The following is a 56,178-nucleotide window of genomic DNA, read 5'->3' on the forward strand; positions in this document are numbered from 1 at the left end:
CACGCTGTTGAGTTCTCAAGGAACGGACACTTCCTTCAGGCCGCTCTCGCAGGCCCTCCGGGCGTTTCGTTCGTTCTGCATTCAGCTTATCAGACAGATTTCGTTTCGGTTTCACCGGAACTTCATCGGGTCGTTGTGCTGGGTTCACCATCGCCTCGCGGCGACTCGAGCAACCATAGCCGGTTCCGGCCGGTCCGCCTAATCGAGGATGGTGCGGCCTCGACCAGGCGTCCGAGGGGAACGGTGCATCCGGCACGCCGGGGGCGATCGTCCGAATCACCCGTATGCCGTAGAGTGCGGCGCGTCAACCAAGAGGACTAGACCACTTGGGATCCGAGGGGCGTGACCGACCGACGGATGCCTCGCCTTTCTGTCACAAGATGTCCGTAGTTGTCATGATTTAGGCTTCTGTCGACTCCATCCCGCCGCTGTCTGCGGCTGCTCGCTGTGCTCCGCACCTGGGAGGCTCCACCATGACCACTGTGACGTCGCCGCTCACCGGCCGCGCCATCGGGCTCGCCGCCGTGCCCGACCCCGTCTTCTCCGGCGCGATGGTCGGCCCCGGCACCGCCATCGACCCGGTCCGCGAGCCCACCGTGGCGGTCGCGCCGGTGGACGGCCTGGTCGTCTCCATGCACCCGCACGCGTTCGTGGTGGTCGACGAGGAGGGGCACGGCGTGCTGACCCACCTCGGGATCGACACCGTGCAGCTCAACGGCGAGGGCTTCGAGCTGCTGGTGAAGAAGGGGGACGAGGTCAAGCGCGGGCAGGCGGTGGTCCGGTGGAACCCGGCCGCGGTCGAGGCCGCCGGCAAGTCCCCGATCTCGCCGATCGTCGCGCTGGAGGCCACCACGGACGCGCTCGGCGGCGTCGTCGAGGCCGGCGAGGTGGCCAGCGGCGACGCGCTCTTCTCCTGGCAGTGAGCCGCCCCGCGGAAACGCGGACAGCGAGCCGTCCCCCGTGCTCCGGTGGGACGGCTCCGCACGCCCGGGCCGCCCCGCGGCCGCCCACGGACGCAGTGAAAGGAATTGAAGGACATGGAGAACACGCTGCGCGGCGTGGGCGTCAGCCACGGGGTCGCGATCGGCCAGGTGCGGCACATGGGGACCGCCGTGCTGGAGCCGCCGGCCACCCAGACCCCTGCCGAGGACGCGCCGCGCGAGCAGGCCCGGGCCCGGCAGGCCGTCGACGCGGTGGCCGCCGACCTGATCGCCCGCGGCAACCTGGCCGGCGGCGAGGCGCAGCACGTGCTGGAGGCCCAGGCGCTGATGGCGCAGGACCCCGAGCTGATGGCGGACGTGGAGCGCCGGATCGCCGTGGGCAGCAGCGCCGAGCGGGCCGTCTACGACGCGTTCGCCGCCTACCGGGCACTGCTGGCCTCGGCCGGTGAGTACCTGGCCGGCCGGGTGGCCGACCTGGACGACGTGCGCAACCGGATCGTGGCCCGCTTGCTGGGCGTGCCGATGCCGGGCGTGCCGGACAGCGACGAGCCGTACGTGCTGTTCGCGCGGGACCTGGCGCCGGCCGACACCGCGCTGCTGGACCCCACGCTGGTGCTCGGCTTCGTCACCGAGGAGGGCGGACCGACCAGCCACAGCGCCATCCTGGCCCGGGCGATGGGCGTGCCGGCCGTGGTCGCGCTGCCGGGGGCGACCGGGCTGGCCGAGGGCGTCGTGGTGGCGGTCGACGGCAGCACGGGTGAGGTGCTGGTCGACCCGAACGAGCAGACCCAGGCCGAGCTCCGGCGGGTCGCCGCCGAGCGGAGGGCCGCACTGGCCGCCTCGTCCGGTCCGGGTGCCACCTCGGACGGGCACCGGGTGCCGCTGCTCGCCAACGTCGGCGGTCCCGGCGACGTGCCGGCCGCGCTGGCGGCCGGGGCCGAGGGCGTCGGGCTGTTCCGCACCGAGTTCCTCTTCCTCGACGACTCCAAGCGGGCGCCGGGTGAGGAGCAGCAGATCGAGGCGTACCGCAAGGTGCTGGAGGCGTTCCCCGAGGGACGCGTGGTGGTGCGGGCTCTGGATGCCGGCGCGGACAAGCCGCTGGAGTTCCTGACCCCGGCCGACGAGCCGAACCCGGCGCTCGGCGTGCGCGGTCTGCGGACCCTGCTGGAGCACCCCGAGGTGCTGGACACCCAGCTGCGGGCGCTGGCCCGGGCGGCTGAGGGGCTTCCGGTGCACCTCGAGGTGATGGCCCCGATGGTGGCCGACCGGGTGGACGCCAAGGCCTTCGCTGAGGCCTGCCGGAAGGCCGGGTTGCGGGCGAAGTACGGCGCGATGGTGGAGATCCCGTCGGCCGCGCTGCGGGCCCGGGCGATCCTGCGGGAGGTCGAGTTCCTTTCGCTGGGAACCAACGACCTGGCCCAGTACACCTTCGCCGCGGACCGCCAGGTCGGTTCGCTGGCCCGGCTGCAGGACCCCTGGCAGCCGGCGCTGCTGGACCTGATCGCGGCCGCCGCCGAGGCGGCGCAGGCCACCGGCAAGAGCTGCGGGGTGTGTGGCGAGGCGGCCGCCGACCCGCTGCTGGCCTGCGTGCTGACCGGCCTCGGGGTCACCAGCCTCTCCATGGGCGCGGCCTCGATCCCGTACGTGCGGGCCTCGCTGGCGAAGTTCACGCTGGCGCAGTGCCAGCGGGCGGCCGCGGCGGCTCGGGCGACGGACTCCGCCGAGGAGGCGCGGGCCGCGGCGCAGCAGGTGCTCTCCGGGGAGTGAGTGGAGGCGAAGGGCGCCCCCGTCGGTGGACGGGGGCGCCCTTCGGCGTTCCCGTGGCTACCGGGCGGCCCGGCGGTCGCGGCCGAGCTGCTCGAAGAACCGCAGGTGGTCGAGGTTGTCGACGGAGCCCGGGTTGACGGCCTGGTCGAGCGGGGTGCCGGCGAGCAGGCGCTTGACCGGGACCTCGATCCGCTTGCCGGTGAGGGTGTGCGGCAGGCCGGTGACCGCCACCACCTCGTCCGGGACGTGGCGCGGGGAGAGCTGCTCGCGCAGGGCGCCGCGGATCCGGGCGCGCAGGGCCTCGTCCAGGCTGGCACCGGGGGCGAGGACCACGAAGAGCGGCATCCAGTAGCCACCGCCCGGCTCCTCCAGGCCGATCACCAGGGACTCGGTGATCTCCGGGAGGCGCTCGACGACCTCGTAGATGTCGGAGGAGCCCATCCGAACGCCCTGGCGGTTCAGGGTGGAGTCGGAGCGGCCGTGGATCACCACGGTGCCGCGGGCGGTGACGGTGATCCAGTCGCCGTGGCGCCAGACGCCGGGGAACATGTCGAAGTAGCTGTCGCGGTAGCGGCTGCCGTCGGGGTCGTTCCAGAAGCCGATGGGCATCGAGGGCAGTGGCTCGGTGACGACCAGCTCGCCGACCGCGTCGATCCGCGGGTGGCCCTGGGTGTCCCAGGACTCGACGGCGGCGCCCAGGCAGGGGGCCTGGATCTCGCCGAGGTGGACCGGGAGGGTGGGGACACCGCCGACGAAGCAGCTGCAGACGTCGGTGCCGCCGCTGACCGAGGCCAGCCAGACGTCCGGCTTGACCTCGTCGTAGATCCAGCGGAAGCCGTCGGGCGGGAGCGGTGAACCGGTGGTGCCGATCGCCCGGACCGCGCTCAGGTCGAGGTCGCGGGCGGGGTGCAGCTCAGCCTTGCGGCTGGCGATCACGTAGGCGGCGGAGGTGCCGAGCACGGTGGCGCGGCTGCGGGCGGCGACGGTCCACAGCGCGCCGGTGTCGGGGTGGCCCGGGCTGCCGTCGTAGGTGACCACGGTGGCGCCCACCAGCAGGCCGGCCACCAGGAAGTTCCACATCATCCAGCCGGTGGAGGTGTACCAGAGGAAGCGGTCCTCGGGGCCGAGGTCCAGGTGCAGGCCGGCCTGCTTGAGGTGCTCGACCAGGATGCCGCCCTGGCTCTGCACGATGGCCTTGGGCAGGCCGGTCGTGCCGGAGGAGTAGAGCACCCAGAGCGGGTGGTCGAACGGGACCTGCTCGAAGACCGGCTCGGTGTCGGCCGCGGTGAGGTCGTCCCAGTGCAGGGCGCCGGCCGGGGCGGGCGAGCCGAGCAGCGGGACGTGGACCACCGCGCGCAGCGTGGGGAGTTCGCGGCGCAGTTCGGCGACCACGTCGGTGCGGCCGTGGTCCTTGCCGCCGTAGCGGTAGCCGTCGACGGCGAAGAGGACCACCGGCTCGATCTGCTGGAGGCGGTCGAGCACGCTGCGGGCGCCGAAGTCGGGGGCGCAGGAGGTCCAGATCGCGCCGATCGAGGCGGTGGCGAGCAGGGCGACGATGGCCTGCGGGATGTTGGGGAGGTAGGCGCCGACCCGGTCGCCCGGACCGACGCCCTGGGCGCGCAGGGCGGCGGCGAGCGAGCCGACCTGGCGGCGCAGCTCGGCCCAGCTGAGGGTGGCGGGGTGGGCGGTGCCGGCCTCGACCGTCGCCTCGTCCAGGTGGACGATCGCGGGGCGGTCGGCGTGCGCGGGGTCGGTGCCGAAGCGCAGCGCGTGCTCGGCGTAGTTGAGGTGCGCGCCGGGGAACCAGCGGGTGCCGGGCATCGCGGGGGCGCCCTCGGGCCCGGTGAGGACGGCGCTCGGCGGGGTGCTGAAGCGGACGTCGAACCAGCTGGTGACGGCCGTCCAGAAACGGTCGAGGTCCGCGGTGGACCAGGCGTGCAGGGCGGCGTAGCGGGCGGCGGCGGTGGCGTCGTCGGGGGCCGGGGCGAGCGGGGCGGCCGGCGCGCCGTGGTGCTCGGCGGCCCAGGTCTGGAAGGCGACGAGCCGGGTGGCGGCCGCCTTGGCGGGGTCCGGGCGCCAGAGCGGTGCGTCGGGGTGGTCCTGGGGTGGAGTGCTCACGGTAGTGGTCTCCCGGCCGAAGGATGGGGCGGGGGCGTCGCGGGTGGCGCGGCGGCCCGTCCGGTGCGTGCTGACGCTGCAAGACCCTGCCATGTGATCGTCGGGTGCGCCAGGGGTGGCAGGGAACGGGCCCGTGCGCACCCACCCGTCCTGATCGGGTGGGTGCCGGCGAGCGGGCTGGGTGTGGTCAGCCGCGGGTCAGGCGGTCGAGGGCGAGGGCGGCGAGCAGGGCGGCCGCGTCGGCGAGCACGGAGTCGTCGTAGGCCGCCTCCGGTGCGTGGTTGTAGGGGGCGGTGAACGGGTCCCGGTCGGTGGGGCAGGCTCCCACCATCAGGTAGGCGGAGGGGACCAGCTCGCCGATCACCGCGAAGTCCTCGGAGCCGGCGATCGGCCGGGGCATCTCCACGAAGCGTTCGGCGCCCAGGAGTCGACGGGCGGTGTCGGCGGCGAAGGCGGCCTCGGCGGGGTCGTTCACGGTGACCGGGTAGCCCTCGTCGATCACCGCGTCCACGGTGAGGCCGTGGGCCTCGCCCACCCCGCGCACCAGGCGCGGCGCCTCGGCGAGCACCCGGGCACGGGCCTCGGAGGAGAAGGAGCGGATCGTCGCCTCGAAGACGGCCTCGTCCGGGATCACGTTGCTGGCGGTGCCGGCGTGGAAGCTGCCGACCGTGATCACCACCGGGTCGAAGGCGTCGAACCGCCGGGTGACCATGGTCTGCAGGGCCGTGACGGCCTCGCAGGCGGCGGGGATCGGGTCGAGCGCGAGATGCGGGCTGGAGCCGTGGCCACCGCGGCCGCGCATGGTCACCGTCAGCCGGTCGGCGGCGGCCATGATCGGGCCGGGGCGGGTGGCCACCCAGCCGTTCGGCAGCTGGGCCGCGGAGACGTGCAACGCGTAGGCCGCGACCGGGAGTTCACCGGATGCGGTCAACACGCCCTCGTCCAGCATCAGTTGGGCACCGCCATCGCCCTCCTCGCCGGGTTGGAACATCAGGACGACGCTGCCGGGCAGTTCGGCGCGGCGCTCGGCGAGCAGCCGCGCGGCGCCGACCAGGGCCGCGGTGTGCAGGTCGTGGCCGCAGGCGTGCATCACACCGGGCCGCTGGGAGGAGTACGGCAGGCCGGTGGCCTCCTGGACGGGGAGGGCGTCCAGGTCGGCGCGGAGCAGCACCGTGGACCCCGGGCGGTCGCCGCGGAGCACGGCGGTCACCGAGCTGAGGGCCTTGCCGAGGGTCAGTCGGTACGGCAGCCCGTCGAGCGCGGCCAGGACCTTCGCCTGGGTCAGCGGGAGGTCCAGGCCGATCTCGGGCTGCTGGTGCAACTCGCGGCGCAGGATGGCCAGTTCGGGCTGGAGCAGGGCGGCGGACTCGCGCAGGGTGGGCAGCGGGGTGGGCATGGGCGGTGGGCCTCCTCGGGATGGTGTCCTGCGGCCATGCTGGCGGCTCCGGGCGGATCGGGAGCCGGTGCTGCGCGAAACAGGGCGAGATCGCCGAGTTGGAGGGGTGGCGGAAGCGTCAGGCCAGGCGGGGGAGGCGGTCGTGGAACCAGGCCTCGGCGATGCGGGTGTGGAAGGCGAAGGCGAGCGGGGTGGGGAGGTCGATCAGCTGCCAGCCCTCGGTCTCGTCGGTCGGCTTCGAGGGCGGGAGGTCCGCGAGGTCCTGGGCGGGCAGCAGGCCGAAGAGACAGAGGAAGCCGCCGGTGGTGTCGGAGTCGGTACCGACCAGGGTGACCTCGGCGGCATCGGCCAGGATGCCGGTCTCCTCGCGCAGTTCGCGCACCACGGCCTGCTGCCAGCTCTCGCCGTAGTCGACGTAGCCGCCGGGGAGGGCGAGTTCGCCGTTGCCGGGCTCGATGGTGCGGCGGATCACGACCAGACTGCGGCCGCCGTCGGGCCGGTTGACCGGAAGCAGGGCGACCGTCACGGGCAGCGGGTTGCGGTAGCTGATCTCCCCGCAGCCCGGGCAGGTCCGCGGCCAGGCCACCGTCCCGGCCGGGTAGGCGGTGCCGCACCAGTGGCAGTGCGCGCCGGGGCCGAACCCGGCGGGACGATCGGCCTCGCGTGTGGTCATGGACGGGATGCTAGCGGCCGGGCCGGTGGCGGGCGCGACGCCGGTGGGGATCACTCGCCCTCCTCCCGGATCGGGCGGAGCAGGGCGGGGTGGAGCAACCGGGCGTCGCCGGTGCGGTAGTTGCGAGCGCGCGGGCCGCCCTTGCTACCGCCGCGCTCGGTGGTCGTACCGGTGCTCTCGACGAAGCCGGGGACGGAGAGCACCTTGCGGTGGAAGTTGCCGGCGTGCAACTTCTCGCCCCAGACCGCCTCGTAGACGGCGCGCAGCTCGGGGATGGTGAAGTCGTGGCGGAGGAAGGCGGTGGCCAGCGGGCTGTACTCCAGCTTGGCGCGGGCACGGTCCAGCGCGTCGGCGAGGATCCGCGCGTGGTCGAAGGCGAGTTGGAGGGGTGGGCCACCGACTCCACCCGCCGCGCCGGGGGCACCCCCGTGGTCCCCGGCGCGGAGGGTGGAGTCGGTGACCGCGGACGCCGCGGCCGAGTCGGCCGAGGGCTGGGTGTGCGGCCGGGCGGTGGGGCTGGGGAGCGACAGGGCGGTGACCGGGTGCCAGGCGGCCGCGGAGGCGTCGCTGCCGGCCCGCGGATCCGGGAGGTCGGGGGCGAAGGCGAGGTAGGCGACCGAGACCACGTGCATCCGCGGGTCGCGGTCGGGGGCGCCATAGGTACCGAGCTGCTCCAGATGGATCCGGTCGAGCAGCTCGCCCGGGTCGGCCTCGGCGGCCGTCAGGCCGGTCTCCTCGGCCAGCTCGCGGGCGGCGGCGGCCTCCAGGCCCTCCTGGCCGGCCCGCAGGAAACCACCGGGCAGCGCCCAACACCCCTGGTAGGGCGGGCCGCCGCGCTCGACCAGCAGGACGTGCAGGGCGGACTGGCGGAGGGTCAGGGCCACCACGTCGACCGTCACGGCGACGGGGGCGTAGGCACGCGGATCGTAGGCGGCGAGGAACTCGCTCTCCCCCGGGCGCTCGGCGGACACGGCGGCCGGCTGCTGCTCGGTGGCCATGGCACCTCTCCCCTCTCCTGCCCGGCCCGAACACCCCGACTGGTTGTTCTCGGCCTGAGAACAACGTAGCCCAACCGCGCGAGCGGGCCAAGCCCTTTTCCGGGCCTCACCCGTTCGGCGCAGTACGGAGAATGGGAGGGGATGGGAGGGGAGGAGAGGAAGGTGGCGTGGTGACCACGACCGGGGCGGGCGGGTTCGCCCAGGCGCTGGCGGCCGGGCCGCTGGTGCTGGACGGCGGGCTGTCCAACCAGCTGGCCGCCGCCGGGCACCAGCTGACCGACGAGCTGTGGTCGGCCCGGCTGCTGGTCGACGCCCCCGGGGCGCTGGTGGCGGCGCACCGCGCGTATCTGCGGGCGGGCGCCGAGGTGGTGACCACGGCCGGCTACCAGGCGAGCTTCGAGGGGTTCGCCCGCCGCGGCATCGGCCGGGCGGGGGCGGAACGGCTGCTGCGGCTGAGCGTGGAGCTGGCCCGCGAGGCCGTGGCCGACGAAGAGGGCCACGAAGAGGGCCACGAAGCGGGCCACGAGGGGAGCGCCGAGCGGCGGCGGCGTTGGGTGGCCGCCTCGATCGGACCGTACGGGGCCGTGCTGGCCGACGGCTCCGAGTACCGCGGCCGGTACGGCCTCGGCATCGGCGAACTGGAGCGGTTCCACGGGCCGCGGGTGGAGGCCGTGCTGGCGGCCGGCCCGGACGTGCTCGCCCTGGAGACCGTGCCGGACGCCGACGAGGCGGTGGCGCTGCTGCGGGTGGTGCGCGGACTCGGGGTGCCGGTCTGGCTGTCGTACACCGTCGCCGGCGACCGGACCCGGGCCGGCCAGCCGCTGGCGGAGGCGTTCGGGCCGGCCGCCGACGCGCCCGAGGTGCTCGCGGTCGGGGTGAACTGTTGCGCGCCGCGGGACGTCGCCGAGGCGGTCCGGATCGCCGCCCGGGTGACCGGGAAGCCCGTGGTGGCCTACCCGAACTGCGGCGAGGAGTGGGATCCGGCCACCCGCGACTGGCGGGGCACGCCGGTCGGGCCGGCCGCGTCGGCCGGCGGCTGGGTCGCGGACGGCGCACGGCTGGTGGGCGGCTGCTGCCGGGTGGGGCCGGACCGGATCCGGGCCCTGGCGGCGGTGTTGGGCCGGCCGGTCTGACGTCAACCCCGGGTTGCCCACACGGCAGCTGACGAGCGGCGAAACGGCCGAGAAACGGTGGGCGACGTGCGCGGCCGGGGGATCGCCTGGCAGACTCGGCATGATGCCCCCGTAGCCGACATCATCACAACCTGTGCGACATTGTCGGCCGTCGATCAGTGGAGGTCCCCCATGCCCGGCCCGATCCAGTCGCTCTCCCGGGCCGCCGCGATCATGCGGCTGTTGGCCGGCGGCGAGCGCCGGCTGGGCCTCTCCGAGGTCGCCACCTCGCTCGACCTGGCCAAGGGCACCGCGCACGGCATCCTGCGCACGCTGCAGCAGGAGGGCTTCGTCGAGCAGGACCCGGAGAGCGGCAAGTACCAGCTGGGCGCCGAGCTGCTACGGCTGGGCCAGAGCTACCTGGACGTGCACGAGCTGCGGGCCCGCGCGCTGGTCTGGGCGGACGACCTGGCCCGGGCCAGCGGCGAGACGGTCTACCTCGGCGTGCTGCACCAGCGCGGCGTCCTGATCGTCCATCACGTCTTCCGGCCGGACGACACCCGCCAGGTGCTGGAGGTCGGCAGCATGCACCCGCTGCACAGCACGGCGCTGGGCAAGGTGCTGCTGGCCTACGACCCGGTGGCCCGCGGCGAGCTGGGCGAGCAGCCGCTGGAGGCGTACACCAACCGGACGCTGACCAGCCTGGACGACATCGACGCCGAGTGCGCGCTGATCCGCGAGCGCGGCTGGGCCGACGCGATCGAGGAGACCTGGGAGGGCGTGGCCTCGATCGGCGCGCTGATCCAGGACCGGCGCCGCAACCCGGTCGGCGCGGTCTGCGTCAACGGCGCGGTGGAGCGGGTCTGCCAGGACGGCTTCGTCCGCTCGGAGCTGGTCGCCTCGGTGCGCAACGCGGCCCGGGCGATCTCCCGGGACCTCGGCGCCGGCCGGTTCTGAGGCGGCCGACCGGACCGGTCACTCCTGGACAAAACGTCGTGGGGCGGGCAGCAAGACTGTCCGCCCCACGACGTTTTGTCCGTTTTTCAGCACTGTCGCCACCCGGCCGGGGAGGGGTGGATCACAGGGAGGTAACCGTCCCTTGACGTGCGGGCTGCCAGCAGGAAAGCTTCCGCCTAGCGGTTCGACATTGTCGAACGGCGGCCGGAGGGAACGTACCCAGGTACGAACCGCCGGAGACCGCTCGACTGCCCGGCCGCTGGGCTGCTTCCCGGGGACGGGACGCCCGAACCCGCCACGGTCCCCCCGCCGTGGTGCTCCCCCCACCTGCCTGCCACGGGCTCACCCTCAAGGCAACGGCCATACGGACAAAGGAGTCTTTGTGTCCGCCTTCTCCAACGGCGACATCTTCGTCGGCGAAACGCTCGGCACCGCCGCGCTGATACTCCTCGGTGGCGGCGTGTGCGCCGCCGTCACGCTCAAGAAGTCCAAGGCCCAGAACGCGGGCTGGGTGGCGATCACCTTCGGCTGGGGCTTCGCGGTCATGATCGCCGCGTACATGGTCGCCCCGAAGTCCGGCGCCCACCTCAACCCGGCGGTCACCCTGGCTCTCGCCGTCGAGAGCGGTGACTGGAGCAAGGTGCCGCTGTACCTCGGCTCGCAGCTGCTCGGTGCGATGATCGGCGCCGTGCTGGTCTGGCTGACCTACCTCGGCCAGTTCCAGGCCAACGAGGAGCCCACCCTCGGCATCTTCGCGACCGGGCCCGAGATCCGGAACCCGATCCAGAACCTGCTGACCGAGATCATCGCCACCATGGTCCTCTGCATGGCCATCCTCACCCAGGGCCTGACCAAGGGCGTCGGCCTCTCCGGCATCGGCGTGCTGATCACCGCCTTCACCGTGGTCGGCATCGGCCTCTCGCTCGGCGGCCCGACCGGCTACGCGATCAACCCGGTCCGCGACCTCGGCCCGCGCATCGTCCACTCGCTGCTGCCGATCCCCAACAAGGGCAGCTCGGACTGGAGCTACGCCTGGATCCCGGTGGCCGGCCCGATCATCGGCGGCCTGCTCTCCGGTCTGCTCTACAAGGGCCTCTTCTAACCCCGTCCGGGGTTTGCCCCGCTCCCACCCACGGGGACTGAGACTGCGTCAGACGCACCGGACCCCTCCCCCCATCTGAGCCGAGGACTTCGCATGACCACTGGCAACTACATCGCCGCGATCGACCAGGGCACCACCTCCAGCCGCTGCATCATCTTCGGCGCCGACGGCCGGATCGTCTCCGTCGACCAGCAGGAGCACCGGCAGATCTTCCCCCAGCCGGGCTGGGTCGAGCACGACGCCAGCGAGATCTGGACCCGGGTGCAGTCCGTGGTCCGCGGCGCGCTGGAGAAGGCCGGCCTGACCAAGGACGACATCCGCGCGATCGGCATCACCAACCAGCGCGAGACCACCGTGCTGTGGGACAGGAACACCGGCGAGCCCGTGCACAACGCGCTGGTCTGGCAGGACACCCGCACCGAGGCGCTCTGCCGCGAGCTCGGCCGCAACGTCGGCCAGGACCGCTTCCGCCGCGAGACCGGCCTGCCGCTGGCCAGCTACTTCGCCGGCCCGAAGATCCGCTGGCTGCTGGACAACGTCGAGGGCCTGCGCGAGCGCGCCGAGGCCGGCGACATCCTCTTCGGCACCATGGACACCTGGGTCATCTGGAACCTGACCGGCGGCGTCAACGGCGGCAAGCACGTCACCGACGTGACCAACGCCAGCCGGACCATGCTGATGAACCTGCACACGCTGGCCTGGGACGACAAGATCGCCGAGTCGATGGGCGTGCCGCTGGCCGTCCTGCCGGAGATCCGCTCCTCCGCCGAGGTCTACGGCGAGGCCGTCGGCGACCTGGCCGGCGTCCCGGTCGCCTCCGCGCTCGGCGACCAGCAGGCCGCGCTGTTCGGCCAGACCTGCTTCGACGAGGGCGAGGCCAAGTCCACCTACGGCACCGGCACCTTCCTGCTGCTCAACACCGGCGAGAAGGTCGTCAACTCGTACCACGGCCTGCTGACCACGGTCGGCTACCGGATCGGCGAGCAGGCCCCGGTCTACGCCCTGGAGGGCTCGATCGCGGTCACCGGCTCGCTGGTGCAGTGGCTGCGCGACCAGCTCGGCATCATCTCGACGGCCGCCGAGATCGAGACCCTGGCGAACACCGTCGAGGACAACGGCGGCGCCTACTTCGTGCCGGCCTTCTCCGGCCTGTTCGCCCCGTACTGGCGCTCCGACGCCCGCGGCGTGATCGCCGGCCTGACCCGGTACGTCACCAAGGGCCACCTGGCCCGCGCCGTGCTGGAGGCCACCGCCTGGCAGACCCGCGAGGTCGTCGACGCCATGGAGAAGGACTCCGGCGTCGAGCTCACCGCCCTCAAGGTCGACGGCGGCATGACCTCCAACAACCTGCTGATGCAGAACATCGCGGACGTGCTGAACGCCCCGGTCGAGCGCCCGTTCGTGGCCGAGACCACCGCGCTCGGCGCCGCCTACGCGGCCGGCCTCGCGGTCGGCTTCTGGAACGACCTCGACACCCTGCGGGCCAACTGGCACCGCGCGGCCGAGTGGACCCCGCGCATGGACGAGGCCACCAGGGAGCGCGAGTACAAGAAGTGGCTCAAGGCCGTGGAGCGCACCATGGGCTGGGTCGAGGAGGAAGACCAGGAGAGCTGAGCCGTACGCCGGCCGGGGCGATGACGCCCCGGCCGGCTCACGAGTTTTCCCCGGCCTCCCCGGAGGCCGAACCGCAATTCGAGAGGAGAACCGGCGCCGCCCGCACCGCGGCCCGGAACACACACCATGGCAACCATCCCGACCCTGGGCGCCGAGCGCACCCCCGGCCGCACCGCTTCCCGCGCCGAGACCCGTGAGCTGCTGGGCAAGGCGACCTACGACCTGCTGGTGATCGGTGGCGGCATCCTCGGCACCGCGGTCGCCTGGACCGCCTCCCAGGCCGGCCTCAAGGTCGCCATGGTGGACGCGGGCGACTTCGCGGGCGCCACCTCCAGCGCCTCCTCCAAGCTGGTCCACGGCGGTCTGCGCTACCTGCAGACCGGCGCGGTCAAGCTGGTCGCGGAGAACCACAAGGAGCGCCGCGCGCTCTCCACCGACGTGGCCCCGCACCTGGTCAACCCGCTGACCTTCTTCGTGCCGGTCTACAAGGGCGGCCCGCACAGCGCCCCCAAGCTCGGCGCCGGTGTCTTCCTCTACTCCGCGCTCTCCGCCTTCCGCGACGGCATGGGCCGGGTCTCCACCGCCGCGCACGCCGCGCAGCAGGTGCCCGCGCTGCGCACCGAGGGCCTGCGCTCGGTCGCGGTCTACGGCGACCACCAGATGAACGACTCCCGGGTCGCCGTGATGACCGTCCGCGCGGCCGTCGACGCCGGCGCCGTGGTGCTCAACCACGCCGAGGTGACCGGTCTGCGGTTCACCGCCGGCCGGGTGACCGGTGCCGAGCTCAAGGACCGGCTGGACGGCACCGAGTTCGGCGTCAACGCCCGCCTGGTGCTCAACGCCACCGGCCCGTGGGTGGACCACCTGCGCGCGATGGAGGACGCCGGCTGCGCGCCGAGCATCCGCCTCTCCAAGGGCGCCCACGTGGTCGTCAAGCGCCGCACCCCCTGGCGCGCCGCGCTGACCATCCCGATCGACAAGTACCGGGTCTCCTTCGCCATCCCGTGGGAGGACCACGTCCTGCTCGGAACCACCGACGAGGAGTACACCGGCGACCCGAAGGACGTCCGGGCCACCGACGCCGACATCGACCAGATCATGGACGAGGCCGGCCACGCGATCCGCGACGAGCACCTCGACCGCGACCTGATCACCTACTCCTTCGCCGGCCTGCGGGTGCTGCCGGGCGGCCCCGGCGACACCGCCGCCGCCAAGCGCGAGACCGTGGTGACCGAGGGCAAGGGCGGGATGCTCTCGGTGGCCGGCGGCAAGTGGACCACCTACCGGCACATCGGCCGGACCGTGCTGGAGAAGCTGGCCCACGTCCGCGGCACCGGGATCGGCGACGACCTCAACCCCATCCCGGCCACCGTCCCGCTGCCCGGCATCGGCGCGCCGAACGCCGTCGCGCACCGGCTGCTGATCGACCGTGAGCCCGGCTCGCGGATGGAGCCGCTGGTCGCCAAGCACCTGGCCAGCCACTACGGCACGCTCTCCTTCGACATCGCGCGGATGATCGCCGAGGACCCGTCGCTGGGCGAGCCGATCCACCCGGACGGCCCGGACGTCTGGGCGCAGGTCGCCTTCGCCGCCGACAACGAGTGGGCGTACACCGCGGACGACGTGCTGCGCCGCCGCACCACCATGACGGTGCGCGGCTTCAACACGCCGGAGATCCAGCAGCAGGTCACCGACTTCCTGGCCAAGCGGGCGCAGGACTGAACGGTCGAGGGCTGATCTGACGCGCCGGTGGGCGGGACCTCTTCGGGGTCCCGCCCACCGGCGTTCCCGGGCGTTGTCAGCGGTCCGATGGAGAATCGCCGCATGGAGATTCGGATCGAGGGCCACCGGCTGCCGGGCCGCTCCTGCGCGCCCGGGCCGGGCTTCCCGGGCGCCGGGAACGTCCATGTCGCGGTGCAGCGCCGGGACCGGCGGGACGAACTGCTCGACCCGCAGCCGGGGGACGCGGCGGCGGTCGGCTGGACGCTGCCCTGCACGGTGGCGGCCGGCCTCGGCGGGGTGGAGCTGCGCGGGCCGTACGTCCAGGGGAGCCCGGGTGAGCGCTTCGTCTACCTGTCCTGGGGCGAGCTGGCCGAGGGCGGGGCGTTCGGCATGTTCCGCCGGGCCAAGCTGCTGCTGGGCGCGGTCGACCCGGCGGTGCTGGCGGCGGCCGTGGCGTCCGGGCGGCTGCTCGGCCGGCTCGCGCTCACCGACGCGAAGGGGCATCCGCTCTGTGCCCGGGTGGTGCCACCGCTGATCACCTGGTCGGCGGCGGAACCCGGCTGAGCCCACGGCGGCGCCACTGACCGGCTGTCACGCACGGTCGCCGGCCGGACGTCTAGGCTCGGGGCGACCACGTTCCGCCGACGCTCCACCGACCCGGGAGGCGACACCAGCGTGACCAGGCCCCCTCTTCCGCACGACTTCCAGCGGCCCGTGCCCCCGTTCACCGTGACCAGCACCGACGTGCCGGACGGCGGCACCCTCGGCGAGGCACAGGTGCTGGCCGGTGGGGACACCTCGCCGCAGCTGAGCTGGAGCGGGTTCCCGCCGGAGACCAAGAGCTTCGCCGTGACCTGCTTCGACCCGGACGCCCCGACCGGCAGCGGCTGGTGGCACTGGGTGCTCTTCGACCTCCCCGCGGACACCACCGAACTGCCGACCGGGGCCGGCAGCGGCGACTTCCCCGGCCTGCCCACCGGGGCGGTCCACGCGCGCAACGACTACGGCACCAAGAACTTCGGCGGCGCCGCACCGCCGGCCGGCCACGGCCCGCACCGCTACGTGTTCACCGTGCACGCGCTGAGCGTGGAGAAGCTCGGGCTGGACTCCGACACCTCGGCCGCGGCGATCGGCGGCACCCTCGGGTTCCTCGCGGTGGGCCGGGGCGGCGTCATCGCCGAGTACGAGAACAGGTAGCACGGCGGACGGCACGGCCCGGGCGGACCGGCGCCCGCCCGGGCTGTGCCGGGCGGTCCCGACCGTCTCGGACGGACCCGCCCGGACGAACCGGCTCAGACGATCAGGCCGAGCGGCAGGATCAGCGCGATGGCCACCACCGAGATCACCGTCTCCATCACCGACCAGGACTTCAGGGTCTGCCCCACGCTCATCCCGAAGTACTCCTTGACCAACCAGAAACCGGCGTCATTGACGTGCGAGAAGAAGAGCGAGCCGGCACCGACCGCGAGCACCAACAGCGCGGTGTGGGTACTGGACATCCCGGCCGCGAGCGGAGAGACGATACCGGCGGCGGTGATGGTGGCCACCGTGGCGGAGCCGGTGGCGAGCCGGATCAGCACCGCCATTCGCTGTTCGCACACCCTGTTGTGACCTGCCGAGATGATTGGGTGATCTCGATCCGTAGCTTCTGAGCCGTGTGCTTCGGCTACCGAATGACGGGGATCCGTCCGCTTCGCCAGTCATCGAGCCGCTTACGGATGCTGGCGACCATGGGCAGCGCGTCCACGTCGCTCGGGGTGAACCAGGCGACTTCGAAGGACTCGTCCGAGGTTCGGAGGGTGCCGCTGATGGCTCGTCCGAGCAGGCAGATGGAGAACTCCTGGCGGACCTCGCCGTCGTCGTACGCGAAGACGTGGTTCGGGTTCGTGTAGGTGCCGACGATCCCGGTGATCTCGATCTCGATCCCGGTCTCCTCGCGAGTCTCCCTGATCCCGCACCCTGCGAGCGACTCGCCCAGCTCCATCTTGCCGCCGGGCAGTGCCCACATGCCGTTGTCGGTCCGCCTGTGCAGCAGGACACGGCCCGTCTCGTCCACCACGACCACCGAGGCGGCCGGAACCAGACTGTTGGGCTCGGGTGCATTCGGGTCGTTCTCGTAGTCACGCCTGGCCACGCTCGGCCACCTCCCAGATGTCGCGTCCCCGGCTCCACAGCTCCTCGACGTGATCGGCGAAGCGGTCGAACATGCCATCAGGCTGACTGCGCCTCAGGTGGAGCATCGGTGAGTCATGGCCGACCCGCCGGGCGAGGATCGGCGTCACGATCATCTCATCGTCGAACCGGAAGACCGATAGGTTGACGTGACCGGTCTCGAACCGGCCCTCGATGTTTCCGACCTCCCGAAGTCGGTGCAGCTCACTTACCGTCACTGCAATGCGGGTGGACAGCGTGAGCGGCACACCTTCCTCCTCCTCGCGGGCTCTGGTCACGGGGCTGTCCGGGTCGCCGATCAGAAACCGTACCCGGCACCCGGATTGGGCCTTGCGGCGGAGTGCGCCGGCCAGGTTGGCCTGCTCCAACCACAGGAAGTAGTTGGTGTAACCGGCGAACGTCAGTTCCTTTTGCGCCTTGGTGATCAGCGAGCGCCAGAGGGAGGCCGGTGCGGCTGAGCGGTATGGGAAGACCTGGAGGACCTCGCGATCAGGTCCCGTCTTGAGTGCGGAGCGGACGGCGGTGGGCCACAAGGCGGCTTCCTCCTCACCTAATGCCTCGCAGGCCGCCCATCGATGTCGGGCGTGGGGAATGCGGGTTGGATCAGCGATCCAGCGACTGACGGTCTTGGCATCGACGCCACATGCCTCTGCGAGCTCTGTCTCCGTCATCTTGGCATTCGCCATCGCTCGCCGGAGAGCGTGGTTCATGGTTCGCCTCCTACGCCCGTGAGGGACGGGACGAACCATAACGGCAAAGTGTCCCAAACGTCCCGCAAACACAGTAGGAACGCCCTGACGTGGGGTGGAACATCGGAGTGTGATCGAGAGCTGTCGCTCCTCGCCCGGCGATTTCCGCCTCGGCTGCCCCTGGAGAGCGTTCGAGATCTTCACCCAATGGCCTGCCACAAGGGGACTTCGACGTGCCCGAAACGCTTGAATCACCACCGACGCATACGTGCTGGCTCCCGCGCCATCGGAAGTCCGTTGGTCTGGCTCGGGGTCTGCTCAGGGAGTACCTGGATGAGGTGATGGATGGCGAACGGCTGCTTGATAGCGGTGAGTTGGTGCTGTCCGAGCTTGTGACGAATGCGATTCTGCATGCGCGAACGCCGCGTGGGCGTCTCATCGCGGTGCAGTTCGCGATGGCGGGCGACTGCCTGCGGGTCGAGGTACATGACGCGAGCAGCGTGCGGCCCGCCGTGCGGGAGGTCGGCACGCTGGGTGTCGGCGGCCGGGGGTTGTACCTGGTCATGTCGATGTCGCAGCAGTGGGGTTGCTGTCCACGAACGCCCGGTGTCGGCAAGATCGTTTGGGCTGTCGTGCCCCCGGCTCGGAGTGGGTGCTGACTGTGCGGACGGAAATCGGTCCAGTGACGGTAGAGGTGCCGGACATCACGAAGCCTGCGACGTTCGCGCGTATCGCGGACGCACTGGCGGCGGCATGGCAGTCCCTGCAACCGCTCTCGCTGACCAAGATCGAGCGCCGGTGGCTGGAGTGCATGCTCACGAGCCCGGAAGCCAAGCTCGTTGCCGCTGAGAGCTTCGAGCGGTTCGGGGAGTGGGTCATGCCCTTCCAGATCGGGGGCGTCTCCCATGAGCTACGGATGCGCCCGGTCTCGGCAGTCGCTGCCGTGGGGGCTGGCAAGGAAGTGCAGCCGTCGCATGACGGCCGGGCCACCTCGCCTGATCCTCGATGAGCTGGCCACGGTCGGTTGGCATTGCCCCCTGATCGGCCGTGTCCTTGGGCCCGGGCGTCTTGTGGTGAGCGCGCCCGGCCCCCAACCGCCCTGAGGGGCGACAAGTGAAGTGCTGAGGCGAAGCGGTCGAACAGGCCTTCAGGCCCGCTTCGCTGCAGGCGGAGCATCGGTGAGACGTGGCCGGCCGGACGGGCGGGGATCGGCGTCACGATCATCCCGTCGTCGACCGGAAGACTGACGAGGTTTCGGACGATCCGGCTCAGACGATCAGGCCGAGCGGCAGGATCAGCGCGATGGCGACCACCGAGATCACCGTCTCCATCACCGACCAGGACTTCAGGGTCTGCCCCACGCTCATCCCGAAGTACTCCTTGACCAACCAGAAGCCGGCGTCGTTGACGTGCGAGAAGAAGAGCGAGCCGGCACCGACCGCGAGCACCAGCAGCGAGGTGTGGGTACTGGACATCCCGGCCGCGAGCGGGGAGACGATGCCGGCCGCGGTGATGGTGGCCACCGTGGCGGAGCCGGTGGCGAGCCGGATCAGCACCGCGATCAGCCAGCCGAGCAGCAGCGCCGAGACGTGCAGCCTGCCGGCCCAGTGACCGACCGCGTCGCCGACCCCGACGTCGACCAGGGTCTGCTTGAAGCCGCCGCCCGCGCCGACGATGAAGACGATGCCGGCGATCGGGCCCAGTGACTGCTCGACCGTCCGGGATATCCCGGCCTTGCCGAAACCGGCCGCCCGACCGAGCGTCACCATCCCCAGCAGGACGGCCGCGAGCAGCGCGATCAGCGGCGAGCCGGCGAAGTCGAAGATCCGCTGGAGGGTGGCCTTCGGGTCGTCGACGACCACGTCGGTCAGTGCCTTGCCGAGCATCAGCACGACCGGCAGCAGGATGGTGGCGAGCACCGCGCCGAACGCGGGGGTGTGCTCACGCTGCTCGGCGGGCGCCGGAGCGGGGGCCGCCGGAAGCTCCAGCGGGCCGACCCAGCGCTCGGCCACCCGGGCGAAGAGCGGTCCGGCGATCACCAGGGTCGGCACCGCGACCAGCAGGCCGAGCGCCAGCGTGATGCCCAGGTCGGCCTTGAGCGCGTCGACCGCGACCAGCGGGCCCGGGTGCGGCGGGACCAGGCCGTGCAGCACGGAGAGCCCGGCCAGCGCGGGGACGCCGACCCGGATCAGCGACAGGTTGCCGCGCCGGGCCACCAGCAGCACGATCGGCACCAGCAGCACCACGCCGATCTCGAAGAAGAGCGGCAGCCCGAGCAGTGCCGCGATCAGCGCCATCGACCAGGGCAGCGACCGCGGCCCGGAGCGGGCCAGCACGGCGTCCGCGATGCTGTTCGCGCCGCCGGAGTCGGCGAGCAGCCGCCCGAGCATCGCGCCGAGCCCGATCAGCAGGCCGACGCTGGTCACGGTGGCGCCGAAGCCGGTGGAGAAGCTACTGGTCAGCTGGTCGAACGGGGCGCCGGCGAGCGCGGCGAGCAGCCCGGAGCCGAGCGTCAGGGCGAGGAAGGGGTGCAGCTTCAACCGGGTGATCAGCAGCACGATCGCGCCGATGCTGAGCACGGCCGCGAGCAGCAGTTGCCCGTCGCTCCTGGTGTGCGGCAGCGCCGGTGGGGCGGCGAGCAGGGCGGTGAGGGTCACGCGAGGTCTCCATTGACGGGCCGCAGCAGGGCGACGGCCTTCTCGACGAGTTCGTGGGGGTCCGGCCTGGGTTCGCGCTCGCTCCCGACGTCGAGCACGGCGCCGTGCTCGTCCGGCTGGAGGGGTTCCAGCAGCGCGTACTGGGAGGCGAGCAGCGAGGCCGGCATGAAGTGGCCGGTGCGGGCGGCCAGCCGGTCGGCGACCAGCCCGCGGTTGCCGTCCAGGTGCAGGAAGAACGCCGTGGGGCAGGCCGCGCGCAGGGTGTCGCGGTAGCGGCGCCTGAGGGCGGAGCAGGTGACCACGCCGCCGGTGCCGGCCCGACCGCGCTCCGCCAGCCACCCGCCGAGGGTGTGCAGCCAGGGGGCGCGGTCCGCGTCGTCCAGCGGGATGCCGGCCGACATCTTGGCGATGTTGGCCGCCGGGTGGAAGTCGTCGGCCTCCGCGAACGGGAGGGCCAGGCGGTCCGCGAGCAGCCGGGCGACGGTGGTCTTACCGGCCCCGGACACGCCCATCACCACGATCAGCGGCTTGGCGGCGGGGGCGGACGGCTGGTTCGGCTGGTTCTCGGCGCTGAGAGCCACGGGTTCTGCTCCTGGAGGGTCGTGCCAGGGCGCGTCCGGGGCGGGCGCGACCTGCGTGACGTCACTATCGCACGCAAAGGTATGACTTATTCAAGAGGTCGACATCAAATCGTCATATCAATATGGTCGGGATGGCCGGGTCCGGCCGCCCTGGTGGAGCGCCGCCCTCTAGGCTGGCCGGATGGACATCCAGGGGCTGCCCGGCCGACTGCTCGCCGAACTCGGACCGGCGATCGCTTCCGGCGAGCTCCCCGAGGGGGCGGTGCTGCGGATCGAGGAGCTGGAGGCCCGGTTCGGGGTCTCCCGCACGGTGGTCCGCGAGGCGGTGCGGGTCCTGGAGTCGATGCGGCTGGTGGCCTCGAAGCGACGGGTCGGGATCACCGTGCAACCGAAGTCCGGCTGGGACGTCTTCGACCCACTGGTGATCCGCTGGCGACTGGCCGGCACCGACCGGGCGGCCCAGCTGCGCTCGCTGGGCTCGCTGCGGGTCGCCGTCGAGCCGGCCGCCGCGGCGCTCGCCGCCCGGCTCGCCACACCCGACCACTGTCGCGAACTGACTTCCCTGGCAGTCGAGTTGACGGTCACCGCACGGGCCGCCGACCTGGCCGCGTTCCTCCGCCACGACATCGCCTTCCACGCGACCGTGCTGCGCGCCTCCGGCAACGAGATGTTCGCCCACCTCGGCGACACCGTGGGCGCGGTGCTCACCGGGCGCACCGAGCACGATCTGATGCCGCACCAACCCAGGCCCTACGCCGTGCAGTTGCACCGCGAGGTGGCGGAGGCGATCTGCGCGGGCAACGCCGAGACGGCCGAGCGGGCGATGCGCACCATCGTGGTCGGCGCGCTGGAGGAGCTGGACGCCACTCTCGGCTGACGCCTCGTTTGCCGGCGGGAGGGGCGGGCAGTCAGTGGGACGGGGGTGCGCAGGACACCTCGGAGCAGCGCGGGGAGTGGCCGATGTCCGCTGGACGCCGACGAATGCCGGACGAGGTGCGGGCGGCCGCCGTGCGAACCGGGCTCTTCCTCGCGTTCGTGCTGGTCGCGCTGACCGTGGCGACGCTGGCCTCGCTGGCGCACAGCTGGCTGCTCACCCCGGCCCTGCTGGTCACCGGAGTGGGCGTGTTCGGCATCGTCTGGTGCCTGCTGGAGATCGTGATCAGCCGCCAGATCGCGGCCCAGCGCCGCCGCGGCCCGGGGCGTGACTCGCCGGTCGCGGGCAGCCGGGACCCCTGGTCGGGCCGCTGAGCGACCGGCCGGCACCCGGCAGGTGCGGCCCGGCTCCCCTCACTCCCCCAACGCCGTTGACGGCGTGCGCGGTTCGGCGTCCATCCGGCGACCCGGCACTTCCGGCGGGCCGGCGCCCCGGCCCCCGGCAGGGGGTCGCCGGGCCGTCCGGCCAGGACCTCGGCGAGCCGGTCGACGTGTCGCCCGCGAACCGTTGTGACATGGATTACTCCGGCGCGATCGGCCGCCCGGTTCCTCTCGACGTTCATTATCTTCATGTTAAGAGGAACTGACGAAGGGTTCGATGATGAGCTCCACTCGTGAACGAGTCGGCACCGCCGTCACCCCGACCGGGCTCACCGCCACCGCGCGGGCCTGGCGGACGGCGGGGATCGCCCTGCCGCGTCCGAAGGAGGGTGGCCGGTGAACACCACGGTGGCGGTAGCGGGCGGCGGCCCGGTCGGACTGGCCACCGCCGCCTTCCTGGAGGCGGCGGGCGTGCGGACCGAGGTGTTCGAGCGCAACACGGAACCGAGCCGCCACTCCAAGGCGATCACCGTGCACCCGCGCACACTGGAGGCGCTCGCTCCGCTGCGCACCGGAGGCGGGCGCCAACTGACCGAAGAGTTGATCGAGTTGGGCCGGGCCACCCGGTGGGCGCACTTCGCGCTGCTGTCCGGGCTGCTGGACTACTCCGGCCTGCCCACCCCGTACCCCTACGTGCTGATGGTCCCCCAGGCGGTCACCGAACGCGTGCTGGCCGGGCTGCTGCGCGAGCGCGGGGTACCGGTGCACTACGGACGCGAGGTCACCGGGTTCGAGCAGCACGCCGACGGCGTGCGGGTACGGCTCGGCGACGGGTCGGTCCGCGAGGCCCGCTACCTGGTGGGCGCCGACGGCGGCCACAGCACGGTGCGCCGGCTCGCCGGCATCGACTTCCCCGGCGACCCACCGAGCGCACTGGGCTTCGTCGCCGATGTCGAACTCGACCAACCACCCTCCGGCGTACAGCACTTGTGGTTCCACGAGACCGGTTCGGTCAGCGTCGTGCCGCTGCCCGGCGACGCCTTCCGGGTCTTCGGCATCGACCGGGCGGACACCAGCCTGGCCGCCGACGTGATCCGGGCCCGGCAGGCCCAGCCACTGACGCTGGACGAACTGCGGGCCACGATGGTCCGGATCGCGGGTACCGACTTCGGCCTGCGCACCGCGCAGTGGCTGTCGCGTTCCAGCGACAGCACCCGGCGGGCCGCCCGCTACCGCGTGGGCCGCGTGCTGCTGGCGGGCGACGCCGCCCACGTCCACCTGCCCGCGGGCGGACAGGGCCTCAACGTCGGACTCCAGGACGCCGCCAACCTGGCCTGGAAGCTGGCGGCCGAGATCCACGGCTGGGCGACGCCCGCCCTGGTCGACGGCGACCTCGGCTACGACCGCGAACGCCGTCCGGTGGCGGAGCGACTGGCCGCCAACACCCTCGCCCAGGGCGCGCTGATGCACAACTTCACCCCGGCGGGCGCCGCGCTGCGGGCGCTCTTCCACGATCTGATCGAACGCGACGGCGACGCCGCGCGGGAACTGACCGGCTGGCTGTCCGGGCTGGGCCTGAGCTATCCGCAGCCCGACGGCGCCCATCCGCTGGACGGCACCAGGGCCCCCGACCTGTCACTGGAAGGCGGCACGCTGTTGGGCACGCTGCGCCCGGACCGCTTCCTGCTCGCCGACTTCACCGCCGACCACGCGTTCGCCGCGCAGGCCGGGCCCCGGGTGGAGGTGCGGCGCGCGAAGCCGGACCCGGGGGCGTGGTCGGCGCTGGACGCGGTACTGGTGCGGCCCGACGGGTACGTGGCGTGCGCCGCCGACGCGTCCGCGGGCCCCGACGGCATCGCGACGGCGCTGCGCCGGTGGATCGGCGGACCGTCGCGGACCGTGGACGGCTGATCTCCGGAAAAGTGCGGAGCGGGGGCGTGGCCGGTCAAACCGTGCGGCAGGTCACCTGTGATCGACGCCCAGCGAGAACCGGGAGCGAAAAACTCGTGGAAATCTCACGGCTGGGCGCGGCGACGGCGCCGTGCGCCTCGCGTGGAGCCGGCCGCCGGTGGCGGGACCGGGGCCCGAATCGGCCGGGATTCTTGACGGGCGACGCCACGGAGAATGCCAAGGGGCCCGTACCGTGCACTGCGTGCGGTGCGGGCCCCTTGCTGCCAGGCGGGTGCCGTGGCAGAAAAACTACAGCGGGCGAATGTTCTCGGCCTGCGGGCCCTTCTGACCCTGCGTGACGTCGAACTCGACCTTCTGGCCCTCGAGCAGCTCGCGGAAGCCGTTGGCGTTGATGTTCGAGTAGTGGGCGAAGACGTCAGCGCCGCCACCGTCCTGCTCGATGAAGCCGAAGCCCTTCTCCGCGTTGAACCACTTCACAGTGCCATTAGCCATAAAAAATTCTCCTTCAAGGGGCTCTCCGGAGTCCGCACTGCGCGGACCCCGAGTCGCCGCGATGATCACCCGCCCGGGAAAAGTCCGGGAAACAAAAATGCGCCTGCGGTCACAACCAGCAGGCGCACACAGAGTTCATGGGAACCACAACTGCAACATTTACGACTGTAGCAGGGTCCGGACCGGAACAGGGGATTTTTCCCGACCGTGTCGGCAGCACTTTCAGCCCAGCCACACCGCGACGCCCGGGTGCACTGCCCACAGCCGCGTTTTGGGCGCATACTGGCAGCGATGACGAAACCAGCCGCGCCCCGGCGCCACCTGCCCACCAGTCCCTTCCGCGCCGTCGTTCCACCGCCTCCCAAGCAGTTCGCCGTCGGAGACCGAGTGACCCACGACCAGTACGGTCTGGGCCGAGCCATCGCCGTCGAGGGCGCCGGCGAGACCGCGGTCCTGGTGGACTTCGGCTCGCATCAGAAGCGGATCTCGCCGCCGTACGCGAAGTTGTTCAAGCTCTGAGGGCGGCGTCAGGCTCAGCCCGGCGCGGCGAGGTCGAGCGTCCACAGCAGTCCCGCGGACTCGGCCGCGGTCCCGACACCCGCGTCGGTGAACCGGCAGTCGAGCAGGTTCCGCTGGTGGATCGCCCCGTCCATCCAGTCGCTCAGCACCGTGCCCGGTGACCTCGTGTCCCGGTCGAGGTTCTCGCCCCACGCACTCCACTGGTAGCCGGCGGCCGATATCCGGCTGTCGGGCTGGCCGCCCTGCTGGTCGGTGTGGTCGAAGTAGCCGTTGGCCGCCATGTCGGCGGAGTGCTGCTGGGCCGCGGCGTGCAGTCGCGGATCTATCCGCAGTGGCCGGCAACCGGCCTTGGCCCGCTGGGCGTTGATCAGTTCGACGAGCTGCTCCTCCAGGCCCGTCGGCGCGGCGGACCCGGTCGCCCGGGTGGCCGGTGCCGTGTGCTCGGGCGTGCTGGACGGGGACGCGGGAGCGGCCGGAGCGGCGCTGGACCCGGGGGCCGGTGACGGCGGTGGACTCGGCACGGCGGCCGTCGCGGACGTCGACGGTGGGGCCGCGCTCGACCGGGCCGGCCCGGTGCCGCCGGTTGGGCCGCCGAGCCAGTGCAGGGCGCCGAACACGGTCGCGGTGAGGGCGAGCGTGCCGGCCAGGTGGAGGGGCCGGCGTCCGCCGGTCCTGCGGTGCCCGCGCGCCGACCCGGGACCGGCGTGCCGGCCCGCGGTGGCGGCGAGGGCCGTGAGGTGGCGTGGCAGGGGCACCAGGGCGAGGCCGGCGAGCAGCCCCTCGACCGGCACCAGCTCACGCTGGTGCCCCGAGCAGGTGGGGCAGGTCCGGACGTGCCGGGCCATCCGTTTGCGCCACAGCGCGGCCGGCCGCCCGTCCCACGCCGAGGTCAGCGCCGACAGCTCGGCACACGGCGGGTCGGCGGCGAGCGCACGGACCACCAGCCGGCCCACCTCCAGCTGTTCCTTCATCCGCTGCACCCGCACGGCGGCGTGCTGCGGCGGGATGCCGAGGGCCGCGACCAGCTCCGCCCGGGTGAGTTCGCCCGCCGCCTCCAGCCACCACAGCGTCAGCAGGTCGCGCTCACGCTCGTCCAGCCACCGGGTGGCCTCGGCCACCTCCCTGCGCTGGCCCGACAGCCCGAGCCGCAGGATCGTCAGGTCCACGAAGTCCGAGCCGGGGTCGGCGGCCTCGGCCAGCTCGTCCAGCGCCGGTACCGGCGAGTTCTGCCGGGCCGACCAGCGCCGGCGCACCTCGTTCATCGCGATCGCCACCAACCAGGACCGGAACGAGGAGGGCTCGCGCAGGCCCTCCAGGCCGCCGACGACCCGGAGCATGGTGTCCTGCACCACGTCGTCCACATCGGCGTGGCCGTTCATCGCCCGGCCGACGACGTTGTAGACCAGCGGGAGGTACGCGGTGACCAGCTGTTCCCGGGCCACGGCGTCACCGGCTCTCGCCGCGATGACCGTCTCCGGTCCGCCTCCGTCGTCCACGCGCATCCGCCGCCCCCACTCACCCGACCCCTGCCGCCCGTGCCCGGGAGACCCCACGCGGCAGCTCATCCGACAGGAAGAGATCCTCGCAGTTCGGCACGGCCACCCCGACCGGGGCAGCGAGACCGGTGCGGTGACCGGCGCGACCGTGGCCGGCGGCCCTCCCCCGACCGGACGCCGGACCTGGTCCGGCTCGGTCCGAGCCGCCCCTTCCGCCGAAGGCGCCGTGCGCCTACGACTTGGCTTCCAGCTGCGCGTTCACCTTCGCGAGCGCCTCGTGCAGTTCGTTGTGCTGCGCGGTGAGCGCCTCGAAGTTCACCATCAGCTGCTCCAGCAGCTCCCGCGAGCGGACGTCCGTCTCGAAGTCGTGCTGGGCCAGCTCGCTGGAGATCTGGTCGCTGCGCTTGGCGGCGATCAGCAGGATCGCGCCCTGCATGGCCGCCAGACAGGACAGCACCAGGTTGAGCAGGATGAACGGGTACTTGTCGAAGCCGTGATTTCCGTTGAAGCCCATCCACGCGGCGAGGAAGACCAACGAGCCGAAGACGAAGGTCCAGGAGCCCATCCCGTTGCGCATCTTGTCGGCGGCGCGCTCACCCAGGGTCAGTTCGTCGTCGCTGCGCACACCGGGGTGACGGCGCCAGCGGTGCAGGGTCCTGCGCGCCGTCTCGGTGGCGGCGGATATCGGCTGAGTACTCATGGCGGGGCATTGTGCCAGGCGATTCCGTGAACTCTGCCGGGCGGGGGGGCCGGTGCCCAAGCGGAGGTGTTCCGTTCCGCTTCCGGGGCCTCCTGGCCCGACCCGCCGGTCATCCGGAGCCGGGCCCCCGGTCCGGCCGCCGGGCGGGGCCGGACCAGGGATCGTCACGGACCGGGGTCAGGCGTCGGCGCCGACCACGGCGCGGTACTGGACCGGCCAGCGGCGTTCGGCGCCGAGGGTGCGGGCGGCGTACTGGGGCCAGTAGGGGGTGCGCAGCAGTTCGCGGCCGAGCAGGATCACGTCGGCCTGGCCGGCGGCCAGGATCGCCTCGGCCTGCTCGGGCTGGGTGATCAGGCCGACGGCACCGGTGGGCAGACCGGTGGCGGCGCGCACCTGGGCGGCGAAGGGGACCTGGTAGTCGGGGGCCACCGGGATCCGGGCACCGGCGGTGAGGCCGCCGGTGGAGACGTCGAGCAGGTCGACGCCGGCGGCCTGGAGCTCCTTGGCGAGTCGGACGGTGTCCTCGCCGGTCCAGCCGTCCCGCTCCTCCTCGGCGTCCTCGGTCAGCCAGTCGGTGGCCGAGGTGCGGAAGAGGACCGGCAGCTCGGCGGGCCAGACCGCGCGGACCGCGGCGACCACCTCCAGCGCGAAGCGGATCCGGTTCTCGAACGAGCCGCCGTACTCGTCGGTGCGGTGGTTGGCGGCCGGGGAGAGGAAGGAGTGGACCAGGTAGCCGTGCGCGCCGTGCACCTCGACGGCCTGGAAGCCGGCGGCCAGCGCCCGGCGAGCGGCGTCCGCGAAGGCCTGGACGATCTCGGCGATCTCCGTGGTGCTGAGCGCGTCGGGCTCGGGGTAGCCCTCGAAGGCCAGCGGGCTGGGGCCGACGGTCCGCCAGCCGCCCGCGTCCGGCTCGAGCGGTGCGCCGCCGCCCCGGCGGCCCGCGGTGGAGGCCTTGCGGCCGGCGTGGGCGAGCTGGATGGCGGGCACCGAGCCGTAGCTCCTGATCGCCTCGGTCACCCGGGTCAGGGCCTGCTGCTGGCGGTCGTTCCACAGGCCGAGGTCCTGCGGGCTGATCCGCCCCCCGGGGAGCACCGCGGTGGCCTCGACGATCACCAGGCCGGTGCCGCCGGCCGCGCGGGAGGCCAGGTGGGTGAGGTGGAAGTCGGTGGCGACGCCGGTCTCCGGCCCCTCGCCGGCGGCCGAGTACATGCACATCGGCGCCATCCAGACCCGGTTGGGAATGGTCAGCTCGCGCAGGGTGATCGGCTCGAACAGGGCAGACACGGTGGACTCCTCAGGGGCAAGACCCGATATGTACGAGGGAAACCGTACTACGACTTCAGTCGTACTTCGACAACTGCCGTACGATAGCCGCGTGACCGATCCAGACTGTGCCGCCCTACCCGAGCCGGCGCGCCCGGAGATCCGCCTGGCGGACGTGCTGCACGCACTGGCCGATCCACTGCGGCTGAGCATCGTCGCGGCGCTAGCCGCCGGGCACCACGAGATGTCCTGCATCGCGTTCGACCTGCCGGTCAGCAAGTCGACCAGCACCCACCACTTCCGGGTGCTGCGCGAGGCCGGAGTGATCCACCAGCACCGGCGCGGCACCGCGCGGATGAGCCGGTTGCGCCAGGACGACCTGGACGCGCTCTTCCCCGGCCTGCTGGACAGCGTGCTGGCCGGGGCACTGGCCGAGGAGGCCCGGCTGTCCCAGGAGCTCCCCGCACCGGAGGCCGCGGACACGCCCACCATCGGGTGACGGCTTGGGCGTGGCGGCCGAGCCGCTGCTACCTCTGTGCGGGTGATTCCCCTGCGCATCCGCGCGGCCCTCGCCGCCGCCTCGCTGACCGTGCTGGCCTTTCCCGCTCCCGCCCAGGCCGAGCCCGGCGTGTACCACCTGAACCTGACCGTGACCGACCAGAGCGGCCGGACGACCGCGCGGGCCGAGCTGGACTGCCATCCGGTCGGCGGCAGCCATCCGATGGCGGCCGAGGCCTGCCAGGCGCTGGACCGGGTGGACGGTGACCCGAGCCGGCTGACGCCGCAGGCCGGAGTGGACTGCTACCAGCTCTACCGGCCGGTAACCGGCAGCGCCACCGGCGAGTGGAACGGCTGGCCGGTGCGGTGGCAGATGGAGTCCGGCAACGACTGCAAGCTGCGGGTCGCGACCTACCCGGTGTTCAGCTTCTGATCACCGGAGGGCGAGCTCACCCGAACGGCTGTTGCCTGGCTCACACTTGGAAAATCCGCCTGACGGTCCGTCAATTCGACTGACTCGACGTCAAACTCCTTCCTCCACAGCATCAGTACTGACTGATGGTCAGTCAGATTCACATCGAAATGGCCCAGTTGAGCTGACGAGGCGCCATTCCGCCGGCGCGCGGGGTGACTACTATCGATCGGGTTGTTTTGCTCCAGGCCGGAGCAGCGCACCCGAAAGCACGCGGAGCCGCCGGCTCCCCGGCGCCGGCGACCGGCCGTGGTGGGGGACGAAGGACTGAGGACCGCATGGCTGTGATGACCCGGACCGGCACGCCGGACGACCGCGAGGCCCCCGGGCCCGCCGCCCTGTTCGGGGGCCGCCCGGCGCCGGCGCCGCGCACCCTGGTGGACGTCCTGGACGCCACGGTCCGCGCCCACCCGCAGGAGCCGGCGCTGGACGACGGCCGGACCGTGCTGACGTACCGGGCGCTGGCCGGCGAGGTCGAGGCGCTGCGCCGGCGACTGGCCGCCGCCGGGGTCGGCCCGGGCGACCGGGTCGGCGTGCGCGTCCCGTCCGGCAGCAACGACCTCTACGTCGCGATCCTCGCGGTGCTGGCGGCGGGCGCGGCCTACGTACCGGTGGACGCCGAGGACCCGGACGAGCGTGCCGCGCTGGTCTTCGGCGAGGCCGGGGTGTGCGCCGTGCTGGGCACCGACCGGGAGCTGGCCGTGCGCGGCCCCGGCCGCGGCACCGCCGGCCGTCCCGGCCTGGACGACGACGCCTGGATCATCTTCACCTCCGGCTCGACCGGCAAACCCAAGGGCGTCGCGGTCAGCCACCGCAACGCGGCCGCCTTCGTCGACGCCGAGGCCGCGCTCTTCCTCCAGGAGGAGCCGATCGGCCCCGGTGACCGGGTGATGGCCGGCCTGTCGGTCGCCTTCGACGCCTCCTGCGAGGAGATGTGGCTGGCCTGGCGGTACGGCGCCTGCCTGGTCCCGGTGCCGCGCGCGCAGGTGCGCAGCGGCGCCGACCTCGGCCCCTGGCTGGCCGAGCAGGAGATCAGCGTGGTCTCCACCGTGCCGACGCTGGCCGCGCTCTGGCCGGCCGAGGCGTTGGCCGAGGTCCGGCTGCTGATCTTCGGCGGCGAGGCGTGCCCGCCCGAGCTGGTCGAGCGGCTGGTCACCGAGGGCCGCGAGGTCTGGAACACCTACGGCCCGACCGAGGCCACCGTGGTCGCCTGCGGCGCGCTGCTGACCGGCGAGGGACCGGTGCGGATCGGCCTGCCGCTGGACGGCTGGGAGCTGGCGGTGGTGGACGAGGCCGGGCAGCCGGTGCCGATGGGTGACAGCGGCCAGCTGGTGATCGGCGGGGTCGGCCTGGCCCGCTACCTCGACCCGGCCAAGGACGCCGAGAAGTACGCGCCGCTGGAGTCGCTGGGCTGGGAGCGCGCCTACCGCAGCGGCGACCTGGTCCGGGCCGAGCCCGAGGGCCTGCTCTTCCTGGGCCGGGCGGACGAGCAGATCAAGCTCGGCGGGCGGCGGATCGAGCTGGGCGAGGTGGACGCCGCGCTGCAGGCGCTGCCGGGTGTCGCGGGGGCGGCCGCGGCGGTCCGCACCGCGCGTGGCGGCAACCAGCTGCTGGTCGGCTACCTGGTCACCCAGGAGGGCTGGGACCAGGCGGCGGCCGTGGAGCGGCTGCGGGCCGAGCTGCCCGCCGCACTGGTGCCGCTGCTGGCGCCGGTGGAGACGCTGCCCACCCGGACCTCCGGCAAGGTCGACCGGGCCGCCCTGCCCTGGCCGCTGCCCGAGCTGGAGCGGGCGGTCCCGGCCGAGCAGCTGTACGGGACGGAGGCCTGGCTGGCCGAGCAGTGGACCGAGATCCTCGGGGTGCCGGTGACCAGCGCCCAGGACGACTTCTTCGCGATCGGCGGCGGCAGCCTGGCCGCCGCCCGGCTGACCACCCTGCTGCGCGGCCGGTACCCCTCGGCCGCGGTGCTGGACATCTACCAGCAGCCGACGCTGCGCAAGCTCGCCCGGCTGCTGGAGCGCTCGGCGCAGGCCGACGGCCCGGCCCGGACCGTCCAGCCCACCCCGACCCGGGCCAAGGCGCTCCAGCTGCTCCTGCTGCCGCCGCTCTTCGCCGTGGTCGGACTGCGTTGGGCGGTCGCGCTGCTGGCGCTGGGCAACGTGCTCTCCTGGCTGGGCGGCTACGCCTGGGCGCCGACCGCCTCCTGGTGGCTGGTCGGTGCGGGTGCCCTGCTGCTGTACAGCGCGCCCGGCCGGCTGGCCGTCGCGGCCGGCGGTGCCCGGCTGCTGCTGCGCGGGGTGGGGCCGGGCAGTTACCCGCGCGGCGGCTCGGTGCACCTGCGGCTCTGGACGGCCGAGCGGCTGGCCGAGTACAGCGGTGCGACCTCGCTCTCCGGGGCCTGGCTGGTGCGCTACGGGCAGGCGCTCGGCGCCCGGATCGCCAAGGAAGTCGACCTGCACGCGCTGCCGCCGGTGACCGGACTGCTCAAGCTGGGCCGGGGCTGCGCGATCGAGGCCGAGGTGGACCTGTCCGGCTACTGGCTGGACGGCGACCGGCTGGAGATCGGGGCGATCCGGGTCGGCGCGGGCGCCGTGGTGGGCACCCGCAGCACGCTCTTCCCGGGCGCGAAGGTCGGGAAGCGGGCCGAGGTGGCGCCGGGTTCCGGGGTGACCGGCCAGGTGCCGACCGGGCAGCGCTGGGCGGGTGCGCCGGCCGTCAAGCTGGGCAAGGCCCAGCACGGCTGGCCCGAGCGGCGTCCGCCGCGCCGGCCGCACTGGGCCTTCGCGTACAGCGCCTCCGGCTTCGCGCTCTCGCTGCTGCCGGCCCTGGCGGCGCTGCCCGCACTGCTGGTGGCGAGCGCCTTCGTCGGTGCGGGCGACGGGCTGGACGCGGCGCTGCGCGGCGCCCTGCTCGCGGTCGTGCCGGCCGCGCTCGCCTTCGGGTTGACGTACGCGCTGCTGGTACTGGCCGCGGTACGGCTGCTCAGCCTCGGGCTGCGCAGCGGCTACCACCCGATGCACAGCCGGACCGGCTGGCAGGCCTGGACGGTCAGCCAGCTGATGGACCTGGCCCGGGAGACGCTCTTCCCGCTCTACGCCGGCCTGATCACCCCGGTCTGGCTGCGGCTGCTCGGCATGCGGGTGGGCCGGCGGGCGGAGGTCTCCACGGTGTTGGCGCTGCCCAGCCTGACCACCGTCGGCGACGGCGCGTTCCTGGCCGACGACACCCTGATCGCGCCCTACGAGCTGGGCGGTGGCTGGCTGCGGATCGGGCGGGCGGAGATCGGTCGGCGGGCGTTCCTGGGCAACTCGGGGATGACCGCGCCGGGCCGGGCGGTGCCGGACCGCGGCCTGGTCGGGGTGCTCTCGGCGACCCCGAAGAAGGCCAAGAAGGGCAGCTCCTACCTGGGCATGCCGCCGGTGAAGCTGCCGCGGGCCGCCGAGGCGGGCGACCAGAGCCTCACCTACGACCCGCCGACCCGGCTGCTCTGGGCCCGCGGGCTGGTCGAGCTGGGCCGGCTGCTGCCGGTGCTCTGCTCGGCGGCGCTGGCCGTGCTGACCACCGCCGCGCTCTGCGCGCTGCGCGACCCGCTGCTGATCGCGCTGCTGGCCGGGCCGGTGCTGCTCGCCGCCGGGGTGCTGGCCTGCCTGGTCGCGGTGGCCGCCAAGTGGCTGCTGGTCGGCCGGTTCCGGGCGGTCGAGCACCCGCTGTGGAGCGGCTTCGTGTGGCGCAATGAGCTGGCCGACACCTTCGTCGAGGTGCTCGCGGTGCCCTGGCTGATCGGCGCGGTGCCCGGCACCCCGCTGCTCACCCTCTGGCTGCGGGCGCTGGGCGCGGAGATCGGCCGGGGTGTCTGGTGCGAGAGCTACTGGCTGCCCGAGGCCGACCTGGTCACCCTGGGCGACGGGGTCAGCGTCAACCGCGGCTGCGTGCTGCAGACCCACCTCTTCCACGACCGGATCATGCGCATGGATACTGTGGTGCTCCGAGCGGGTGCCACCCTGGGCCCGGGCGGGATCGTGCTGCCCGGCAGCACGATCGGGGAGCGCAGCACCCTGGGCCCGGCGTCGCTGGTGATGCGCGCGGAGTCGGTGCCCGCCGACAGCCGCTGGCTGGGGAACCCCATCGAGGCCTGGCAGGCGTAGGGCATGATCGGTACGGCAGCATGATCGGTACGGCACGGGGAGCGGACGAAGCGGTGAGCCCGAAGCAGGCGGACCCCTACTTTCCGGCGAACGGCGACACCCGCTACCGGGTGCACCGCTACGAGCTGGCGCTGGACTACCGGCCGGGCCCGAACCGGCTGGCCGGCACCGCCCGGCTGAGCGCGCTGGCCGGCGGCCAGCCGCTGCGCGAGTTCGCCCTCGACCTGGCCGAGTTCCGGATCGGCCGGGTGCTGGTGGACGGCAAGGCCGCCCACTACACCCACCGCGGCGGCAAGCTGCGGATCCGTCCGGCCAAGGCGCCGGCGCCCGGCGCGGCGTTCACCGTCGAGGTGCACTGGTCGGGCAACCCGAAGCCGGTCCGCAGCCCGTGGGGCGGGCTGGGCTGGGAGGAGCTGACCGACGGCGCGCTGGTGGCCAGCCAGCCGGTCGGCGCGCCGTCCTGGTACCCGTGCAACGACCGGCCGGCGGACAAGGCGAGCTACCAGATCTCGCTCACCACGCCGTCCCCGTACACCGCGGTGCTGAGCGGGCGGCTGCTCGCGCTGAGCACCCGGGCCAGCAGCACCACCTGGGTCTACGAGCAGCCGGCGCCGACCTCCAGCTACCTGGTCGGGCTCTCGGTGGGCCCGTACGAGAAGGTGCTGCTGGTCGACCCCGAGCCGGGGGCGGTGCCGCAGACCGGCTACGTGCCGGCCCGGCTGGTGCCGCAGTTCGGCGCGGACTTCGGCCGGCAGCCGCAGATGATGCGGCTGTTCAGCGAGCTGTTCGGGCCGTACCCGTTCGGCGAGTACGCGGTGGTGATCGCCGACGAGGAGCTGGACGTCCCGGTCGAGGCGCAGGGCATGGCCACCTTCGGCACCAACCACGTGGACGGCCTGCGCGGCTCGGAGCGGCTGGTCGCGCACGAGCTGGCCCACTCGTGGTTCGGCAACAGCGCCACCGTCGCCGACTGGCGGCACATCTGGCTGAACGAGGGCTTCGCCAAGTACGCCGAATGGCTCTGGTCCGAGTACTCCGGCGGCCGGACCGCGCAGCAGCACGCCGCCGACGCGCACCGGCTGCTCGCCGGGCTGCCGCAGGACCTGGTCCTGGCCGACCCGGGCCGCAAGCTGATGTTCGACGACCGGCTCTACCAGCGCGGCGGGCTGACCGTGCACGCGCTGCGGCTGGAGGTCGGCGAGGGGGCGTTCTTCCGGCTGCTGAAGGACTGGGCGACCCAGCACCGGCACGGCGTGGTCAACACGGCCGGCTTCGTGCTGCACGCCCAGCGGTACGCCGCCCACCCGCTGGACCGCTTCTTCGACGCCTGGCTGTTCCAGGGCGCACTGCCGCCGCTGCCCGGGGCCTGACCGGCCCCGGGCCCGCCGGATCAGCCGCCCACCGGCACCTCGGCGGGTCGCCTGAACATCCGGGTGGCGGTGATCTCGCCGTGGATCGCCGGACCGTCCGGGTCCGGCGGGGTGGGCAGGCCGGGCCGCAGGTGCTCCTCGACCGAGATGTACTTCAGGCCCGCGCGCAGGTCGGCGTCGTTGCGCAGCCGGATCACCAGCGGGAACTCGGCCAGCGCGGTGGTGTCGAAGAGACCGGTGGTGTAGATCAGCTGGACGCCGAGCGCGTCGGCCACCGCGCGCTGGAGTTCCAGCAGGTAGGTGGCGTTGGCCCGGCCGATCGGGTTGTCCAGGAAGAGCGTGCCGGCGTGCCGCAGCTGGGACTGGCCGCGGTCGTTGGCGCGCAGCGCGGCCATCGTGCAGTAGAGCGCGATCGCCGCGGTGAGCAGCTGGCCGCCGGAGAAGACGTCCGACATCTGGCCCACGCCCACCCGCTCGGCGCGCAGCACCGCGTCCGGCTTGAGGATCTCGACGCTGACGCCCTTCGGACCGATCGCCGCGGCCACTCCGCGCAGCAGCAGCGACATGCCGTCCCGGCGCAGGTCGGAGTTCTTCCGGACGGCGGCCCGGGTGGCCTCGTCGATCACCTCGCCGAGGCGCTCGACCAGCACCGCGTGGTCCGGGTCCTCGAAGCGGATCCGCAGGAACTCCTGGCCGGACCACTCCCCCAGGCCCTCGGGCAGCCGGGAGAGCCGCTGGGCGGCCCGCAGGGTGGCCAGCGAGCTCTCCACCAGGCCGCGCAGCCGGTCGACGATCGAGCCGCGGTTGCGCTCCAGCTGTTCCAGCTCGTCGGAGAGCACCCGCAGCCGGGGGGCGAAGGCGGCGGCCCAGGCGGCGGCGTGCTCGGGCAGTGCGGCGGCGGGCAGCTCGCGGATCTGCTGCCGGGCCGGGGTGCGGACCGCTTCGTAGCGGGCCGCGTTGGCATGCCGGACCAGGCCGTCGCAGGCGTCCCGGACGGCCAGGTCGGCGGCGGTCAGCTCGGCCGAGGCGGTGCGCAGCGCGCGCCGGGTCTCGGTGGCGGCGGTGCGGGCCTCGGCGAGCGAGTCGAGGTACGGCTCGGCGGGCTGCTCGGTCTCGTCCGGCGCGTGGTCGCGCAGGCCGTCCCGGAGCTGGGCGGCGGCCTCGTCGAAGTCGCCGGCGGCGGACTGCGCGGACTCCAGGGTGCGCAGCAGCTCGCCGTGCTCGATCCGGGTGCTCTCCAGCAGCTCGCGCTTCTCGGCCAGCCGGGTGGTGGCGCCCCGCAGCAGTTGCTGGGCGTGCTCGGGATCGGTCGGGACCAGTTCCTCGGGCAGCTCGGTGTGCGACTCGCCGGTGGCCGGGGCCGAGCGCTCGACCTCGCCGCGCAGTCGACCGAGCTGCTCGCTGGCGGCGGCCGAACGGGTCTCGATGGTGGCGACCAGTTCCTCCGCGCGGGCGGCGGCGGCGAGGCGGGCCGGGCCGTCCGCGCCGTCCGGGCTGGCCAGCAGCTCTTCGGCGCGGGTGCGCACCTTGTTGGTGAGCCGGTCCAGCTCGGCCCGGGCGGCCGTCTCGTCGCTCTCCGCGCGGGCCTGCTCGGCGCGCAGGTCGGCGCCGACCCCGACCTTCTCGTACAGCTGGGCGGCGGCGCGGTAGGCCTCGCGCAGTGCGGGCAGCGAGGCGGTCGGCAGCTCCTCGCTGACCGCGACGGTGCCGGACAGCTCGGCGCGCTCGGCGCGCAGCGTCCGGGCGGTGCGGCGGGCGTCGTCGGCGGCGCGCTGGGCGGCTCGGCGGTCCTCGTCGCAGGCCTGGCCGCGCTCGGCGCAGGCGGCCTGGCGGCGCTCGCACTCGGCGGCGTCCTCGGCCAGCTCGCGCAGCGCGCGGGTCCAGGCAGGACGCTCGCGCAGCCGGAAGGCCAGGCCGGCCAGCGCGTCGGCGCGGCGGCGGATGCGCTGGGCGCTCTCCCGGCGCTCCTCGTACAGGCCGGCGGCGACCGCCCGGTCGGCCTCGGCCTCGGCGTGCTCGGCGCGGGCCGCGGCCAGCCGGGCGGTACCGAGTTCGGCCTGCTCGGCAGCGGCCTCGACGGCCTGGGCCAGCTCGGCGAGGGTGCCGGGCGGGCACTGGGCGTGCCAGGAGGCGAGCCGGGCGGCCAGCGCCCGGTCGCCACCGAGCCGGGCGGCCAGCTCGCGGATGTGCTCCTCACGGGCGGTGGCCCGGGCGCGCAGCTCGTGGCGCTCCTGGTCGGCCGCGCTCTCGTCGTGCATGGCCGGGTTCGGCGGGACGACGAAGAAGGGGTGGAAGGCGGCCCCCTCCGCCGTAGGGGTGATCGGGGCGATCAGCGAGGCGGCGGTGCCGACCGCGACGGTGGAGCGCGGCAGCAGGGCGGCGGCCTGCAGCGCCTCGCGGGCGCGGTCCAGCGAGGACGGGTCGGTGACCACCACGCCGTCCACCAGCTCGGGGCGGGCGGCCAGGATCCGCTCGTGGTCCGCCGGGTCGACGGACTGGGCGAGGTAGCGCCAGCCGGGCAGCGCCGGGATGCCGTGCTCGCCGAGGTACTCGACGGTGGCCAGCACGTCCGGGCCGGGCGGCAGCAGGCCGCCGTCGCCGAGCGCGGCCAGGATCCGGGAGTCGTCGGCGGCGGCGGTTCGCAGGTCGAAGAGGGTGCGCTCGGCGCCGGCGATCGCGCGTTCGAGCAGCTCGCGCAGGTCCTCGGCGGCGGCGTCCAGCACGGCGGGAGTGAGCTCGCCGTCCGGCTCCTCGGTGCCGCCCTGGTACGGGGTCAGCGCGAGCAGCTCGGCGAGCCGGGGCTCGGCGGCGAGCTGGGCGGCGGTGCGCTGCTCGGCGGCCAGGGCGCGCTGGGCGGCGGCGCGGGCGTCGCTGGCGCGGGCGGCGGCGAGTTCGGCGCGGCCCTCCTCGGCGGCGGCCTCCCGGGTCCGGGCGGTGGCCTGCTCGGCGGCGGCCCGGGCCTGGTCGAGGGCGGTGGTGGCGCTCTGCTCGGCGTCGGCGGCGCGCAGCGCGGCACGGGCCGGGTCGGGGTCGTCGGCGGCGTCGATCCAGCCGGCCGCGATCGCCGCCTGGGTCTCCTGCTCGACCTCGGCGAGTCGCTGGCGCAGGTGATCGGCCTCGCTGCGGGCCTTCTGGCCGGCGGTGGCCGCGGCCAGGCCGTCGGCCTGCGCCCGGGCGCCGTCGGCCTGCAGCTCGGCGGCCCGGGCCTCCTCGGTCTCGGCGCGCTCCTCGGCGGTGGTGGCGGCGGCCTCCAGGGCGTGGGCCAGGGCACCGGCGGCCTGGGCACGGGCGGCCAGCGCGGGGGCGGCGTCCAGCTCGGCCTCGCGGATCGCGGCGGCGACCCGGGCCGCGCGGTCGGCGGCGGCGCGGTGCCGCAGCACCGCCTCGGCGGCCTGCCAGGCCGCGTGCAGGGTGCGCGCGTCGAGCAGCTCGCGGCGCAGCGCGGCGGCCTCGGCGGTGGCGGCGGCCAGGCTGAGCGTGGCGTGCCGGTGGGTCAGCTCCGCGGTGATCAGCGAGTGCCGGGTGCGGTCGGCCTCGGCGGCGGTGACCGCGCCGGCCGCGGCGGCGACCTCGATCGCCAGGTCCTGCACCCGGTCGCGCTCGGCGCCGGCCCGGGCGGCCAGCGCCTGGGCCAGCCGGCGGGTGCGCCGCTCGGCGCCGCGGTGGGTGTCGCGGACCGACTCGCGGGCGGTGGTGGCCTCGACGATGCGCTGCAGCAGGTCGACCGAGCCGGCCGTGAAGTCGCGCTCGGCGCCGAGTTCGGCGCGCCGGCCGAGCTTGGCGGCGAAGCCGTGCACCAGGTCGGCCAGGCCGTCGGTGTCCCGGGTGTCGGTGACCGCGCGCAGCAGCAGGTCGGTGAAGTCGGCGTCGTGCTTGACCGCGAAGAGGCCGGCCGCCTCGCCCTCGTCGGCGTTCATCTCACGCTGGTAGCGGAAGAGTTCGGGGTCCAGACCGAGCTCGCCGAGGTGCTCGTTCCAGCGGTCGTGGATGTCCTCGAAGGTCAGGTCGAGGTAGGGGTGGGCCTTGCCGGCCTCGGTCATCGCGTCCCGGAAGCCCTTCATGGTCCGGCGGCGGCCGCGCGGACGGGCGTTCGGGTCGCCCAGGGTGGCGCGCTCGGCCACCGGGAGGGAGTCCAGGGTCAGGCCGGGGCCGGGCCGGAACGAGTACCAGCTCTCGGCGAACTTGCGCGGGTCGGAGGAGACCTGGCGGCCGCGCCACTCGCTGACCTTGCCGACCACGATCAGCTCGCCGGTGACGGTGTGCTGCCACTCCAGGGCGACGTGGCCGCAGTCGTCGGCCAGCAGGAACTTGCGGAGCACGCCGGAGCTGGCGCCGCCCAGGGTGTTGCGGTGCCCCGGGAGCATCACCGAGAAGATCAGCTTGAGCAGGACGGACTTGCCACCGCCGTTCTCCAGGAAGAGCACGCCGGCCGGGGCCGGGCGGCGCTGCGGGCCCTCCGGCTCCTCACCGAACAGGCCGGGCTGCTGCGGGGCGGGGTTCGCCACCGGCTCGCCGACTCCGCGCAGGTCCAGCACCGTGTCGGCGTAGCGGGCGCCGGCCGGTCCGATGGAGTAGAGGCGGATCCGGTTGAGCTCGTACATGAAGAGGCGGCCTTAGCAGGTGTGGGGGTTCGGGGGCGTCAGGGGGACGTCAGAGCGAGTGGAACGGCAGACCCGCGTCGGCGACCAGCTCGTCGCTCTGGTCGGCGGGCAGCAGGGTGGCGCTGCCGTCGGTGACCGGGACGACGCCGAGGTCGAGCAGCTCGGCCATGGCGGCGCTGCCGGCCAGGTCGCGGACCTGGAGCTGGTAGCGGGCGGTGGTGCGGTAGGTGCCGCCGGCGTCGTCCGCGGTCTTCTGCAGGAAGCCGGAGTCGACCAGGAAGGCCACCGCCTTGCCGGTGATGCCGATGGTCGAGCCGGACAGCCGGCGGGCGTCCTTGGTGGCGCCGGTGGCCGAGCGGCGGGCCCAGACCCGCCACGCGGCCTCCAGGCCGGGCGCGTCGCTGGCCGGGTCGGTGTTGTCACCGCTCTGCTCGGCCTGCTCCTCCAGCCGGCGGCAGGCCTGCCGGACGAAGGCGTCCACGCCGTTGACGGTGATCCGGCCGAGGTAACCGTCGTCGGCGAGGTCCTCCGGCCGGGGGAAGGCCATCGCGGCCACCGCCAGGTGGGCCAGGCCGTGCAGGAAGCGGTCGGTGGTCTCGGAGGCGGCGCGGCGCGAGTAGTCGCCCATCTTCACCGCGAAGACCGAGTCCTCGGCGCCGGCCACGGCCATCCCGGCGCGGGCCGAGACCTCCAGCACGACCAGCCCGAGGCCGGTCGCGACGGCGTCCGCGAGCCGGGCGAACGGCGGGTCCTCGCGGTAGCGGCGGACCAGCTCCGCGTACTCGGCGTCGCGGGCGGGCAGCAGCTTGGCCTGCAGGCCGAAGGAGACCAGGCGGGCGGCGTCGGCCACGTCGCCCGGGGTGAGCGCCGCCGCCGGGGCGGGCTCGGCCTCGGCCGGTCGGACCGCGTCGTGAGGGGTGATCACGGGTGCTGCTCCTCGTAGGGGTTGCTGGTCTGACGGGTGGTCATGGTAGGCCGCTGACGGGTGGTCACTGGGCGTCCTTCCGGTCGGCGGCCATCCCGGCGGCGTCCAGCAGGGCGCTGCCGACGATCAGGTCGGCGCCGCCGAACTCCGGGTCGGCCAGCCGGGTGCCGTCGTCCACCGCGAAGAGCAGCCGCTCCTCGCCCTGCCGGTAGGCGGTGCCGACCGGCGGGCTGGCCGCGTGCACGGCGAGCAGGGCGACCAGGTAGGGCAGCTCCGGGTCCTGCCGGCGGGCCTCGGCGAGCAGGCCGGAGAGCCGGCGGGGCGCCTCGGCGGGCAGGTCCAGCAGCTCCAGCGCCGCCTCCAGCTGGGCCTCGGAGAACCGGCTGTCGTCCGGGGTGGCGACCAGGTCCGGGTCGGGCAGCTCGGCGCCCAGGTGCTCGCGCTCCACCGGCGGGGTGAGCAGCAGGTCGACCAGGTCGGTGACCCGGACCGCGGTGGGGGTGCGCAGACCGGTGCCGCGCGCGAAGAAGGCATCGGTCGGGCGGATCGCCTGCTCGACCGGCAGCCGCAGCAGCGGTGCGACCAGCTGGCCGTAGAGGTCGATGCCGGCGCGGGCGGCGGGGGCGGCGAAGGCCTGCCGGTCCTGCTCGGCGCGGAACAGCGGGCCGGCCTCCAGCAGCCGGGTCTGCAGCTGGGTGTGCCGGCGGATGCAGTCCTTGACGATGTCCACCAGCTCGGCGGCCCGGCGCTTGTGCTCGGCGCCCTCGGCCTCGTCGCGGGCCCGGCGGATGTTGGTGAGGATCGCGTTCTCGTGCCGGTAGCGGTCGGCGATGTGGTCCAGCGCCTCGTCGATCAGGTCGGGGACGGCCTGCATCCAGTCGACCGCGCGGACGTTGCGACGGGTGGCGTCCAGCGCGCGGCGCAGCGTCTCGGCGTACTGGACGGTGCGGTAGCGGGCCTGCTCGGCGGCGAGCTGGGCGTCGGCCAGCCGACCGCGCCGGATCAGCACCTCCAGCTTGACCTCGGCCGCGATCTGGGCCGAGGTGACGTCCGTGTCCAGGGCGCCGACCAGGACGTTGACCGCCTCGTCGGTGGTGCGCAGGTAGACCCCGCCGTCCGGGCCGGGGACCTCCTCGATCAGCTTGAAGTCGTAGTCGCGGCGCAGGTACTCACCGTCGGCGCCGAAGGTGCCGTAGACGGCGCGGAAGCCGCGGTCGACGCTGCCGACGTTGATCAGCGACTCCAGCACCCAGCGGGCCACCCGCTGGTGTTCGGTGGCCGGGCGCTCCGAGTGCTGGGCGGCCACCCGGGGCAGCAGCCGGGCCAACACCAGCTCGCGGTCGGCGCCGGCGTCGAAGTCCATGTGCAGGGTGACCAGGTCGATCGCGGCCAGGCCGACCTCGGCCATGGCGTAGCCGCCGTACTCGCCGGCCAGGTTGACCTTGCGGTTGTCCAGGTCGTGCAGCGGGGCCGTGCAGGCCAGCGCCTTGAGCCGGCGGGCGAGGCCCTCGTCGGCCGCCGGGCCCGGCGCGGGGCGGGCACCGGCGGCGGACGGCCGGGCCTCACGGTCGACGGGCTGATCAGCGATGACGGTCACGGTGGACAAGATTAGGGCCCCAGGCGGACAAGGTCCGAAACGGGATCGCTCGTCCCGCTTCGTCCGCCCGTCCCCCGCGAAGTTGAACGCGTTCAATTCCAGCCGTAGAGTCGGCCGCACCGGCGAACCAGCGCCGGCCCAGGGGGTCTGCCATGCACACTGTCCCGTCCACCGAGAGCCCGGCCGCCACCCTGCGCGCCGTCCGCCGCTGGCTGTGGATCTTCATCGTCTGCCTGGTGCTCAGCGGCCTCACCGCCTTCCCGCTGCGCTTCGAGAGCGCCTGGCTGGCGGAGTCCGCGCACCGGCTCCCCACCCCGCCCGCCGTCCTCGGCTGGCTGGACCGGATCCGGACCGGCATCGCCGAGACCGACCGGCGCTACCCGTTCCTCGCCTACGGCACGGACTGGCTGGCCTTCGCCCACCTGGTGATCGCCGGTGCCTTCTGGGGACCGCTCCGGGATCCGGTGCGCAACGTCTGGGTCGTCCAGTGGGCGCTCGGCGCCTGCGCCGGGATCATCCCGCTGGCGCTGATCTGCGGCCCGCTGCGCGGGATCCCGCCGTACTGGAGCTTTGTCGACATGTCCTTCGGAATCGTGGGCGCGGTTCCGCTGCTGATCGTGCTCCGCGGCATCCGCCGCCTCGCGGCCGCGGCGGAGGAGGCGGGATCGGCTCGCCCGGCCTGAGGGGCCACCGCCGCCCCGGCACCCGGGCTTCCCGCGACCGGGGGCCGCACGGCTCAGGGCCAGAGCAGCGTGCGCTCCCAGGTCGGCACGGTCGCCCGGCGGTAGCGGAGGCGGACGTGGTACCGATCGGCGGCGCCCTGCCAGAACTCGACCTCCCGCGCCCGCAACGCGTAGAGCGTGTGCGTCGCGGCGACGGTGTCGGGGTGGGCGGCCAGCAGGGCGGCGGCCCGGCCGGCAGCGGCCCGGTAGTCGGCGGGCGAGCCGAGCGGCTCGCTCTGGTGGCCGACCAGGATGGCGGTGCGGGCGGCGGGCGAGCGGGTGCGGAACTCGGCCGCGGCGTCGGCGGGGTCGGCCGTCCCGACCGGGCCGCGGATCCGGACCTGGCGGCCCAGCTGCGGCCAGTACACGGTCAGCGCGGCGTACGGGTGGGCGGCCAGTTGCCGCCCCTTGGGGCTCCGCGCGTCGGCCGCGAAGAGCCAGCCCGCGTCCGGGACGTCGACCTCACGCAGCACCAGGGCCCGGGCGTCGGGCAGGCCGTCGGCGTCCACCGTGGCGAGCGTGACGATCTGCGGGTCCGGCACGTCGGCGGCGACCGCCTCGGCCAGCCAGGCGAGGAAGAGGGTGGCCGGCTCGGCCGGTGCCCGGTCGGGCTCGAAGGACGGCAGGGCGCGGGCCATCGGCGGGCGGTCGCGCAGCAGTTCCGCGAGGCTGGTCGGGACCGGGGCCTGGGGCCGGTCGCTCTGCTCGGGCACGTCGGCCTCCCTTGGTGTCTGACGGACGGCCAGCGTACGGGAGCGGGGGGCGGCGGCGCCCGGTTCGGCCGGACGGGGGAGGGCGGCTCCGGGCCTGCCCGGCGACGGGGTGGTGGCAGGGGACCGCTCTCCCGGCGAAGCCCTACGATCGCCTCGGGAACCCGCAGCAGCGCTAGGAGGCGGACCGTCGTGACCGGTGCGGTGATCGATCTCAATGCGGACCTCGGCGAGGGGTTCGGACGCTGGACGCTGACCGACGACGAGGCCCTGCTGTCGGTGGTGACCAGCGCCAACGTCGCGTGCGGGTTCCACGCCGGCGACCCGTCGACGATGCGGCGGGTCTGCGCGCTGGCGGCCGAGCGCGGGGTGCGGATCGGCGCCCAGGTCTCCTACCGCGACCTGGCCGGCTTCGGCCGGCGGGCGATGGACGTGCCGCCCGAGGAGCTGGCCGACGAGATCGCCTACCAGATCGGCGCCCTGCAGGTGTTCGCCCGGGCGGCGGGCTCCCGGGTCAGCTACGTCAAGCCGCACGGCGCGCTCTACAACCGGGTGGTCGCCGACAGCGAGCAGGCCGAGGCGGTGGTCGCCGGGGTGCTACGGGCGGGCGCGATCTGCGACGGGCCGCTGCCGGTGCTCGGCCTGCCCGGCTCGCGGCTGCTGACGGTGGCCGAGGGGGTCGGGCTGCCGGTGGTCACCGAGGCGTTCGCGGACCGGGCGTACACCTGGGCCGGCACGCTGCTGCCGCGCAAGGACCCGGAGGCGGTGATCACCGACCCGGAGGCGGTGATCGCCCGGGCGGTCGGGATGGCCCGGGACGGGTTGGTCACCGCGGTCGGCGGCGAGCCGGTGGCGGTGGACGCGCGCTCGCTCTGCGTGCACGGGGACACCCCGGGCGCCGCCCAGCTGGCCTGGCGGGTGCGCGGGGCACTGGCCTCGGCCGGGATCCGGGTCGAGGCTTTCACCTGACAACCGTTCAAACACACGAAGGGGGAGGCGGGATGCTCGAGGTACGTCCGGTCGGCGAGCGGGCGCTGCTGCTGACGGCCGGCTCGGCGGAACAGGTCGCCGCGCTGTACGCGCGGGTGCTGGCGGAACGGGCGGCGGGACGGCTGGGCGAGGTGACCGAGGTCGTCCCGGCCGCCCGGACCGTACTGCTGGACGGGGTGGCCGAGCCGCGCGCGCTGGCCCGGACGCTGGCCGGCTGGACGGTCCGCGCCACCGAGCTGCCGGCGGGGCCCCTGCTGGAGGTGCCGACCGTGTACGACGGCGCGGACCTGGCCGAGGTGGCGGCGCACTGGGGCGTGGACGAGGCCGGTGCGGTGGCGCTGCACAGCGGGATCGAGTACCGGGTGGCGTTCTGCGGCTTCGCGCCCGGCTTCGGCTACCTGACCGGCCTCGGCGACCGGTACGCGGTGCCGCGCCGGGCGACTCCGCGGGCCGCGGTGCCGGTCGGCGCGGTCGCGGTGGCCGGGCCGTACACCGGGGTGTACCCGCGCTCCTCCCCCGGCGGCTGGCAGCTGCTGGGGCGCACCGAGCTGGTGCTGTGGGACGAGACCCGGGAGCCGGCGGCGCTGCTGGCGCCCGGGGTGCGGGTGCGCTTCGTCCCGGTGGCGGGTGGCCGGTGAACCCGATGCTGCTGGTCGAGCACCCCGGCCCGCTGACCACCGTGCAGGACCTGGGCCGGCGCGGTGTGGCGCACCTGGGCGTGCCGCGGGCCGGCGCGCTGGACCGGCCCGCGCACCGGGCGGCCAACCGCCTGGTCGGCAACCCGCCCGGGGCCGCCACCCTGGAGACCACCATGGGCGGCGTCGCGCTGCGGGCGCTGGGTGCCCCGGTGCTGGTCGCGGTGACCGGCGCGCCGTGCGGGGTACGGGTGGACGACCGGCCGGCGGCCTGGGGCGCGGCGGTGCTCGTCCCACCGGGTGCGCGGCTGGACGTCGGCCCGGCCGACGTCGGCGTGCGCTGCTACCTCGCGGTCCGCGGCGGGTTCGCACCGCCCGCCGTGCTGGGCAGTCGCTCCACCGACCTGCTCGCCGGGCTGGGCCCGTCCCCACTGCGGACCGGCGACCGGCTGCCGGTGGGCGAGGAGTTCGGCGGGGCACCCGCCGAGCTGCTGCCGCTGCCCGCCGTGCCCACCGAACTGGTGCTGCGGCTGGTCCCCGGGCCGCAGGCGGACTGGTTCCGTCCGGGCACGTTCGCCGCGCTGGCGGCGGCCCGCTACCGGGTCGCGGCGGCCAGCAACCGGATCGCGCTGCGCACCGAGGGACCCGCCCTGGTCCGCACCCGCCCGGGCGAGCTGGCCAGCGAGGGCATGGTGCTGGGCGCGGTGCAGGTGCCGCCGGACGGACAGCCGGTGATCTTCCTGGCCGATCATCCGACCACCGGTGGCTACCCCGTGGTCGGTGTGGTGCCGGAGGCCGACCTGGCCGCCGCGGCACAGGCCAGGCCGGGGATCCCGATCCGGTTCACGCCGGGCGGCGGGCGGAGTTGACCTTGCCCCTGGGGGAAGGCCCAGCATCGGTCGGGCCGGGCGAGGGACCCGGCCCGAGGAGGGCGAGCGTGCCAGTGAGCGGGGACGAACCGACGACCAGCGCCGACCTGCTGACCATCGGCGCCTTCGCCCGGGCGTCCCGGCTGTCGCCGAAGGCGCTGCGGCTCTACGACGAGCTGGGCCTGCTGCCCCCGGCCGAGGTCGACGAGCGGTCCGGCTACCGCTACTACCACCCCGCCCAGCTGGACCGGGCGCGCCTGGTGGCCTGGCTGCGCCGGCTCGGCATGCCGCTGGCCCGGATCCGGCTGGTCTGCGACCTGCCGCCGGCCCGCGCCGCCGAGCAGGTCGGCGCCTACTGGGCGCGGGTGGAGGCCGAGACCGCCGCCCGCCGGGAACTCGCCGCCTTCCTCGTGGACCAACTGTCCGGAAGGAACAGCACCATGACCGGAACCACCGCCCCGCTGGGCATCCGCTACGCCGCCCGATCCGACATCGGTCGGGTCCGCACCCGCAACGAGGACTCCGTCCACGCCGGTCCCCGCCTGCTGGCCGTGGCCGACGGGCTGGGCGGCCGCGCCGGCGGCGACCGGGCCAGCGCCGCCGCGATCGGCGCGCTCCGCCGACTGGACCACGCGCTGCCCACCGGCGACCTGCTGAACGCGCTGGAGCAGGCGGTGGCCGAGGCCGACGCCGAGCTGCGCGGCCTGGTGGCGGCCGAGCCGGAGCTGGCGGGCCTGGGCACCACGCTCACCGCACTGCTCTGGTCCGGCTCGCAGCTGGCGCTGGTGCACATCGGTGACTCGCGCGCCTACCTGCTGCGCGACGGCGAGCTGTTCCAGATCACCCACGACCACACCCTGGTGCAGTCGATGGTCGACGACGGCCGGCTCACCGCGGACGAGGCGGCCACTCACCCGCAGCGGTCGCTGCTGCTCCAGGCGCTGACCGGCGAGAAGCGGGTCAAGCCGGACCTCTCGCTGCTCACCGCCCGCGCCGGCGACCGCTACCTGCTCTGCTCGGACGGCCTCTCCACGGTGCTGCCCGCCGATCGGCTGCACACCGCGCTGAGCGCGATCGCCGACCCGGAGCAGGCGGTCCAGCAGCTGATCGAGCTGGCCAACCGGGCCGGCGGCCCGGACAACATCGCCTGCGGGGTCGCCGACGTGGTCGAACTCCCGGAGACCGCCGAGCTCAGCGCTCCCGGGCGGTGAGCCGGCCGCGCACGGCGGCGTGCACCTCGGCCTCCTCGGCCGGATCGGCCGCGAGCCGGCGCAGCCGCTCCAGCACCCGGGCGTCGCCCGTGGTCACCACGTGCCGGGCGGCCAGCTCGCGGGTGCTCTCCTCGCAGTCCCAGAGGCACTCGACCGCGGGGCCGCTGGCGAACCAGCGGTCGGTGGCCGCGAGCGCCCGGGCGGCCCGGCCGCGCAGGTCGGACGAGGCGGCCTCGCCGTAGATGTGCCGCAGGGTGCAGACGGCCTCGGTGGCGGCCAACCGCCCGACCCCGTCCACCAGCCCGCCCAGGCCGGCACCGCCGACCCCGCGGACCAGCACCCACCGGCGCAGCCCGGCCACCAGCACCGGCACGTCCTCGGCGGTGCCGATGTCGGCCAGCAGGCAGACCGCGGCCTCGCCGAGCGCGCTGTCCGCGCCGCCGGTGGCCGGGTCGATCCAACGGCGGGCCTGCTCCAGGGCGCCCGGGCCGCGCATCCGGCCCACGGTCTCCAGGGCGGCCTGGACGATCCGCGGGTCGGCGTCGGCGACGGCCGCCTCGATCAGCTCGGGCGCCGCCGGGTCCCGCTGGTCGACCAGGTGGCGCAGGGCGGCCCGGCGGGCGCCCTGCTCACCGTGCCGAGCGGCGGCCAGCACGGTCCCGCGGTCCTCGGGGCGGACGACGGCGGCCAGGCAGCGGGCGGCCGCGGCGGCCCGGCGGTCCACGGCGGCCGGGTCGGCGTCGTCCCGCAGACCGCCCATCGGTTCCAGCGGGTCCGCGGGCTGCCCGGGCTCCCGCCGGTCGGCCCAGGCCAGCACGTCGGCGACACTCCAGCCGGGGGTGACATCACGCCGGTTGAGTTGACGCTGCCAGAGATCGAACGGCGACTGCTCGCTCGCGGCGGCCACCCGCGGGTGGTGGGCGGCCCAGAGCCGCCAGGGCCGCGGTTCGTAGGCGGAGCGGATCGCCGCGCGCAGCTCGGCCTCGCCCTGCGGGTCGGCCGGGAAACGCCGCAGCACGGCCGGGGCGAGCACGAGCAGCGCGTGGTCGTCGTCGCGCAGCGCCAGCTCGTCGAGCGCCCAGGCCCAGTTGGTGCCCTCGGCGACGTACCGGCGGAGCAGCAGCAGGGCGTCCCGCCGACCGTACGCGGCGAGGTGGCCGAGCACCGACAGGGCCAGGCCGGTACGGCTCTCGTCGTCGTCGAGCAGGTCGTCGGCGCAGGTCAGGTGGCGCTCGATGCCGCCGAGTGGGGCCTCCAGCTCCATGTAGACCCGGGCGTAGTAGAGGGAACGGTTCTCGACCTGCCAGTCGGCCCTGGGGTCGCTCGTGACGCACTCCTCCAGCGCGGCGACGGCCTCGTCACGGTCCGCGGCGAGCGCATGCAGCTGCCCGTCGCCGCGGCCTCGCTGGAGCAGGCCGAGCAGGCTGGCACTGGGGGCTATCACGGGCTCGAACATGAGGTCAGCATCCGTTGCGGCGGTCGTCGAGGCAACGGGATTTCCGTCGCCGGGGGTCTGGGTGGTCACGCTGGGCGGGCGCCCGGGCGCCGGAATCACCGAAGGTTACCGCCTGCGCGACCCTGGCGCACATAGTGCGGCGCATCGGGCCCCGGCATCCCGGCAAGCGGCGAAGCACCGGACATTGGCATATGCCAGAGAACCATGCCTGAGAAAATGGCCGATCCTGGCACGACGGTGCCGCCGCTGTGCCAGAGTCGTCGGCGAGCACCCCTCTCTTCTGCTTCCGGACTGGAAGGGACCATGAGTCTGCCTGGCGCGGCCACCGAGGCCTCCGGCACCGCGGCGCACAGCGCCGCCACCGCCGTCTGGAACCTGGCCGAGGACACCGTGTACTGGTCCCCGGCCGTGTTCCGGCTGCTCGGCCACGACCCGGCGCTGGGCCCGCTGACCCTGGACCAGCTCCCGGGCCGTCTGGTCCCGCGGGACCGCCCGGTGCTGTGCCGGATGGTCACCGCGGCGCTGGTGCACGGGCGGCCGCTGGACGGCACGGTCCGGGTGGCCCGGGCCGGCGGCGGCGCGTCCGTGCACTGCTCGGGACGGCCCGAGCTCGACCCGGACGGCCAGGTGGTCTCGCTCCGCCTGCGGCTGCGCGCCTGCTGAGCCCGAGCGCCCTGGAGTACCCTCGGCCCGACCCACCCGCGCACACCGGCGCCCGCCCCCGGCACTTATGCTGTGGCCGCAGTGTCGGCACAGGGCGGACCTGCACGAGGGAGGACCCCCACCGATGGACAGCCAGATTCTCCACAAGGCCACGTTCCTGCTGCACGAGTGCCACGAGCCGGAGCAGGTCGTCGTCGAGCGCCTCAAGGACTACTACCCGCACCTCAGCCTGACCGAGCGCGAGCGCTACGTCAGCGAGGCCTGGGACCAGGTGCACGGCGCCGCCGCCGAGAACTGAGCCGGGCGCGCTACGACGCGGGGCGGCGGGTCGGCGGCACCGCCGCCCTGATCCGCGCCCGCAGCTCGGCCACCTGCGGCAGCGCCCGGTAGCGGTCGGTCAGCCGGTACATCCGGCGCAACCGGTCCCAGGTGCGGTGCGAGGAGGTGTGGCCGATCTGGGCCAGCGCCAGCTCGGTGTAGTGCCGCCCGCCCTCCGGCTCGCCGCCGATCCAGTGCACCGAGGCCATCGAGAGCAGGTCCAGCAGCGCCGAGCGCTCCTGCCCCCGCGCGGGCCGCTGGTACAGCGCGGCCTCGACGTGCCGCCGGGCCGGCACCAGGGCCGCCGGATCGTGCTCGGCCAGCGTCCGGTAGATCAGGCCGCTCATCCCGTTGAGCTCGGCCTCGTCGAACTTGCACATCCAGGCCGGGAGCGGCTCCGTGATCTCCTGGACGAACAGCTCCTCCGCCTCCCCGAGCAGCCGGGTGACCTCCTGGGAGTTGCCCAGCGAGGCCTGCGCCCAGGCCTCCACCGTGTTGAGCATCGCCCGGGTCCGCGGCAGGCTCTGCGCGCCACCGCTGGCACGGGCCAGCCGCATCAGGTCCAGCGCCTCGTCGGCCCGGCCGTGGTGCAGCATCTGGCGGGCGGCCCGGGAGATCGCCTCGCCGGCTCTGGGCCGGTCACCGGCCTCCCGGGCGGCCTGGGCGGCGATCACGAAGTAGCGTTGGGCAGCCGACTCCAGCCCGATGTCGTGCGACATCCAGCCGGCCAGCACCGCCAGGTTGGCCGCCACCAGCCAGAGCCGGCAGGCGAGTTCCGGCGGGTGGCGGTGGGTGAGCAGCCCGCCGACCTCGTTCAGCTGGCCGATCACCGCCTTGCGCTGCAGGCCACCGCCGCGTGAGGCGTCCCAGGCCCGGAACACCTCGACCGAGCGCTCCAGCGACTCGACCTCCTCCGGCCCGATCGGGCCGGGCTCGTAGACGTCGACCAGCGGGCGACCGGCCTCGCCCGTGATCGCCTGGCGCTGTCCGGGCAGCGCGGCCTGCGCGGCGCCGGCCCCGGTGAGCCAGTCGTAGAGGGATTCGGGGACGACCGAGAGGCCGGGCAGTGCCGTGCCCGGGCTCAGCGGTCCGCGTCGGTTCAGCATGAGATCCATTCCCGTGAACTCGGTGAGGATCTCCGCCGTCCGCTCCGGCTCCCGGCGGGCGCCCTTTTCCGCCCGTCCCGCGCTGGATCGCCGGTGCCGCGTCAGGCCGAGGTCCTCGATGGAGACGACACGGCCGAGCCGCTCGGTGAACACCGCCGCCAGCACCTGCGGCACCGGGTCGCGGGGGATCTCCCCCTGCTCGATCCAGCGCCGCACCCGCGAGGTGTCGGTGGACAGCTGCTGCTGACCCAGCGCGGCACCACGCTTGTTGACCAGCCGAGCCAACTCGCCCTTGGACCATCCGGTCAGGGCGAAGAGGTCGGCGAGTCTGGTGTTGGGTTCCTTGCCCACTTCAAGCCCCCAGGCTCCTCGGCTGGTTCGAGACTAATGGGCCGTCATGTGCCACGCGAGCATTCGCCAGGCTTTCGCCAGGCCTCGCCCAGTGGTCAGCCAGTGGCTTCTCGGTGTCAGGTAGAGAAGCGCCAACCCGACCCCGGGCCGAGAGTTCGGGGTAGGGACGGCGACCGGGTGGCGTGACGGCGCCGGCCCCGGCCGACCGGGCGGTCCGCGCATGTCCCCAGGGTGCGCGGGCCATCGGAACGGCCGGGAACGGAGCTGCGCGCGCCCGGCGCGCGGTCGACCGCCGACCCACCCCCCGCGCGCGGTCGTCGCTTCCGGTACGCCGGAGCGCGCTCCCCGTACACCGGGGTGCGCACCCTTTGCACGCCGCCAGTGCCGCCGCACTGGCTGACATATGCCAACGGCAAGGAAGGGATCTCCTCCACCCCATGTACCCCTCAGCGACTTCCCCCACCGCGCCCCGGACCGGTGCCGCCCAACGCCCGCCAACCGCGGCGATCCGCCGGCCCGGGCCGAAGCCTCCGCTGCCCGCCCGTCCCGCGGGGCGCGTCGAGGCACCGGGGTTCGCGCCGCGCGCCGGGGCTGACCGCCTGCTGCGCCCCCGCGCGCCGCAGCCCGCCCCCGCCGTCGAGCGGGCCGATCCCGCCGCGCTGGCCGCCCCCGCGGTCCGCGCCGCGCTGGCCCACATCACGCGGATATGTCCGGCGTTCTCGCCGCGGCAGGTGCTGCGGGAGGACAGCCGGCACATCCTGGTCACCGGGCTGATCGGGCGCACCGCGGTGGTCGCCAAGTGCCTCGCCCCGCAACCCGCGCAGAGCGAGCGGCGGGCGGTGCTGGTGGAGCGGTTCCACCGGGAGGTGGCGGTCTACCGGGCGTTCGTCCGGCACCGTCCGCCGGTCCGGATGCCGCGGCTGGTCGCGGCGGACCACGATCGCTGCGTGCTGGTGATGGAGCGGATCCCGGGCCGGCCGGCCGCGTTGGAGCGGCACCCGGCCAACGCGCCGACGCCGGGCGAGGTTCGCGCGGTGCTCGGCTCGATCCGGGCGCTCAACCTCTGGCGGCCGCCGACCGACGTCTTCCAGCAGCCGCTGGACTACCAGTTGGAGATCAGCCGGTTCCACTCGATCGGCCAGCTGACCGACCGGGACGCCGGGGACCTGCGCCAGCTGCTGTACGGACTGGCGCACACCGCACCGCAGCTGTGCCACGGCGACGCACTGCTGTCCAACATCCTGCTGGCGCCCTCCGGTCCGGTCCTGGTCGACTGGGAGCAGGCCGGCTGGTACCTGCCCGGCTACGACCTGGCGGTGCTCTGGAGCGTGCTCTCCGGCGACACCGCGGCCCGCCGGCAGATCAGCCAACTCGCCCAGGTCGGCGGCACCTTGGCGCGGGACGCGTTCCTGGTGAACCTGGTGCTGGTGCTGATGCGGGAGTTGCGGCTGTACGACGTGCCGGGCGCCGGGGAGGAGCAGCGGATCATGATCCGGCGGCTGTACGACGACGCGGCGCTGGCCCGTCGGGCGGTCCGGGCCGCGGTGGGCACCCGCTGAGCGCGGCAGGGCGGCACCGCCGGGCCCGAGGTCCGGCGAGCCCGACCCGCGAGCCGGCTCCGGGCGTGGTCAGCCCCGGACCAGCGCGGCCCGGCCGGCGGCGGCCAGCACCGCCGTCTCGGCCGGCCCGTGCGGCCGGCCGCTCAGCACGTCCCGCAGGTGGCGCTCCAGCGGGTGGCGCCGGCTCAGCCCGGCGCTGCCGGCGAGCGCCACGGCCCGCTGCACCGCCTCGACCACCGATCGGCTGACCAGCAGCCCCACCACGCCGGCCCTGCCGACCGCCTCCGACCCGCCCGCGTCGATCCGGGCCGCCACCCCCGCGAGCAGTTCCTCGGCACCGATCAGCGCGCTCTCCACCTCACCGAGCGCCGCGCGGTAGCCCTCGCCCGGGTGCTCCGCGCCGGCCGGCCGCCGCCGGGCCAGGAAGCGCACCAGCCAGTCCCGGGCCGCCCGGCCCACCCCGAGTTGCACCGCGGCCGGCGCCAACTCCCGCCAGGCGGCGGTGAGTCCGTCGTCCAGTCCGCCGTCCACCGTATTGTCCGCGGCCAACTCATCGGCCGGAGCGTCGGGTTCCGCACGCAGGTCGAACGCTGCCTCCGCCGGCACCCGGACCCCACTGAGCAGCACGTCATGTCCCGCGCTGGCCCGCAGGCCCAGCTGGTCCCAGACCGGATCGACCTCCACGCCCGGACTGTCGCCACGGACCAGGAAGGCTCCGGTGCGCGGCCGGGGCTCGTCGGTCCGAGCCCGCACCAGCATCCAGGCCAGCGCGTCGGCGCCGGTGCAGCCGGTCTTCCGGCCGGTCAGCAGCCAGCCGCCGCCGTCCCAACGGGCCACCGTGGGCTGGTCCGTGGCCGGATCCGGGCCGAGCGCGCCGACCAGCGCCGGGCCGCGCCGGGACTCCGCCAGCAGCCGACGGTAGCCCGCGGCGGGCCAGCGGCCGGTGCGGGCCTGCTCGGCGTGGAGCAACAGGGTGCCGGCCGCGACCAGGGCCACCGAGGCGTCCCCACGGCCGAGTTCGGCCAGCACCCGGAGGGTGTCGGTGAGCGATCCGCCGGGGCCGCCGTAGTGCCGGCCGACCGTCAGGGTGAGCAGACCGGCCTCGTGCACCGCCTCGATCCCCTGGTACGGGAAGGTCGCGTCGCGGTCGTGCTCCTCGGCTCGGGCGGCCAGCAGGTCGACCACCCGGGGCAGCCCGGCGAGCGCCGTGGCGAGGGGGGACTGATCGTTCAGGGGTTCCATGGCGCTGCCTCCGGGCGTCCGGCGTGGGGCGCGGCAGCCGGCGGCTGCACGGCGCTGGGGGCGTGCGGGTGCGGACGGCCCGGGAGGTCGCGGAGCCCCGGCGCCGCCGTCCGCGGTCGGGTCGCGGGGACCCGGGACGACGGCCTCAGAGACAGATCGCGCTGGCGGTGCGCCGCAGGTCCAGATAGCTGCGGCGGGTCAGCAGCGGGCGGCGGGGCGACATGGTGGTGACTGTACGAAGGGTTGATCACCAGCGTCAAGCGCTGGTTGACACTGGCGCCGGCGGCGCTCCGACCCTGCCGGCGGCGCCTTCCGGCTCAGCCCTGCTGGAAGAGATCGGCCGGCAGCGGCTTCAGCAGCTGGTAGAGATCGTCCGCGATCGGCCGGTCCCAGGAGGCGATGGTCACCTGGACGTTGTCGCTGCGGTCGAACTGGGCGCAGAACACCCGCTCCTCGCTGACCTTGACCTTCTTCACGATCAGCAGGTCGTCGCCGAGCATCACCGGGAAGTCCTCGGCCGACACCAGCTCGACCGGCTCGTCGTTCTCCAGCGCCGCGAGCAGCTGTCTGATCTCGAACGGAACCCCGTCCGGGGTGTCCCGGGCCGGCGACCCCTCGGGCAGGTTCCCGATGAACATCGCCGGGCCCCGGCCGCCGAACAGGTCGTACCGGAGGAAGATCCCCTGGCAGGAGCCGTCCGGGCCGGTCATGATCGCGGCACCGAAGAGCCCGGGCCAGTCACCCGGGTCCATCGCGAGCACGTCGAAGTCCGGGCCCGCGGGGGTGCCGGAGCGTCGGCGGAGAAAAGACATGCCGCCATCGTACGTGTCCCAGGTCCGGGGGCCCTCACCGGGCGGCCAGTCGGGGACGGGTGGACGTACTCTCAGAGACGAATGTTGACGCTGAGCAACCGTCCGGGCTACGGTCGCGGATGTACGGCAGCTGCTGTGGACGCTTTCCATGTGGGGGTGGCCTGCTGTGGCGCACCTGTGTGCGCTCTTCCTCCCTTACGCACATCGTCGTACCGCAGCTGCAAGGTTCAGCGCACAGCACCCCTTCACCCAAAGCCTGGTTCGCGGGTTCCCCGACACCCGTCGCACTCGCGGACCACGCCCGGGACACCGACGCGTGGGGGCGTTCGGATCCCGGGCAGCGGCGGCCTGGGCTTCAGGCCCCGCCGCCGACCTCCCGGCGACCGCCGGTCCCCTGGGACCGGCTCGGGGAACCACCTCGGGAGGGGGCCCGGCCTCGCGAGCCGGGTCGTACGGCAGACGCCGTGCACGACCGCGTGGGGGCGGTCGGCACGGCGTCTGCCCCACTCACCGCCGCCGCACCGGGCTCCGAGGCCGGCCGGCGACACGAAACCGCCGCCGCACCGGAGTCCGGTGCGGCGGCGGAGGTTCGTGGGTCCCCCGGCCTCAGGTCAGGTCGAACTCGCCGTCCCGCGCCCCGAGGACGAAGGCGCGCCACTCGCCCGGCGTGAAGACCAGCACCGGCCCGTCCGGGAAGCGACCGTCGCGCATCGCGATGTAGCCGTCCACGAAGGCGATCTGGACGTCCCCCGGCGACCCGTCGGGCTGGGGCGCGGAGAGCCAGGTCGCCCCGCTGGTGTCCAGCTTCGGCTTGCGCTGCTGCGGGACGGCCTCCGAGGTCTGGGTCCCCTGGGCCTGGGCGCCCTCCGAGTGCTCGACGGTCCCACTGGTATCAGTGTTGCCTGCCACTGCTGTTGCTCCTCCCGATGACATCCGGAGGCCAGCGTAGCCGTCCGGTCGCGGAGCGGAGGCGGCCTCGGGCGGACTCCTCGCCTGCCGGCCCGCACCGACCGGCCCGCACCGACCGGGTCCGGTGCCTCGCCGGAGCTCGAACCGCATATGTGCCGGCCGCCCGGCGTGCGCACGGGACGGGGCCGGGCGAGTTTGCGAGAGTGGGCAGCGCAGCGAGCGCGGGGCAACGCCGGCCGGGCGGCCGGTTCGACCGAGGAGAGCGGGGAGCAGTCGATGGGCCAGCGGGACAGCACCGAGGCCGAGGTCATCCCGATCCGGGAGGCGCCCTCGGTGGCGCGGGTGCCGAGCCAGTCGCCGGTGCGGTCCGCCGCGCTGGGCCGGGTCGGCGTGGTGCTGGTGTCGCACAGTCGGGACCTGGCGCAGGACGTCGCCGACCTGGCCCGGGCGATGACGCAGACCGACGACCCGGCCCCGGTGGCCGCCACCGGCGGCCACCCGGGCGACGGGCTCGGCAGCAGCGCGCTGCTGATCGCCGCCGCCGCCCGCCGGGTGGACCAGGGGCACGGGGTGGCCGTGCTGGCCGACCTGCCGGCCGCCGTGCACGTGGTGCGGGCGCTGCTCGCGGCGGCGGACGAGCACGGGCTGCCGTTCCCGGTCCGGTTCGCCGACGCGCCGTTCGTGGAGGGGGCGGTGGCCGCCGTGGAGACCGCCTCGGCCGGCGGCGACCTGGCCGCCGTGCTGGACGCCGCCGAGGAGACCTACCGCCAGCGCAAGGTCTGACGAGCGCACCCGGCCGAACGGGTCCACGGAACGTGTCCGAGCCGCTACGATCGGCATCGGTCGCTGGCGGGCGACCGCCGTCGGTGCCGGTTCGGGCTTC

At 74.2% G+C, this 56,178-nt stretch carries 50 protein-coding genes and 1 pseudogene; 29 read left to right on the forward strand and 22 right to left on the reverse strand.

The window, feature by feature from the left end; translation table 11 throughout:
- The first annotated feature begins 473 nt into the window (after positions 1–473).
- Positions 474–923, forward strand: coding sequence for a PTS glucose transporter subunit IIA (locus ACIGXM_RS32535; protein ID WP_396567290.1), 450 nt, complete (start codon positions 474–476; stop codon positions 921–923).
- 114 nt (positions 924–1,037) lie between these two features.
- Positions 1,038–2,708 (forward strand): phosphoenolpyruvate--protein phosphotransferase, encoded by a 1,671-nt coding sequence (ptsP, locus tag ACIGXM_RS32540; RefSeq protein ID WP_396567291.1) that lies wholly within the window; start codon positions 1,038–1,040, stop codon positions 2,706–2,708.
- A gap of 57 nt (positions 2,709–2,765) precedes the next feature.
- Here the strand turns inward: ptsP and ACIGXM_RS32545 are convergent, their stop codons facing one another.
- The 4 genes from ACIGXM_RS32545 to ACIGXM_RS32560 form a co-directional block, all read right to left on the reverse strand.
- Positions 2,766–4,826 (reverse strand): acetoacetate--CoA ligase, encoded by a 2,061-nt coding sequence (locus ACIGXM_RS32545; RefSeq protein WP_396567293.1) that lies wholly within the window; start codon positions 4,824–4,826, stop codon positions 2,766–2,768.
- 187 nt (positions 4,827–5,013) lie between these two features.
- Positions 5,014–6,222 (reverse strand): M20 family metallopeptidase, encoded by a 1,209-nt coding sequence (locus ACIGXM_RS32550; protein ID WP_396567295.1) that lies wholly within the window; start codon positions 6,220–6,222, stop codon positions 5,014–5,016.
- A gap of 118 nt (positions 6,223–6,340) precedes the next feature.
- Entirely contained in the window at positions 6,341–6,895 is a 555-nt protein-coding gene (locus tag ACIGXM_RS32555; protein WP_396567297.1) for an NUDIX domain-containing protein, read from the reverse strand.
- Between the two features lie 50 nt (positions 6,896–6,945).
- Complete coding sequence (locus tag ACIGXM_RS32560; protein WP_396567299.1) at positions 6,946–7,893, reverse strand: NUDIX hydrolase; 948 nt, start codon at positions 7,891–7,893, stop codon at positions 6,946–6,948.
- 170 nt (positions 7,894–8,063) lie between these two features.
- Between ACIGXM_RS32560 and mmuM the strand changes: the two genes are divergently transcribed.
- The 7 genes from mmuM (at position 8,064) to ACIGXM_RS32595 (ending at position 15,597) form a co-directional block, all read left to right on the forward strand.
- Positions 8,064–9,026 carry a homocysteine S-methyltransferase gene (mmuM, locus tag ACIGXM_RS32565; RefSeq protein WP_396567437.1) on the forward strand — a complete coding sequence of 321 codons (963 nt, stop codon included), beginning with the start codon at positions 8,064–8,066 and terminating at the stop codon, positions 9,024–9,026.
- Positions 9,027–9,197: 171 nt separating this feature from the next.
- Positions 9,198–9,962 carry an IclR family transcriptional regulator gene (locus tag ACIGXM_RS32570; protein WP_396567301.1) on the forward strand — a complete coding sequence of 255 codons (765 nt, stop codon included), beginning with the start codon at positions 9,198–9,200 and terminating at the stop codon, positions 9,960–9,962.
- Positions 9,963–10,344: 382 nt separating this feature from the next.
- Positions 10,345–11,064 carry an MIP/aquaporin family protein gene (locus ACIGXM_RS32575; protein WP_396567303.1) on the forward strand — a complete coding sequence of 240 codons (720 nt, stop codon included), beginning with the start codon at positions 10,345–10,347 and terminating at the stop codon, positions 11,062–11,064.
- Between the two features lie 93 nt (positions 11,065–11,157).
- Entirely contained in the window at positions 11,158–12,678 is a 1,521-nt protein-coding gene (gene glpK / locus ACIGXM_RS32580) for a glycerol kinase GlpK (RefSeq protein WP_396567305.1), read from the forward strand.
- A gap of 126 nt (positions 12,679–12,804) precedes the next feature.
- Entirely contained in the window at positions 12,805–14,400 is a 1,596-nt protein-coding gene (locus ACIGXM_RS32585; protein ID WP_396567307.1) for an FAD-dependent oxidoreductase, read from the forward strand.
- A 102-nt stretch (positions 14,401–14,502) separates the two neighbouring features.
- Entirely contained in the window at positions 14,503–14,964 is a 462-nt protein-coding gene (locus ACIGXM_RS32590) for a DUF5990 family protein (protein WP_396567309.1), read from the forward strand.
- A gap of 111 nt (positions 14,965–15,075) precedes the next feature.
- The gene (locus ACIGXM_RS32595) at positions 15,076–15,597 is read left to right on the forward strand and encodes a YbhB/YbcL family Raf kinase inhibitor-like protein (RefSeq protein ID WP_396567311.1); all 522 of its coding nucleotides are present in this window, start codon (positions 15,076–15,078) and stop codon (positions 15,595–15,597) included.
- 95 nt (positions 15,598–15,692) lie between these two features.
- Here the strand turns inward: ACIGXM_RS32595 and ACIGXM_RS32600 are convergent.
- The 3 genes and pseudogenes from ACIGXM_RS32600 to ACIGXM_RS32610 all read right to left on the reverse strand — a co-directional run.
- Positions 15,693–15,986 (reverse strand): annotated as a pseudogene (locus ACIGXM_RS32600) (gluconate transporter); the annotation flags it as partial.
- 80 nt (positions 15,987–16,066) lie between these two features.
- Complete coding sequence (locus tag ACIGXM_RS32605) at positions 16,067–16,534, reverse strand: NUDIX hydrolase (protein ID WP_396567313.1); 468 nt, start codon at positions 16,532–16,534, stop codon at positions 16,067–16,069.
- Positions 16,521–17,282 carry a DUF5919 domain-containing protein gene (locus ACIGXM_RS32610; RefSeq protein ID WP_396567315.1) on the reverse strand — a complete coding sequence of 254 codons (762 nt, stop codon included), beginning with the start codon at positions 17,280–17,282 and terminating at the stop codon, positions 16,521–16,523. The genes ACIGXM_RS32605 and ACIGXM_RS32610 overlap by 14 nt, the downstream gene beginning before the upstream one ends.
- 212 nt (positions 17,283–17,494) lie before the next feature.
- On the opposite strand from ACIGXM_RS32610, the gene ACIGXM_RS32615 reads away from it, so the two are divergent.
- Positions 17,495–17,920 (forward strand): ATP-binding protein, encoded by a 426-nt coding sequence (locus ACIGXM_RS32615; protein WP_396567317.1) that lies wholly within the window; start codon positions 17,495–17,497, stop codon positions 17,918–17,920.
- A 23-nt stretch (positions 17,921–17,943) separates the two neighbouring features.
- A complete protein-coding gene (locus ACIGXM_RS32620) occupies positions 17,944–18,270 on the forward strand; it encodes a hypothetical protein (RefSeq protein WP_396567319.1) in 327 nt (108 codons plus the stop codon).
- 259 nt (positions 18,271–18,529) lie between these two features.
- On the opposite strand, the gene ACIGXM_RS32625 is transcribed toward ACIGXM_RS32620, so the two are convergent.
- Both ACIGXM_RS32625 and ACIGXM_RS32630 read right to left on the reverse strand, forming a co-directional pair.
- Positions 18,530–19,918: a gluconate:H+ symporter gene (locus tag ACIGXM_RS32625; protein ID WP_396567321.1), complete on the reverse strand. Its 1,389-nt coding sequence runs from the start codon at positions 19,916–19,918 to the stop codon at positions 18,530–18,532.
- The gene (locus tag ACIGXM_RS32630; RefSeq protein WP_396567323.1) at positions 19,915–20,499 is read right to left on the reverse strand and encodes a gluconokinase; all 585 of its coding nucleotides are present in this window, start codon (positions 20,497–20,499) and stop codon (positions 19,915–19,917) included. Before ACIGXM_RS32630 ends, ACIGXM_RS32625 begins: the two co-directional genes overlap by 4 nt.
- Before the next feature lie 181 nt (positions 20,500–20,680).
- On the opposite strand from ACIGXM_RS32630, the gene ACIGXM_RS32635 reads away from it, so the two are divergent.
- The 4 genes from ACIGXM_RS32635 to ACIGXM_RS32650 all read left to right on the forward strand — a co-directional run bounded on the left by ACIGXM_RS32635 (position 20,681) and on the right by ACIGXM_RS32650 (position 23,664).
- Positions 20,681–21,376, forward strand: a complete 696-nt coding sequence (locus ACIGXM_RS32635; RefSeq protein WP_396567325.1) for a FadR/GntR family transcriptional regulator — start codon at positions 20,681–20,683, stop codon at positions 21,374–21,376.
- An 83-nt stretch (positions 21,377–21,459) separates the two neighbouring features.
- Positions 21,460–21,747, forward strand: coding sequence for a hypothetical protein (locus tag ACIGXM_RS32640; protein WP_396567327.1), 288 nt, complete (start codon positions 21,460–21,462; stop codon positions 21,745–21,747).
- Positions 21,748–22,030: 283 nt separating this feature from the next.
- The gene (locus ACIGXM_RS32645) at positions 22,031–22,153 is read left to right on the forward strand and encodes a hypothetical protein (RefSeq protein ID WP_396567329.1); all 123 of its coding nucleotides are present in this window, start codon (positions 22,031–22,033) and stop codon (positions 22,151–22,153) included.
- A complete protein-coding gene (locus ACIGXM_RS32650; RefSeq protein ID WP_396567331.1) occupies positions 22,150–23,664 on the forward strand; it encodes an FAD-dependent monooxygenase in 1,515 nt (504 codons plus the stop codon). Before ACIGXM_RS32645 ends, ACIGXM_RS32650 begins: the two co-directional genes overlap by 4 nt.
- 288 nt (positions 23,665–23,952) lie before the next feature.
- On the opposite strand, the gene ACIGXM_RS32655 is transcribed toward ACIGXM_RS32650, so the two are convergent.
- Positions 23,953–24,156, reverse strand: a complete 204-nt coding sequence (locus ACIGXM_RS32655) for a cold-shock protein (protein WP_099897249.1) — start codon at positions 24,154–24,156, stop codon at positions 23,953–23,955.
- Between the two features lie 291 nt (positions 24,157–24,447).
- Between ACIGXM_RS32655 and ACIGXM_RS32660 the strand changes: the two genes are divergently transcribed.
- A complete protein-coding gene (locus ACIGXM_RS32660; RefSeq protein ID WP_396567333.1) occupies positions 24,448–24,675 on the forward strand; it encodes a hypothetical protein in 228 nt (75 codons plus the stop codon).
- Positions 24,676–24,689: 14 nt separating this feature from the next.
- On the opposite strand, the gene ACIGXM_RS32665 is transcribed toward ACIGXM_RS32660, so the two are convergent.
- The 3 genes from ACIGXM_RS32665 to ACIGXM_RS32675 all read right to left on the reverse strand — a co-directional run bounded on the left by ACIGXM_RS32665 (position 24,690) and on the right by ACIGXM_RS32675 (position 28,155).
- The gene (locus ACIGXM_RS32665; protein ID WP_396567335.1) at positions 24,690–26,177 is read right to left on the reverse strand and encodes a sigma-70 family RNA polymerase sigma factor; all 1,488 of its coding nucleotides are present in this window, start codon (positions 26,175–26,177) and stop codon (positions 24,690–24,692) included.
- Between the two features lie 226 nt (positions 26,178–26,403).
- On the reverse strand, positions 26,404–26,871 hold the full coding sequence (locus tag ACIGXM_RS32670; RefSeq protein ID WP_396567337.1) for a DUF1003 domain-containing protein: 468 nt from the start codon (positions 26,869–26,871) through the stop codon (positions 26,404–26,406).
- A 177-nt stretch (positions 26,872–27,048) separates the two neighbouring features.
- The gene (locus ACIGXM_RS32675) at positions 27,049–28,155 is read right to left on the reverse strand and encodes an NADH:flavin oxidoreductase/NADH oxidase (RefSeq protein WP_396567339.1); all 1,107 of its coding nucleotides are present in this window, start codon (positions 28,153–28,155) and stop codon (positions 27,049–27,051) included.
- 91 nt (positions 28,156–28,246) lie between these two features.
- Between ACIGXM_RS32675 and ACIGXM_RS32680 the strand changes: the two genes are divergently transcribed.
- The 4 genes from ACIGXM_RS32680 (at position 28,247) to ACIGXM_RS32695 (ending at position 34,619) form a co-directional block, all read left to right on the forward strand.
- Positions 28,247–28,633, forward strand: coding sequence for an ArsR/SmtB family transcription factor (locus ACIGXM_RS32680; protein WP_396567341.1), 387 nt, complete (start codon positions 28,247–28,249; stop codon positions 28,631–28,633).
- A 42-nt stretch (positions 28,634–28,675) separates the two neighbouring features.
- Entirely contained in the window at positions 28,676–29,065 is a 390-nt protein-coding gene (locus tag ACIGXM_RS32685) for an SSI family serine proteinase inhibitor (protein WP_396567343.1), read from the forward strand.
- Positions 29,066–29,391: 326 nt separating this feature from the next.
- Positions 29,392–33,249, forward strand: a complete 3,858-nt coding sequence (locus tag ACIGXM_RS32690) for a Pls/PosA family non-ribosomal peptide synthetase (RefSeq protein ID WP_396567439.1) — start codon at positions 29,392–29,394, stop codon at positions 33,247–33,249.
- A 20-nt stretch (positions 33,250–33,269) separates the two neighbouring features.
- Positions 33,270–34,619, forward strand: a complete 1,350-nt coding sequence (locus ACIGXM_RS32695) for a M1 family metallopeptidase (protein WP_396567345.1) — start codon at positions 33,270–33,272, stop codon at positions 34,617–34,619.
- A 20-nt stretch (positions 34,620–34,639) separates the two neighbouring features.
- Here the strand turns inward: ACIGXM_RS32695 and ACIGXM_RS32700 are convergent, their stop codons facing one another.
- The 3 genes from ACIGXM_RS32700 to ACIGXM_RS32710 form a co-directional block, all read right to left on the reverse strand.
- A complete protein-coding gene (locus ACIGXM_RS32700) occupies positions 34,640–39,220 on the reverse strand; it encodes a hypothetical protein (RefSeq protein WP_396567347.1) in 4,581 nt (1,526 codons plus the stop codon).
- A gap of 49 nt (positions 39,221–39,269) precedes the next feature.
- Positions 39,270–40,142, reverse strand: a complete 873-nt coding sequence (locus ACIGXM_RS32705; RefSeq protein WP_396567441.1) for a hypothetical protein — start codon at positions 40,140–40,142, stop codon at positions 39,270–39,272.
- Between the two features lie 67 nt (positions 40,143–40,209).
- On the reverse strand, positions 40,210–41,742 hold the full coding sequence (locus ACIGXM_RS32710) for a hypothetical protein (RefSeq protein ID WP_396567349.1): 1,533 nt from the start codon (positions 41,740–41,742) through the stop codon (positions 40,210–40,212).
- 152 nt (positions 41,743–41,894) lie between these two features.
- Between ACIGXM_RS32710 and ACIGXM_RS32715 the strand changes: the two genes are divergently transcribed.
- Complete coding sequence (locus ACIGXM_RS32715; protein ID WP_396567351.1) at positions 41,895–42,425, forward strand: hypothetical protein; 531 nt, start codon at positions 41,895–41,897, stop codon at positions 42,423–42,425.
- Positions 42,426–42,478: 53 nt separating this feature from the next.
- Here ACIGXM_RS32715 and ACIGXM_RS32720 read toward each other — a convergent pair whose 3' ends face one another.
- Positions 42,479–43,177, reverse strand: a complete 699-nt coding sequence (locus ACIGXM_RS32720; protein ID WP_396567353.1) for a pyridoxal 5'-phosphate synthase — start codon at positions 43,175–43,177, stop codon at positions 42,479–42,481.
- Between the two features lie 189 nt (positions 43,178–43,366).
- On the opposite strand from ACIGXM_RS32720, the gene ACIGXM_RS32725 reads away from it, so the two are divergent.
- From ACIGXM_RS32725 to ACIGXM_RS32740, 4 genes are all read left to right on the forward strand, one after another.
- Positions 43,367–44,143 carry a LamB/YcsF family protein gene (locus ACIGXM_RS32725; RefSeq protein ID WP_396567354.1) on the forward strand — a complete coding sequence of 259 codons (777 nt, stop codon included), beginning with the start codon at positions 43,367–43,369 and terminating at the stop codon, positions 44,141–44,143.
- Between the two features lie 32 nt (positions 44,144–44,175).
- Positions 44,176–44,802, forward strand: a complete 627-nt coding sequence (locus ACIGXM_RS32730) for an allophanate hydrolase subunit 1 (RefSeq protein WP_396567356.1) — start codon at positions 44,176–44,178, stop codon at positions 44,800–44,802.
- Positions 44,803–44,807: 5 nt separating this feature from the next.
- On the forward strand, positions 44,808–45,668 hold the full coding sequence (locus ACIGXM_RS32735; protein ID WP_396567443.1) for a biotin-dependent carboxyltransferase family protein: 861 nt from the start codon (positions 44,808–44,810) through the stop codon (positions 45,666–45,668).
- Positions 45,669–45,736: 68 nt separating this feature from the next.
- Complete coding sequence (locus ACIGXM_RS32740) at positions 45,737–46,879, forward strand: MerR family transcriptional regulator (protein ID WP_396567358.1); 1,143 nt, start codon at positions 45,737–45,739, stop codon at positions 46,877–46,879.
- Here ACIGXM_RS32740 and ACIGXM_RS32745 read toward each other — a convergent pair.
- Positions 46,860–48,335, reverse strand: a complete 1,476-nt coding sequence (locus ACIGXM_RS32745) for a HEAT repeat domain-containing protein (protein WP_396567360.1) — start codon at positions 48,333–48,335, stop codon at positions 46,860–46,862. The genes ACIGXM_RS32740 and ACIGXM_RS32745 overlap by 20 nt on opposite strands.
- A gap of 303 nt (positions 48,336–48,638) precedes the next feature.
- On the opposite strand from ACIGXM_RS32745, the gene ACIGXM_RS32750 reads away from it, so the two are divergent.
- Together ACIGXM_RS32750 and ACIGXM_RS32755 are read left to right on the forward strand one after the other, a co-directional pair.
- Positions 48,639–48,998, forward strand: coding sequence for a PAS domain-containing protein (locus tag ACIGXM_RS32750; RefSeq protein ID WP_396567362.1), 360 nt, complete (start codon positions 48,639–48,641; stop codon positions 48,996–48,998).
- A gap of 124 nt (positions 48,999–49,122) precedes the next feature.
- Entirely contained in the window at positions 49,123–49,296 is a 174-nt protein-coding gene (locus ACIGXM_RS32755) for a hypothetical protein (protein WP_396567364.1), read from the forward strand.
- A 10-nt stretch (positions 49,297–49,306) separates the two neighbouring features.
- Here ACIGXM_RS32755 and ACIGXM_RS32760 read toward each other — a convergent pair whose 3' ends face one another.
- Positions 49,307–50,773 (reverse strand): hypothetical protein, encoded by a 1,467-nt coding sequence (locus ACIGXM_RS32760; RefSeq protein WP_396567366.1) that lies wholly within the window; start codon positions 50,771–50,773, stop codon positions 49,307–49,309.
- Positions 50,774–51,210: 437 nt separating this feature from the next.
- On the opposite strand from ACIGXM_RS32760, the gene ACIGXM_RS32765 reads away from it, so the two are divergent.
- Complete coding sequence (locus ACIGXM_RS32765; protein ID WP_396567368.1) at positions 51,211–52,332, forward strand: phosphotransferase; 1,122 nt, start codon at positions 51,211–51,213, stop codon at positions 52,330–52,332.
- Positions 52,333–52,401: 69 nt separating this feature from the next.
- On the opposite strand, the gene ACIGXM_RS32770 is transcribed toward ACIGXM_RS32765, so the two are convergent.
- The 3 genes from ACIGXM_RS32770 to ACIGXM_RS32780 form a co-directional block, all read right to left on the reverse strand.
- The gene (locus ACIGXM_RS32770; protein ID WP_396567370.1) at positions 52,402–53,574 is read right to left on the reverse strand and encodes an acyl-CoA dehydrogenase family protein; all 1,173 of its coding nucleotides are present in this window, start codon (positions 53,572–53,574) and stop codon (positions 52,402–52,404) included.
- 317 nt (positions 53,575–53,891) lie between these two features.
- Positions 53,892–54,386, reverse strand: a complete 495-nt coding sequence (locus tag ACIGXM_RS32775) for a hypothetical protein (protein ID WP_396567372.1) — start codon at positions 54,384–54,386, stop codon at positions 53,892–53,894.
- A 606-nt stretch (positions 54,387–54,992) separates the two neighbouring features.
- Positions 54,993–55,295: a DUF397 domain-containing protein gene (locus tag ACIGXM_RS32780; protein ID WP_396567374.1), complete on the reverse strand. Its 303-nt coding sequence runs from the start codon at positions 55,293–55,295 to the stop codon at positions 54,993–54,995.
- Positions 55,296–55,571: 276 nt separating this feature from the next.
- Here ACIGXM_RS32780 and ACIGXM_RS32785 point away from each other — a divergent pair, with 276 nt between their 5' ends.
- Complete coding sequence (locus ACIGXM_RS32785) at positions 55,572–56,078, forward strand: PTS-dependent dihydroxyacetone kinase phosphotransferase subunit DhaM (protein WP_396567376.1); 507 nt, start codon at positions 55,572–55,574, stop codon at positions 56,076–56,078.
- Positions 56,079–56,178: the final 100 nt, after the last annotated feature.

The organism is Kitasatospora sp. NPDC052896, from assembly GCF_044547075.1.
Classification (GTDB): Bacteria; Actinomycetota; Actinomycetes; order Streptomycetales; family Streptomycetaceae; genus Kitasatospora.

Bases quoted from the DNA above. Each gene is read 5' to 3' on its own strand.
- ACIGXM_RS32770 (WP_396567370.1), bottom strand. From the start codon at position 53,574: ATGGAACCCCTGAACGATCAGTCCCCCCTCGCCACGGCGCTCGCCGGG.
- ACIGXM_RS32755 (WP_396567364.1), top strand. From the start codon at position 49,123: ATGGACAGCCAGATTCTCCACAAGGCCACGTTCCTGCTGCACGAGTGC.
- ACIGXM_RS32640 (WP_396567327.1), top strand. From the start codon at position 21,460: ATGTCCGCTGGACGCCGACGAATGCCGGACGAGGTGCGGGCGGCCGCC.
- ptsP (WP_396567291.1), top strand. From the start codon at position 1,038: ATGGAGAACACGCTGCGCGGCGTGGGCGTCAGCCACGGGGTCGCGATC.
- ACIGXM_RS32735 (WP_396567443.1), top strand. From the start codon at position 44,808: ATGCTGCTGGTCGAGCACCCCGGCCCGCTGACCACCGTGCAGGACCTG.
- ACIGXM_RS32785 (WP_396567376.1), top strand. From the start codon at position 55,572: ATGGGCCAGCGGGACAGCACCGAGGCCGAGGTCATCCCGATCCGGGAG.
- ACIGXM_RS32655 (WP_099897249.1), bottom strand. From the start codon at position 24,156: ATGGCTAATGGCACTGTGAAGTGGTTCAACGCGGAGAAGGGCTTCGGC.
- ACIGXM_RS32535 (WP_396567290.1), top strand. From the start codon at position 474: ATGACCACTGTGACGTCGCCGCTCACCGGCCGCGCCATCGGGCTCGCC.
- ACIGXM_RS32590 (WP_396567309.1), top strand. From the start codon at position 14,503: ATGGAGATTCGGATCGAGGGCCACCGGCTGCCGGGCCGCTCCTGCGCG.
- ACIGXM_RS32550 (WP_396567295.1), bottom strand. From the start codon at position 6,222: ATGCCCACCCCGCTGCCCACCCTGCGCGAGTCCGCCGCCCTGCTCCAG.
- ACIGXM_RS32690 (WP_396567439.1), top strand. From the start codon at position 29,392: ATGACCCGGACCGGCACGCCGGACGACCGCGAGGCCCCCGGGCCCGCC.
- ACIGXM_RS32660 (WP_396567333.1), top strand. From the start codon at position 24,448: ATGACGAAACCAGCCGCGCCCCGGCGCCACCTGCCCACCAGTCCCTTC.
- ACIGXM_RS32665 (WP_396567335.1), bottom strand. From the start codon at position 26,177: ATGCGCGTGGACGACGGAGGCGGACCGGAGACGGTCATCGCGGCGAGA.
- ACIGXM_RS32765 (WP_396567368.1), top strand. From the start codon at position 51,211: ATGTACCCCTCAGCGACTTCCCCCACCGCGCCCCGGACCGGTGCCGCC.
- ACIGXM_RS32745 (WP_396567360.1), bottom strand. From the start codon at position 48,335: ATGTTCGAGCCCGTGATAGCCCCCAGTGCCAGCCTGCTCGGCCTGCTC.
- ACIGXM_RS32585 (WP_396567307.1), top strand. From the start codon at position 12,805: ATGGCAACCATCCCGACCCTGGGCGCCGAGCGCACCCCCGGCCGCACC.
- ACIGXM_RS32560 (WP_396567299.1), bottom strand. From the start codon at position 7,893: ATGGCCACCGAGCAGCAGCCGGCCGCCGTGTCCGCCGAGCGCCCGGGG.
- ACIGXM_RS32670 (WP_396567337.1), bottom strand. From the start codon at position 26,871: ATGAGTACTCAGCCGATATCCGCCGCCACCGAGACGGCGCGCAGGACC.
- ACIGXM_RS32715 (WP_396567351.1), top strand. From the start codon at position 41,895: ATGCACACTGTCCCGTCCACCGAGAGCCCGGCCGCCACCCTGCGCGCC.
- ACIGXM_RS32775 (WP_396567372.1), bottom strand. From the start codon at position 54,386: ATGTCTTTTCTCCGCCGACGCTCCGGCACCCCCGCGGGCCCGGACTTC.
- ACIGXM_RS32645 (WP_396567329.1), top strand. From the start codon at position 22,031: ATGATGAGCTCCACTCGTGAACGAGTCGGCACCGCCGTCACCCCGACC.
- ACIGXM_RS32695 (WP_396567345.1), top strand. From the start codon at position 33,270: ATGATCGGTACGGCACGGGGAGCGGACGAAGCGGTGAGCCCGAAGCAG.
- ACIGXM_RS32750 (WP_396567362.1), top strand. From the start codon at position 48,639: ATGAGTCTGCCTGGCGCGGCCACCGAGGCCTCCGGCACCGCGGCGCAC.
- ACIGXM_RS32555 (WP_396567297.1), bottom strand. From the start codon at position 6,895: ATGACCACACGCGAGGCCGATCGTCCCGCCGGGTTCGGCCCCGGCGCG.
- ACIGXM_RS32570 (WP_396567301.1), top strand. From the start codon at position 9,198: ATGCCCGGCCCGATCCAGTCGCTCTCCCGGGCCGCCGCGATCATGCGG.
- glpK (WP_396567305.1), top strand. From the start codon at position 11,158: ATGACCACTGGCAACTACATCGCCGCGATCGACCAGGGCACCACCTCC.
- ACIGXM_RS32700 (WP_396567347.1), bottom strand. From the start codon at position 39,220: ATGTACGAGCTCAACCGGATCCGCCTCTACTCCATCGGACCGGCCGGC.
- ACIGXM_RS32610 (WP_396567315.1), bottom strand. From the start codon at position 17,282: ATGAACCACGCTCTCCGGCGAGCGATGGCGAATGCCAAGATGACGGAG.
- ACIGXM_RS32730 (WP_396567356.1), top strand. From the start codon at position 44,176: ATGCTCGAGGTACGTCCGGTCGGCGAGCGGGCGCTGCTGCTGACGGCC.
- ACIGXM_RS32635 (WP_396567325.1), top strand. From the start codon at position 20,681: ATGGACATCCAGGGGCTGCCCGGCCGACTGCTCGCCGAACTCGGACCG.